Genomic DNA, 57671 nt, shown 5'->3' with positions numbered 1-57671 from the left:
TATATTTCCCGGTTTGGATTGATAGGAGCTGTGTATGGAACATTAACCACGTATGCAATAGTATTTACCCTGAATCAAATTATATTAAAAAGATTATTGGATATCAGGACAATCAATACATTCATGTATGCCAGAAATTTTTATATAGATGTTTTTAACATCGCAGTTACAAAGATGAAGCTTGGGGGATTGCAGATTAATATAAAAAACTGATTTATGAATCGTGATTTAGACATTATCTTTTTTGCCCTGCCAAGATGGGATGGTAATTATTCATCAACTTCATATTCTTTAGCAAAAGAGTTTTCGAAAAACAATCGGGTGTTTTATATTGACAATCCGTTTACTATTAAAGACTTTATTACACAGAATAGAAGCCCCAAAATTCAAACGAGAAAATCTGCTTTAATTTTTGGTAAAAACATATATAAAAAAGTTAAGGGGTTATCTGATAATTTTACAGCAGTTACACCTCCATTAACAATACCCAATAATTTTCTTCCTTCAGGGTATTTTTATGATGCTTTGTCATCCGCGAATGACAAGCTGATTTCCATGACCATATCGAGGATCATAAAGGATTATGATGTAAAGAAGTATATCTTTATAAATTCCTTTAACCCGTTTTATGTCAGACAACTTCCTGAAAAGATAAGGCCATTACTAAAGATTTATCAAACTGTAGATGATATTGCTCAGAGTGGCTATACTTCTAAGCATGGGCCAAGGTTAGAAAAGAATGCAGTCGCTTCTGCTGATCTTACACTTGCTACTTCTCAGCAATTGACAAAACTCATGAAAGCATACTCTTCAGATGTTCATTACCTTCCAAATGCAGCTGATGTTGAATTATTCAAAACTGCTGCATACAGCAAGCTAGATCAGCCAAATGAATTGGAAGGGAATAACAAAAAAGTGATTGGTTATGTAGGTAATCTTGATAAGCTGAGAGTAGATTACTTGCTACTGAAAAAAATCGCAGAATTTCATAAGGATAAAATCCTATTGCTTGTAGGGCCTAGTAAATATGAAACCTATAAGGACTTTGGTCTGGATAAATATCCTAATGTTGTCATTACCGGAGGAAAAAAACTGGAGGAATTGCCGGGCTATCTTCAAAACATTAATTGTGCGATCATTCCTTTCGTGTGCAATGATCTGACAAAAAGTATTTATCCGCTTAAAGTGAATGAATATTTGGCTACAGGCACACCTGTGGTTTCATCTAGATTCTCTGATGATATCAACGATTTCAGAGATGCGGCATATTTAGCAGACACGCATGAAGAATTTCTGAATAAAATTGAAGAAGCTATAAAAAGCGACAATGAGGAAAATAGAAAGTTCAGAATTCAATTTGCAGAGAAAAATACATGGTCGGCAAGAGTAAATAGTTTTTGGGAAATCGTAGACCCTTATATAGAAAGTAAATAATCAGATAAAGGAAATTGCAATGAAAAAAAAGGAGGAAAGAGAAAATGAAGCTTTTAATAAGGCTCTAGAGAAGTTTATGATTCTTTTCTGCCTTGTTACCTGTGTATTTTTCTTTATTAAAATATTATTCTTTTGATGATGGAAGGATTATTAAAGGAAAAGTTGGGTGAAGCAAAAGAATGGTTTACAAGAAAAGCCATTATTGAAAAATTTAATAATGTACCAGGATATATATTGCTGGCATTTTTAGCCATTTCTTTTGCTTTTATTGTGAGCAAAGGTGGTCTGGTGGCAGGTGCGGTTATGCTGTGTCTGATAGTGGGGGTACCAGTGATATTTACATGCCTTTTTCAACTTGAAATCGGGGTTTTTATAGTTTTAATACTCTCATTTTTCATATTAACAGTACTTCGATTTGTCAATGCTCCATTAGGTTTAACAATGGATGCGTTGATTTTTTTAATGTTTTTCGGACTTTTTATAAAACAAACCAGAGAACGCGACTGGAGCTTTGCAAAAAATCCTATCAGTTACGTGATTTTGGTTTGGATTTTCTATAACCTGATTCAAGTGCTCAATCCTGGCGCAGCCTCACGTCTGGCTTGGTTTTATACCATAAGAAGTATGGCGGGTATAATGGTATTATTCTTTATTGCATTATATTCCTTTAAAACAATCGATCATGTTAGCATTTTTATTAAGATCTGGCTGTTCTTGTCGTTCTTAGCAGGAGCTTACGGAATATTTCAGGAGGTGCATGGTTTAATGCAATTCGAGTTGGATTGGATTATGGAAGATGAACTGAGGTATAATTTATATTATAATTGGGGGCGCTTCAGGAAATTTTCATTTCTCAATGATCCGACAACCTTTGGAATTGTAATGGGATTTTCAGGGTTAGCTTGCTTTGCCCTGTTGGCTGGTCCCTTTTCTGACTTAAAGAAGATTTTATTGACAATAGCAGGATGTACAATGCTTAATTCAATGATTTATTCCGGGACAAGAACAGCCTATGCATTGGTACCTGTAGGTTTTATGTTTTTTACTTTGCTTACATTCAGAAGAAATATATTAATTATTTCAGGAATAATATTTTTTCTTGGGACTGTAATAATTATTAGCCCTATAAAGAGTTTAGGGCCATTAGGGTCCAACAGTCTGACTAGGATACGATCAACTTTTCAATTTGAAGAGGATCCGTCTTATAATGTAAGAGCAGTTAACCAAAAAAATATTCAACCTTATATCCAAACTCATCCTCTTGGGGGAGGATTGGGTAGTGTAGGAGTTTGGGGACAACGTTTTTCACCTAATTCGCCCTTATCAGACTTTAAGCCAGACAGTGGATATATGAGAGTTGCTGTGGAAATGGGATGGATAGGTTTAATTATAAATCTATGTGTTTTTTTTACAATTCTAAAAGTTGGAATTAAAAATTATTATAGTGTTAAAGATCCAAAGATAAAAGCATATCTAGGAATGATTTTGACGGTTGTATATAGTCTTATCGTCGCGAACTTCCCTCAGCAGGCAATAACAATTTATCCTACTATTGTTATATTCTATGTACTAATTGCTCTATTAGTGAAATTAAAAGAACTTGATGAAGCATTAAAAGTAGGATAATTTTTAGTTTTTAGGTGAAAATTATTTAATTTTATAAGATATCATAGAATAATGAAGAGGATATTTTTCTTGGTTTTGTTGATGCTTTCAAATCTTTCGTTTGCTCAAACGATTAATTATAACAGGGAATTCTCTGCTCAGGACTCATTATTTGAAGAGCAGTTAGTTGATATTGCCTGGAAAAATTATCCGGAAAATGAAGAATTCAGATTGCTTTTGGAAAAAAGCAGAAAAGAGGTATATCCAGAACAAATGCGCTTCACCCGTAATCTGAGACTTACTTATAATTTCAATAACAAAGTGTTGGGAGATGGTACCATAAGTCAGAAACCAATTTTTGGTTTGGGGGTTAGCTTAGCTATAGGTGATTTATTATTGCTGCCTAACACATCCAAGCAGGCTAAAAGGGATGTTGCAATTGCGGAGACAAGACTTAATACTCAGAGGCTATCAATAAGAAGTGAAGTTCTGAAAAGATATTATACTTATGTGCTCGCACTCGATTTGCTAAAATTGAGAACAGCAAGTTATGAAGATGCGGCCTTAATGAATAAAATAGTTAAGGAAAAGTATAAAGGTGGAAAAGCCACTTTAAATGAATTTAATGAATTTGATGCTATCTATAATACGAAATTAGAAGACTTATTAACTCAAAGAACCCAGCTGGCAATCGCCAAATCCTCATTGGAAGAATTACTGGCTATGAAAATTGAAAATATTCCAGGTTATAAGGAAATGCTGGAGCAGCATAAGTAGAACCCCATTTTTTTCGGGCGTTTATCTTCAATATAAAAAATTTAATTTTTCAAAGACAAAACTTCATATTCCTTATATAATGCAATATTCTTGTTGTGCTATTCATGTGACGACATAGATTAAGTAGTGTAATATTTTTGTTATTTTTTTTAAAAAATGAATGTGTGGAATATTTCCACAGATTGTAAAAAAACTAGTTTTATAATTTATCGACGATTTATAACTTTTAATCGGAGTAAGAATTAGGCGATAAAATCATGGTCATCTCTTATATTTTAATTTATTTTATCTATGTTAATTGTTGTTTTGTCTAATAAATAAGTTTATTAGTCTATTTTTTTTATTTGTCATTTCTTTTGCTTTTGACTTTAATTTGTTGATTATTAATTGGTTTTAATTAATATTTTGAATAAAAGGTGGAAAAATTAGGATAGGATTTATGTTTAGTACGTAAATAGTTAAAATTTCTAAGTTGGATTATTTTTTTTCAAGGATTAGTACTATTTGTCTTTTTTTTCGACGAATAATTAAGATAATGTAATTTTTGTATTAAAAAGGGGAGATATTGAAGGTATGATAGATCTTACTTTTGTCTTATCGGGACATATTATAAATTTTTAGATTCAATCATTTTAAAATTTTAGTTTGAAAAAATCAATTTTCACTAAACGTTTACAAAACTTTATGAAAAAATTTTTATTCTTCATCCTCTGTTTCTGGGGGGTAGGTATTATCCATTCCAAGGCGCAGTATAGCGGAATTTCCTGGAGTTGGAATACAAAAGCGTTTGATTCTCTCTTCTTTAAAGGGTCAGCTGCGGTAGAAAACTATACAATGCCGTACAGGTTATTGAAGCCTTTAACTTATAACCCATTAGATCAGGTGACGCGATATCCAATGGTGATAATGTTACATGGGAAAGGCGAGGGGATGAGTACAGATTGCAGTACACAAAGGGGAATAAATATTTGTCAACTTGGTTGGGGTGGAAAAATGGAGCTGGATTCCGTAGGGAAGTATCCGGCTTTTTACGTTCATCCACAAACGTTCGGAGGAGGTTGGTCTTCTTCTGATGGTAGTGGTGATTACTCTGTGACACCCGAAAGACCAATGGCAGTTTTGGTCGAACTTTTAGATTATCTGTTCAGAACTTATCCTGTAGATATAAATAGAGTATACATCCACGGATTATCCGGTGGTGGACAAGGTGTATGGGAAATGTTATTCAGATACCCTGGTTTATTTGCAGCTACATCACCTCATAGTGCTACAGGAAATTTATATTTAGCTAATAATATCATTTATAATCCGATATGGACAGTTCAAGGACAGCTTGATACCAATCCTCGTCCTGAGAATTCGATTAAAATGATGGACTCGTTAAGAAAATATGGAGCTTCTCCTATTCTTACTTATGACGCATCAACCAATAAACAAATTTGGCCAGTAGTTAAAAATGTGGCTGGTAATCCTATTTATACTTATGTTCCAAACGTTGGCCACGATGCATGGACAACCTTATATAATAGTCCGGTTTGGTTAAATTGGATGTTTTCACAAAGCAAGCTTAAAATTAAAGTTTGGAACAATGGAGATTTAGGTATTTGCCAGAATATAAATGACAGCAGATTGTTAGGTATTTCACCTGGATACGAAGCGTATGAGTGGAGAAAGGATGGAGTTGTTATTGCTAATGCTAATTCTAATACATATTCAGCTGCTGAACCTGGGGCTTATTCTGTAAGATTTAAGCAGAAGAAATATTACTATAGTGGAGAAAGTGTTTGGACAGACTGGTCAGAACCAGTAAATATTATTTTTAAGGCTCCTACTGCTCCGGTAACTATAACTCAGTTTAGCAGTATTGCTCTACCATCTCTTGATGGTAAAACATCTGTTTCACTAGGTGCTCCTGCAGGATATTCTTATTTATGGTCAACAGGAGCAACGACACAAAACATTACAACTTCTACAGCAGGTTCCTATACTGTAAAAGTTACCTCTCCTGGAGGATGCCAAAGCGAAGCTTCAGCACCAGTATTAGTAACAGTAGGTAATCAACCTAATACACCAATAGCACCTGCTAATCTCACAGCTGTTGGAACTTCTACTAAAAAGATTAAACTTTTTTGGGAAGATAAATCCGATAATGAAAATGGATTTGAGATCTACCACGCAACAACTTCAGGTGGGCCATACATATTCAGAAAGGTTGTACCTGCCAATACTGTAACTTATGAAGATGACCTGCTAATTCAGGATAAAACATATTATTATAAAATAAGAGCAATAAATAATAATGGAGGTTCGACATATTCTTTAGAAAAATATGGAAAAACTTCTCTGGATAATGTTATTCCGACCACTCCTCTTAATTTAACTATCACTGCTAAAACAAGTACAAGTGTAAGTTTAACTTGGACTGCAAGTACAGATAATTATGGCCTGAATAAATATCTTATTTACGCTGGTAATACAGTAATTGCAGAGGCAAATGCATCTCCATTTACAGTAACCAACCTTAATAGAGATACTTATTATGCAATTACTGTAAGAGCAATAGACAATGCAGGGTTGTTGTCAAACCCAAGTAATCAGGTTTCCTTCTCTACTAATCTTAATGGATTAGATTATTCTTATTATGAAGGTAACTGGACTGTGCTTCCTGATTTCAGCACACTTACCCCAGTGAAGACAGGTTCTGTAACTACATTTTCTTTAACTCCGAAAGTAAAGTCTGATTATTTCGGATTTAGATTTACAGGATATATTAATATAACTACTGCCGGTACTTATACTTTTTATACAAATTCTGATGACGGTAGTAAACTTTATATCAACAATAATCTGATTGTTAATAATGATGGCGCTCATGCACCACAAGAAAAATCTGGTACTGTAACTTTACCTGTTGGTAAACATGCTATCAAAGTAGATTTCTTTGAAATAGGTGGTGGCGAACAATGTGATGTAAGTTATTCTGGTCCTGGTGTTACCAAAATGATTATACCAAGTTCTGTATTGTTTACAGGAACAAGTGCTACTGCATCTACACCTCCGGCGGCTATAACCTCATTATCAGCTGCAGCTGTGAGTTCTTCTAAGATTAAAGTTACATGGACTAATTCTGCTCCAAATGTAAATTTTGAATTATATAGAACAAACTCTGGAGGTACTACCAATACGCTTATTTATACAGGGAATGCATTGACATTTACTGATAACGGATTAAGTGCATCGACGAAATATTACTATAAAGTAAGATCTATTACTCCAAATGGGGAAGCTGCTTATCCTACAATCGTTAACGCAACTACAACTGCCAAACCTGCAGCACCTAGTAATCCAGGTTCTCTTGTAGCACAGGTATTATCTTATTCTCAGGTTAAATTAACCTGGACAGACTCTAATAATGAAGATAATTTTGTTATTGAAAGAGCTGAGTATAATTCAAATAACTTCACAGTTATAGATAATGTTCCTGCAAATACTTTAACATATACAAATACTGATCTTGAATCTAATACTTCATTTTATTATCGTGTAAGAGCACAAAATGATGGAGGTTATTCAGGCTATACTTCTATTGTTAATGCAGTAACATTGGTAAACATCCCTCAGGTTCCAACTAACCTTGCAGCTGATGTGAAATCTGTTTTGAAAATTAACCTTTCTTGGAAGGATAATGCTACTAATGAAGATGGATTTATTCTAGAGAAAAGTTCTGACATAAATTCCGGATATGTGCAATTAGCTGCATTACCAGCAAATACAACTACCTATACGGATGGTGGTGTTGAAGGGGCAACTTATTACTATAGATGGAAGGCGTATAACGCGCATGATGGTGTTTCAGGATATTCAGCTGTGCTTACAGTAAATGTTCCTCAGGCTCCTTATGCTCCTAATGCCGGAAGCTGGAGAATTGCTGCTGTCGAAGCTGCTGATAATGGTGATGATGCTAACTTTGTTACTTCACTTAAGAATAAGCAGGATTATCTAACGAAACTTACAGTTACACCAGGTGGTACAAGATCTGTTTCTGTTAAACTCCCTGTTATGACAAACGATGGAATGTTTGTATTTAACATAGAGAATAACATTGAGTCTGTACCTGTAACAGCATTTACATCTGATAATTCAACAAATGGTGTAGATGGAACCTGGACAGCAGTTGCTAGCCCTTATGTATCTGCATTTGAAAATGACCTTCAAAAGTTTGATATTCCACAGGCTTATGGTGGAAAGTGGATAAGACTTTCATTTACAAATAATTTCACAGGAAACGTATTGCTGAAAGAATTTGGTCTGTATCAGTTTTCTCAAACAGGAAGAGATAATTATTTCTTGATCTGTGGTGCTTCTATTGAGGAAGCTTGGGGAAGTCATAATGAAGTGAAAAAAGAGATTGAGGCAGCATTTCCTGGTCAGGGTTATGAGCCTGTAATATTCAATATCTCAGTTAGTGGTCAGAATGTAGGAGGATTGGCTTCAACAATTGATGCAATTCTTGCGAGACACCCTCACGCTTCGTATGTATTTATACATCAGGGAGGAAACAACGTTACGCCAAAGAGACCTCTACTTTATTCAGACCTATACAGCTCTTATACAAAAACTCAGTTTGTAGCTCAGTTCAATAAGATAGCTGAATCAATTATAAACGCTGGAAAACTTCCGTTCTTCTCAAGAATCTCTTACCGTGATTATAAAACTGATCCAAAAGTTAATGGTGGTTTGAACCAGGAAGTAGGTTCGTTACCTTTCAATATTTTAGTTGATAATATAATAAAGAAGTATACTCCTGAACTTTACAATTTTGCAGAGAAAAAGGGAAGGTTAGATATGTACGAACTTACTCTTAATAATCAGGGAATACTTACTCCTTATGATGGAATTCACCCATTAGTTGGTCAAACTGATAAATTTATTAAGAACTTTGTAAACAACACTGTTAAATATATTTATAAAGGAGTGTGGAATACACCAACTCCATATACAGAATTTGTACCAAACTTATACGCTAAAGCTACGACAGCTGTAGAAGCTGCTGAGTATAGCTATAAAGGTATTGACTGGTACAACGCGAGAATTCTTACAGAGCAGATCGGAAATTCTTCAGTAAGAGTTCCATTGCTTCAGAGACTTGAGGCTATTGATACAAACTACGTACCTCCTGTACCAACAATACCTAATGACTTGGTAGCATCGGCTATTTCATATAATAAGATCAATCTGACATGGAGTGATGCAGCTAATAATGAGCTAGGCTATGAATTATATAGATCTTCTACTCCTACAGGTACATATACTAAAGTTTTAATTTCGGAAAGAAATGTTACTTCTTACTCTGATTCAACTTTAAATCAGACTACTACTTATTATTATAAACTAAAAGGATTTAACAAGGGTGGCTCTTCAGTATTTTCAAATGTAGCATCTGCTACTACATTGGTAAAACCATTTATCAATACACCTCCTAAGTTTACAGCAATTGTTAACCCTACTGTAAAGGAAGCAAATACTTTAGTTATTGCGATTCAAACAAATGACATTGATCCGGATCAAATTACACTTAAAGGTTATGGAATTCCTTCATTTGCAACATTTGTTGATGATCTTAATGGTAAAGGAAGGATTATTGTAAATCCTGGATTAACCGATGCTGGCACTTACAATATCTCATTGTCTTCTAATGATGGTCAAGGTGGAAAGGATAGCATATCTTTTGTCTTGACTGTTACTAATAATGTAACAGAGACAACTGTTTACAAAGTACATACTGGAGGACCTTCAATAAGTACACCTCCTTTCGATTGGGCTGCAGATACTAAAGAAGTTCCGTCTCCATATTTGGATCCGGCTACCCAGAACCTGACTCAGACTTATACATTTAATGCGGTTAACAGAACTGATGCTCCAAATTCAATGTATTCAATGTATAGATATGTTCAGAACAATGTTCCGATGCAATATAATTTCCCGGTTTCCAATGGATATTATAAAGTGAAGTTATATTTCTGGGCTAGAGTAACAGGTGTTGGACAAAGAGTGATGAACATTAAGCTTGAAAACACTCAAATGTTAACAAACTTTGACGTTTATGCAGAAGGTGGAAATGATCCCATCATGAAAACTCTTTACGTAAATGTTACAGATGGTATTTTAGATCTTGACATTGTAAGAGTTACAGGTAATTCTGTTATTAGTGGAGTAGAAATAGTTAAAGTTGAAGAACCTGCTCCAAATCACAATCCTGTAATAGCACCTATTGCTGATCAGGTATTAAATATTTTTAATAGCGTGAGTGTTGCAATCAACACAAGCGATGCTGATGGCGATATTGCTTCTCTTTCCGTTTCAGGACTTCCTTCTTTTGCTTACTTCATTAATAATGAAGATGGAACAGGAAGCATATTATTTAATCCTTCAGTCGATAATGTAGGTAACTATGTTTTAGTAGTTAGTGCTAACGATAATAAGGGTGGAATATCAACTAAAGCGTTTACAGTAAATGTTAGTACTAGTGCTCCTGTAAATCATAACCCTGTAATTGCAGACATTGCACCACAAAGTGTTACAATTCCAAATGTACTTGCATTCGGGGTTTCTGCAACAGATGAGGATTCAGATCCAGTTACCCTTTCAGTTACCGGATTACCGTCTTTTGCTACGTTTACAGATAATGGAAATGGAACTGGAAATGTGGTTGTTACCCCTGGTACAAGTAATGCAGGAGATTATACATTAACATTAACTGCTGCTGATAACAATGGTGGCATAGCTACTCAGAACTTTACAGTAACCATTAATCCTGCACCAAATCAGAATCCGGTTATTTCTCCTCTGTCACCTCAGACGGTTACAATACCAAATGCTTTAATTGTAGGTCTTTCTGCAACTGATGCAGATGGAGATGCAATAACCTTGTCGGTAAGTGGTCTTCCATCATTTGCAACCTTTACAGATAACTTAAATGGAACAGGATCTATTGTATTAAATCCAGCAGCGGGTAATGATGGTTCTTATGAAGTTACTTTAACTGCAACAGATAGCAGAGGTGGAACAGCTACGCAAGCTATATCAATAGTAGTAAATGCTCCAGTTAATCATAGTCCAGTAATTGCTTCAGTTGCACCTCAGACAGTTACTATTCCTAACAGTCTTACAGTAGGAGTTTCTGCAACAGATGTAGATGGAGATGCGGTTACATTCTCAGTAAGTGGTCTTCCTTCATTTGCAACCTTTACTGATAATTCAAATGGAACTGGATCAATTGTATTAAATCCAGCAGTAGGCAATGAAGGTTCTTACGAGGTTACCTTAACTGCTACAGATAGTAAAGGTGGTACAGCAGCCCAAATTATTTCCATAGCAATAAATGCAGCTGCAGTTAACAATAATCCAGTAATAGCATCAGTTGCACCTCAAACAGTTACTATTCCTAACAGTCTTACAGTTGGAGTCTCAGCAACAGATGAAGATGGAGATGCAGTTACATTCTCAGTAAGTGGTCTTCCTTCATTTGCAACCTTTACCGATAATTCAAATGGAACAGGATCTATTGTTGTAAATCCAGCAGTAGGCAAAGAAGGTTCTTATGAAGTAACTTTGACTGCTACAGACAGCAGAGGTGCTACAGCTTCTCAGGTAATTTCGATAGCTGTAAATGCACCGGTTAATCATAATCCAGTAATTGTATCAGTTGCACCTCAAACAGTTACTATTCCTAACAGTCTTACAGTAGGAGTTTCAGCAACAGATGAAGATGGAGATGCAATTACATTCTCAGTAAGTGGTCTTCCTTCATTTGCAACCTTTACCGATAATTCAAATGGAACTGGATCAATTGTGTTGAATCCAGCAGTAGGCAATCAAGGAGCTTATGAGGTTACCCTAACAGCTACAGATAGCAAAGGTGCTACAGCATCTCAGGTAATTTCGATAACAGTAAATGCCCCGGTTAATCATAATCCTGTAATTGAAGGAGTTGCACCTCAGACAGTTACTATTCCTAATAGTTTAACAATAGGAATTTCTGCAACAGATCTAGATGGCGATGCACTGATCCTATCTGCTAGTAATTTACCTTCATTCGCTGTATTTACTGATAACTTAAATGGAACAGGAAATATAGTTGTGAATCCGACTTCAAATACTGAAGGTTTGTACAATGTGACAATTACTGCAAATGACAGCAAAGGCGGAGTTGTTTCGGAAGTAGTTACAATTCTAGTAAATGCTCCAGTCGTGCCTGTAAACCACAATCCGGTTATAACTCCAATAGCCGATAAAACAGTAGTCGCTCCAAATACTCTGGTTGTTAATATATCGTCAACTGACCAGGATGGAGATGCAATCACATTATCGGTAACAGGGTTACCTTCATTTGCTACATTTACAGATAACTTAAATGGAAGTGGAAGTATAACTTTAGCGCCAGCAGCTATTAATGCAGGAACATATAGCTTCACTGTAAAAGCTACAGATTCTAAAGGCGGTTCAGCAACTCAGCAAGTTTCAGTTACAGTAACAGCTCCAGTCGTGGCCGATCAGCTTCTTTACAGAGTAAATGCCGGAGGAGCAGTTATTTCAGATCCTGTATTAAGTTGGATTGCAGATAAAAATACAGCTCCATGTGCATATTTAGATTTGGTTGCTAATAATACCAATTTGGTTGCAACTGTAACTTATTCTGGAATCAATAACACAGATGCACCATTAGCTTTATTTGGAACTTACAGATACAGCACTACATTGCCACTTCAGTATAATTTCCCAGTTGCGAATGGAAATTATAAAGTGAAGTTATACTTCAAGGCAAATGCTACCAGCCTTAACAGCAGAAAAGCATCTATTGCTTTGGAAAATGTGGTAGTTGCTACGAACATGGATTATTATGCAGAAGGCAGTGGTGATTTCCCATTCCAGAAAACATTTGTTGTTCATGTAAGTGATGGCGTTCTTGATTTAGATTTGATCAGAGTTAGTAGTAACCCATTGATCAATGGAATTGAAATCTTATCTACAAGTGAAAATCCTCCTGTTAGATTTGCTCAATTTGCGTCATCATCTGCAATAAGCAATAGTCTTAATGTAAGTCTTTCACCGAACCCTGCATCTGATATTCTAAATGTAGAGTTTAATGAGGAAATTGACCAGCCTGTTAAGATTTCATTGATTGATGAGATGGGTAAAGTTGCGATTGAAATTCCAGCAGAAACATACTCAATGGGATCAGTTCGATTAGATCTTTCTAACTTGACCCCAGGAATGTATCTGGTGAATGTAACAACTGAAGACGGAAAAAATAAAGTATTGAAGGTTATCAAAAGATAGATTCAGTCTTAGATTTAAATTAATGCCAAAGCCCGGAAGTTTATACTTCCGGGTTTTTTGTTTTATTGTAATTTAAGCTGTTCTAATAGCTTCTATTGATTCAATAATTAGCTATAATAAAAATTAGTCAGGAGAGAGAAGGGGCAAAAAAAAGCCTGAATTGTAATTCAGGCTTTCTATAATTTTTTTAATTAATATTCAGTTTTCTCTTTAGTTCTCTTATATACCTAAAAGTCCTGATGGAAACTTTGAATCTGGTCTTTATACTGCCACCACCTTTGGCTTCTCCGAATTTTCGTGTCTTAAATACAACAGGAATTTCATAGATAGTCCCATACTTTGTTGCAAAATACTGAGCATAAAGATCCAGGGAAAAGTCATAAGGAGCTTTATCCTTTAGATAGGCTGTATAGAAATCTTTACTAAATACTTTTGGTTGTGCTCCTATATCAACCAGTTTAACCCCTAGCTCTGCCGAGGCTATCAGTTGCATCATATAAGTAAAAAATGCAGGCCCCAAGGCTCTGTTCTGTCTTTTACCTTTTACAAATGCTTTGGGATCATTGATTTGTTTAAACTTTTCATATGCAATAATTACATCAATAGGATCTGTTTGAAGGTCTGCATGTGTCCATGCTAAAACATTTCCTTCTGCTGCATTTAATCCTGATAGTATTCCAAATCCATATCCCTTATTAACATCAACTTTTACAGATCTGATTCTGGGATCATTGATTTTATTGAACTCTTCTATCAAAACTTCGGATGAATTATCCGTAGAACCATTATTTACTAATATAACTTCTATGTTTTGTCTGTCTTTTAATGCTTCCCTGAATAGCTTAATAATGTGAGGGATGTTTTTAGCCTCATTGTAACAAGGAACTATAATTGAAAGGTCTCTTTCAGGTAAACTCATGAACTAAATTAATTTTTCTGGTAAACTTCAATAAATGAATCGCCTTCTTTTCTAGGAGAAGGGAAGGTGTCAATCAATCTATATTTAGTACGAAGCACATCTCTTGTTTTTTCAGGATAAAAATTGTCAAGTGATGGTACTTCTTCAAATAAAATAAGATCAAATTCATTATTTAAAATTCGTTGATTCACTTCATCGACTTGTTTGTCAAACATACCTATGTTCAGATGGTACCATAGAGGAAGGTTTGTCACCGGTGTATATTTTAGCTCATAGGATAATGGAGTAAGTTCAGACATGTTAAGGACCTTTAAGTCTTGTCCTTTTTTTCCGAAATCCATTTTCATAATTTTATGAAGACCTTCAACAGTCTTTTCCGGCATAGAAACCTTGCCGAATGATTTTAATCCTGTAGTTATCCATGGGCCACTATCTACTTTTTTCTCATCTTTTACTCCAATAGCATTCCCATCAGAGATTTTTAACATCCTGCCTGCATATTTCCAAAACATTGCTGACCACCATAGGAATATGAACAAAATGAATATCGGTAGTACAGTGACTTTTTCGAATGCAATATTTAGATTAATGTTCGTGAGAAAAAACGCAAATGCAAATGCATGAAAATAAGTTGTTGTATCCGAAGGTAATCTGCTTGTAACTTTAGTAATTAAGGTCTCTGCAATAATACCAATTGTGATAAGGGCGAAGAATACTGCTTTTTTATCCTTAAGAAATGCAGATACATCCTTAAGTTTAAAAAGAATGATTAGTATGAAAATAACGATATAGAATTTCTCCCAATTTGATTCTCCAAGGAATGAATTAAGGAAGTTTATAGCTTTTAATCTTGACTGATGAGGAGGTTGACCATAGTTGAACCAATATCCGAATCCATATTTGAGAAAAGGTTTTATTACAATAAATCCTGTCAGAAAGGTAGCTCCAACATAAATAAGGATCGGTGCAATTTTCCTTTCGTAGAATAGATTTAAAATTATTAAAGCCAAGCAGAAAAAGAAAGCCAATCCGCCATAGTCTTGTTTCGTAAAGAATGAGAGGAATGTAAAAATGGATGCAAAAACTAAATAACCTATCCTGAATTTACTTTTCTCCTGAAAAATATAATGAAGCAAAAATTGGATAGCGAATAGTTCGAATACAAAAGCCGTATTGTTATACCATGGCCAGAAGAATATGAATGTATAAGAGAAGCAGAAAACCAGCGTGGAAAAGAGAATTACAGCAGGTTTAACGTTAAGTGTTTTTAATATAGTTCTGAATGACAGAAGTGAAAGTACATTGATTAAAAATTGTGCTTTCAACAAAGATGACAGAAATGGTCCAAAGATTTTGAAAAAGATAGTTGGGAATATAAAGAAGCCAAATCCTAAAGGCATTCCGAAGTCTTTAAATGGGACCTGTCCTAAATAAAGCCTGTATGAGCCTTCCCAAGTTAGGTATAAATTATCTCTGAATGGCAGAGTGAAAAATAATGGAAATATTGAAAAAGCTATGATGAAGAAAAATTCAATGAAGAAAAGTTGTCTTTCTGTAAATCTGGACTCTAACATTGTTTATATCTTGGGAATATTGAAAATTCTTTGTTTGGGTTTAAAAGGAGTAATGATGAGTGAAAGTTCATACGCACCTGTTCCTCTATAGTTTCTAGTAAGCGAAGAGGAATTAAGATCATAGCTTAATCCGATCGAATAATAGTTATTACCAAAACTTACTGTAAATATAAAAGAATCCTCTATTCTATACCACATTCCGAACCTAATCTCGTTCGGGACAAGCGGTTTCGAAGCAGGTTTATAATAAAATTTTTCGTCAAGAAGATAATAATGAAGGCTTAAGCCTAAATTAATTTGTCTGAAGCGTTCTTGCAATTGAACAATCGTATTGGGAAGAATATAAAGCCTGTCTTTTAATTTGGTTTCAAGTCCTGCATTGAATTTATAAAGTACAGGCAGTCTTTCGTCCGAGGTTTCATATATTCCTGATTTAGGTCTGTTTAAGTGATAAACTGACATTCCGACAAAGGAACTAAAATAGGCACCTCTTCGCCCATAGTTTCTTAGCGGATTAAAATAATACATTATACCTCCTGTCAGATCTGGTCTCGTACTTGTATAGTTTCTAAGGCTGACATCCAAGTGTGCATTAGGATCAATTCCTTCCGGACTATATTGGCTTCCCCACTGAAGCTGGTCATAATTAACACTTTTTTGAATAAATCCTACTTGTGCTCCTAAAAGCACGTGATGCAATGAGGCCAGCGGAAGGTCGTATGATCCATTGACACTACCTCCAACCGTTTTTAGAATCCCGTCTCCGGTTTTATCATTATTGATAGTTAAACCAATGGCTCCATATGGACTTCGTGTTTTACCGGGTCTGAAAAATGGATTTATGATAGATACCTGACTTGTAGTATAAGGAGTTCCTATATTTTTCCATTGTACCCTGTGATTCATGGAAACGGAAAATCCAGTATATGTAGCAGAAAGAGCAGGGTTAAGATATAATGCTGCAGGATAAAATTGAGAAAATTGAGCATCCTGTGCTTTACTAATTCTGGTGAATAATACTGTAGCAATAAAGAGTATGCTTATGCTTAATTTAAATTTCATTATTCTACCTGATTAATGTAATAGTACCGGATTTTTCAACTTTGTTTCCATTATCTTCCCTTCCTTTCAAAACATAGGTATAAGTATCCATCGGAGCGTTATCTCCATCCCAACCAATATTTTTGGCCTCAGCTAGATTAGTTGTGGAATAAAGAACTTGCCCCCATCTGCTGTATATGGTAAAACTAAAGTCTTCCGGTGCCAATTTTCCGTAAACCTTTATGACTTTATTTTCCGGATTTGTTTCATAAGGACTTAATGCATTCGGCACCCAATAGGATTCACGGGCTTGTAAAGCTGTATCTTTCACCAGGACTTGCACCTCTTGGGATATTTCGCAACCATTTATATCTGTAAGAATTAGTACCGCCTTATAAAGTCCTCCCTGTATAAAATTATGCGCCAGGAATTTTTCTTCTGATGTCGTTCCATCACTTAAAGACCATTCGAAGGTTTTTACTTTTAAAGGATTAAGATCTGAGGTATTCAGAAAGTATACAGAGTCCAGGGTTGTAGTTTGTATAGTGATTCCACTACCTGATTTTATAGTTTCTTTTCCAGATAGGATATCAAATGTCACTACAGGAGTTTCAATAACGGATATCGAAATGCTGGAGTTACTTTCTCCTCCTTTATTATCATAGACAGTGGCTGTAATAGTATTTGATCCGGGATCGAGATTACTGATAGATAAAGTATATGGTGCTGATAGATCAGTGCCTATCAGCTGATCGTTAACAGAGAATTCTACCTTGGTAATTATTCCATCTTCATCAGTTGAAGTGGCTGCCAGCTGTATTTCAGAACAGTAAGAGTAAATACTGTTTGAAACAGGTGAAGTGATGGTGATCTCAGGTAGCTTATTCGGATGGTTAACAGTAATCATAACTTTATTTGACGTGTCCCTCTTTCCATTACCTTCTATAACTACTGCATAAACTTCATAATTTCCCGAAACTGAATTGGTCCAAGTATATTGGTAATCGGGTGCAAAGCTCTCGCCGATTTTAATGTCATTTGCATAGAATTCAATTTTTACAACAGCATTATCAGGATCTGTGATATTTGAAGAAAAATCAATGGTTGATCCGAATTCATAAGTACTATTTATTTCAGGTGAAATCAGAGATACACTAACTGGTCTCTTGCCTACTGAAATTAGTACTGGAGCAGATGCAACTTTGGCTCCCTCATTGTCTGTAGCAAATGCTACAATTTCATAATTTCCGATTGGTGCATTTGTCCATGTATAGGAAAAGTCAGGATATGGACGAGTTGTTGTGAGGACTCCGTTAATATAATATTCTACATCTTTAATTGAACCATCAGGATCAATTGCATTAACATTTAAAGTAATAGGTTCAGAAAAGTTAAATGTCGTTCCATTGGCAGGTGTAATAATAGAAATAGAAGGTAGTTTATTACTTACTGTAATCTGGATGGTTTCAGAGTCTTCTTTGTTTAAGTTATCTATTGCTTTTACTGTTATGTTATATGTGCCGGATGGAAGGTTATTTAATGCCAAATCATATGGAGCAGAAGTAGCGGAGCCTACAAGAGAATCATTAAGGAAAAACTCCACTTTACTGATATTACCATCTGTATCTGTTATAGTGGTATTGATTAATACCTGATCATCGGAATCAAATGCCTGATTATTAGTAGGGGAGTTGATTGTAACTACAGGAGGTACATTGTATATAGTTATCGTTATCGGAGCAGATGTATTTGTTTCATTATCGTTATCTGTAGCTTTTGCCGTTATTACATAAATTCCTTCAGTTAGACTTGTCCAATTGAAAGTATATGGTTGAGCAGTGCTTTCTCCGATCTTTGAACTACCGTTGAATAATTCTACTAAGGCGACATTACCATCAATGTCAATTGCGTTGACCTCAAAGTTAATGTTTCCTGGAGTTAATGTTTGGTTGTCTGCAGGATTTATAATCGTTACTTCAGGAGGAATATTGGTCGTGACATTGACTATAATCTTAACGGCAGCAGATACATTTTGCTTTCCTAGATTGTCATAAGCAACAGCCGTAATGCTGTAAGTGCCATTCTGAACATTTTCCCAAGTAAATGAATAAGGGCCGTTTAGGTCTTCTCCTAATATAGTTGTACCATTATAAAAAACAACCTTACTGATAGAACCGTCACTATCCAGAGCCTCTGCTGTGATTTCAATATCCGCGTCAGTTTCATATACAGATAAGTTGGCAGGAGAAGTGATCTTTATAGTCGGAAGGTTATTTACAACTGTAATATTTATAGTCTTAGTAGAAATCGCTCCAGCGTTGTCTGTGGCTTTTACAGTTATTGTATAGCTTCCTTCAGGAACATTATTCCAGTTTATACTGTATGGAGCTGCATTGTCAGAGGCAAGCAGGTTGTTATTGTTATAGAAAAACTCAACTTTAGAAATGATGCCATCCTCATCAGTAGCTGTGGCTTCCACGGTGATATTAGATCCTGGAGAAAACTTTGCATTGTTTAAAGGTGCTGTTATATTTACAATAGGAGGTGTATTGGTAATTGAGAACTGAATTGGAAGTGAAGTTGCAGTACTTCCGATATTATCGGTAGCTTTTGCCGTAATGGTGTAAGTACCAAGAGGGATATTCTTCCAGAGAAAAGAAAAAGGAGTAGTGGTTGATTCTCCAATTTTTGTAGTCCCATTGAAGTATTCGACCTTAATAATACTACCATCTGCATCGGTGGCATTGACCTTTAATTCCACATCAGTGCCGAAAGGAAAAGAACTGTTGTTAGTTGGAGCAACAATGCTGATGGTTGGTAATGTATTGGTGACTATCACTGTGATGGCAGTTTTAGTTATACCTCCATTATTGTCTGTAGCTTTGGCAATGATTTTATAAGTCCCGGTAGATAGAGGAGTCCAGGAAACCTGATATGGACTAGTAGTTGATGATCCTATCAGGATTGTGTCTTTATTATTTATCGTATAATAAAATTCAACTTTAGTAACAGAGCCATCACTATCTGTTGCGTTTGCTTCAATATTAATTGATTTACCAGCGGCAGTGCTACTATTATTTGCTGGTTTAGATATTGTTATCGAAGGCAAAACATTTTTAACTATAATAGTAATTGTTGAAGAAGCAGTGCTGCCTCCATTGTCTGTTGCTACTACTTTGATTGTATATGTACCTTCCTTTGTCGTAGACCAGTCAAAACTATAAGGAGAAGATAGGTCTTCACCCAGTTTAGTTGTGCCATTATAGAATTCAACTTTGGTTATTAAACCGTCGGGATCACTTGCATCAGCTTTTATTGATATAACAGAACCGGGTGTAAAAACAGCGTTATTCAAAGGTTGTGTAATCTTAACAATAGGAGGTATGTTCCCGAATTCATAAGCTCCCATGTCGAATGCAGCTCCGGATGGCCTGGGAGCAAGATCAAAATCTTTTGTAATACCAAACGAAGTTAAATCTTTCCCTTTGTCAATTGCAGGGGAAGCAGATTGTAAGTGGACATTAAAAGGAGTTGATCCGCTTACAAACTTTACATCTTCGATTGTGTTCGTCAAATAATTATTGGATTCCTCAAATAAAACGACATCTCCAGCTCTTTTTAATAGACTTCTGCCGGTACCAACCTTTGCAATGATATTGTTATATACCCTTTTTGGACCACCTCCTGGTCCGAAAAAATTAAAACCATCCAGACCTGCATTAATAATCGTATTGTTAAAGAAATTATAATAACCAATCCTTACCACAGCAGGGCCATCCCAGCATACAAAGCCATACTCCTGCGGGTTGATAATTACATTGTTAAAAATATCCTGATTACCCATAGCGTGGTTTTGGATACCATTGCCGGTACCATTTTCTATCCAGTTGTTATAGGCTTTTCCAGTGGTTCCTTCTCCAAGTAGAAGCCCTTCATTCTGCGATTCTTCATTTCGCAAACCATAATTTCTTATAGTATTGTTATAAATTTCACAATCCTGGTCTGCATTTTTGATCTGAATACCATCAAATCCAGTATTCTCAGTGATATTGTTATAAACTCTTGCGCCAACGATTGAATGGGAATGTACTAAAATGGTGCAGGAAGTAGAGGGATCATTTTCACAAGGACAGGTCATAGATTTTTCCTTGTACCATCCATATCCCATATAGATACCTTCGCCCCCAGTATTGTGTATATAATTATCATGGATGATGGGGTTGTACATAGTCCATACACCTCTTTCTGCAGATCCATCGCATAATGGATTTGTTTTTGCTCCAATGCCCGCAAATCCTGCAGTATCAGATGTAGGGTTCATACTTGCACCGGCTACTTCAATATAAGCAATTTCAAAATTCGTGGTGAAGTCTTTTGCATCCAGAAAAAAATTGTTTTTGTTTCTTGCTGTAACTTTAAAGCCATATTTTATAGAAGGATCGCCGTTGCCAAGGAATTTAAAGTATTTTGAATTACGAAATATAACACCATATTCTCTTGTATCTATTACAGTTTGTCCACCACAGTTTTTGATGATGATGGGTTGACTTTCAGTACCAGCAAAATTTGATATGATAATCCCTCTGGAATATTGGATATTCTTAAAGCAGAATACATTTCCTGGTTTTATTTTTATGTCATTTGCATTAATTGTCCAGGCGTTGGTTAGTGATATTTCTACACCTCCTTTGCTTAGTACTTTACCATTGGCTTGTAAAGTGAAATCGCATCCGCAATCCTGAGCAGATAAGGAATTAAATGTGCTTAGCAGGATGCATATTAGTAATATCAATGAAGATTGAAATTTCATGTTAAAAGTGCAATTAGAAAGAGGAGGAACAAACAATTGGAGCAATTTATAAACACTTCCTCTATAAAGGGTTTATATTTTTATATTTTTTATTCAATTAATTACATTGACTTAAAGATATTACTTTTGTTTTATCTTTTCAATAACAGGCTTATACGAGAATTATATTACATATGTGAGGTTTCTGTGAAAAGTCAAATTTAATTATTTGATAATTATAAATCTATAATTGTACTGATAGGGGGAAAGATTTAAAAATGTTCTGAATTAAGATACTGTAAACTAAAATTTTATAAATACAGATTGAGAACGTAAAAAGTAAAATTCATAGTAGAATTCTATATTTTATGGATAGATAAAATCTTTTTATTGGGATATTTTTTTAAGGAAATATTTTTTTAGGAGAGAATGATTTAATGCTGAAACCTTTTGGAGATACTATTTTAAATGTTGATGAACAAATAAAGATTGGTCGTCTTACTATTGTTATAATCTCTATTTGATAGTCGACAAATTAAATTATCTCATTTTTAAGTAAACCAATTATGTAAGATTTAAGCAACACTAGTTGTAACCTTTGCTTATTCGGTGTTTAAAAATGAATATCTCTCCAAAACTATGAAGTCTGACCTGTTTTTTATGAATAAAGAATTGAATTATCAGGTTAATATTTATTATGAAATTATACAGTTTTTCTACTTTTTATTTTATATTTTTACAATAAGGTATCAAGTTGGAAGATCCCCTTGCCAGCTTTGTACAGAAGTATTATTCAACCGGATTAGAGATAATGCTTCGGGACTAATTTAAATCTTTTTTAGCTATTAATTCGTTAAGACCTAGGGGATAATATAGTTTAATATGCAACAGAATAAAACTATCATTTTATGTGGCGGATCTATTGATTTTTTAAATCTTCCCATCAATACAAATCAATCACATGCAATGATACCTGTTAATGGCAAACCTGTCATTGGCTGGATTCTTGATGATCTTCTATCTGAAGGGATAAATGAAGTAATTATAACAAGAAAAGCAACGGATTTTCAACTTTGTGATTTTTTAATAAACTCTTATAGAAAGAGAATGAAAATTACACAAGTACCGCTTCTTTTCAATGGAAATATATTAGATTCCCTTCGTGCAGGATTGGATTTGGCAGCTACAGACGGAGAGGTGAAAGTAATTCTTGGCGATACATTGATTTATGATTCTTATAAAGAAAAAGGAGATTATGTATATGTTCACGAGGTTAAAGAGTCTCATCGTTGGTGTCTTGCAAGTATAGATAAAGAAGGAAAAATAATTGACTATATAGATAAAAAGGAAGATGTGCCTGCACCTAATTTTGCATTGTGCGGATATTATAACTTTCAGAGTGGTCAATATTTGAGAAAGGTACTGGTTAAAGCGCTTTCCGATGGAAAAAAACAATTGAGCGATGTACTGAAATTGTATGGCGAAAAGCATAGTCTTCAGGCTGTCAAAGCTCAGCATTGGTATGACTTTGGGAATATTGATAATTTGGTTTCCTCAAGACAAAGGCTTCTGCAGGGGCGCTTTTTTAATTCACTAACCATTGACGGGGTGTTGAATACTATTACCAAAAACAGTACTTACAACGAAAAGCTTAGAGATGAACTGAATTGGTATTTTCAGATTCCTGACGAGTTAAAGGTACTTACTCCCCGTATTATCAATCACAGTCATACTGATGAAACGATTAAGATTGTCCAGGAATACTATGGATATTCAACTTTGTCAGAGTTGTTTCTGTATGCGGATATTCATATAGAAACGTGGAGATCTATTCTTAATAAATTGTTCAGCATACATGGTAAATTCAGAGAGTACAAAGGTGAGCTGAATAGATCTGATGTAAGTAAAATTTACAAAGGCAAAACCTTAGAAAGACTGGATACCCAGAAGACTCTTAATGGTTACTGGAATAATCTTCTGTCAAAGGAATCCATTGTTTGGAACGGAAAGAAATTGATAAATGCATTTGAATTGATCGCAACATTATCAGATGCAATTGAAGAACTGATTGATCACGCGAATATTACTGTAATTCACGGTGATTATTGTTTTTCTAACATTCTTTTTGATATCAATACACAGATTACACGATTGATTGATCCAAGAGGAAGCTTTGGAAAAAAAGGGATTTACGGAGATTCAAGATATGATATAGCGAAGTTGAGACACAGTATTTGTGGCTTATATGATTACATCGTTTCTGATTTGTTCACAGTACAGGAAGTTAGTGAAGGTGTTTTTGAAACTGCAATCCTGGCTTCTGAAACATCTTTGAGACTAGAATATATTTTTGATAAATTAATAGTAGAAAACGGATATAAGTTAGAAGATATAAAACTCATAGAAGGGCTTCTGTTTATCTCCATGCTTCCTCTTCATAAAGACAAGCCCGAACGTCAGAAACTGATGTATTTAAGAGGCCTTGCTTTGCTGAATGAAGTAGCCACCTTAAAAAAAGAAACAAAAATATCTGCTTTATGAGAATAGTGATAGATCTTGACGGAACTATTTGTCCCATCAAGGAAAAGGGAGAATCTTATGCTGATCTTAAGCCATTTGATGGGGCTAAAGAGAGAATTAAAGAGTTAAAAGATGCCGGCCATTATATTATTATCAATACCGCAAGAAATATGGCAACCTGCGAAAGCAATGTAGGTAAGGTAATGAAAAACGTGGGGAAAATAACTCTTGATTGGTTAGAGGAGCATGGAATCGTTTATGATGAGATATTTTTTGGAAAGCCTAATGGACATGTATACATTGACGATAGAGCTTTAAGATTTTCGGGCTGGGATACTGTAACACAGCCTTTAATCAACGAAATTGCTAAGGAAAGATGAAAGTAATTTTACCAATGGCAGGTCGTGGTTCCCGCTTCAATGGTAGCGGGTATAACGTACCAAAGCCTTTTATCCCTGTTGAAGGTAAGCCTATGTTTGCCTGGGCTATGCAAAGCATTGAAGGAATCGATTGTTCTGAATTGATTGTTATTGCTTTGAGAGAACATGAAGAAAGTTATAAACTTACAGCGTTAATCTCTGAATTTGCTCCTGCTAAAACAAGATTAGTTCTCATAAGTGATGTAACAGAAGGACAATTATGCACAGTACTTGCGGCAAGAGACTTTATCAATAATGATGAAGATATTCTTATCATCAGTTCCGATACAATTGTTATATCAGAAATAGGTAAAGAAATCCTAAACAAGAAAGAGGGATGTAAGGGGATTATTTCTGTTGCAGATATGCCTGGTGACAGATGGAGTTTTGCCAGACTAAACAAAGAAGGATTTGTTGATTTGGTTGCAGAAAAAGAAAGGATCTCTGACCATGCAAGTACAGGAATCTACTACTTTTCCAGTGGGAAGGAATTTGTAAATATGGCTGAAGAGATAGTTAGCAATAAAGAAAAAACAAAAGGAGAGTATTATGTAATACCCCTTTATCAAAAGCTGATCAACAATGGCTATAGAGTAATGATTTCTGAAGCTTCAGAAATGTGGGACTTGGGAACACCAGAATCATTAAATACTTTCTTAAAAACTAAAGGCGGCAGGGAAGGCGGAGGTTAGTCCTTTAGAAACCTTGTTATTGCTGGATTTACAACATCAGGCTTTTCATAATTGGATATATGTCCGGCCTGATCTACTTCCTGAATATTTATTGATGGAAGTATTTTTTTATATTTTTCGCTTGCTGCAATTGGAACTACTGGGTCTTGCTTTCCCCATATCAATAACACTTTTTTATTTCTTTTCGCAAGTCTTTCAATAGCGGGAGTAAGATCTTCAGCTAAGATATTTGACCAGGCTGATCTCGTGTCTGCTTTTACTCCCTTATACTCTGAAAGGTATTTTAAATGTGCTTCGTATTCAACCAGCTTCTTGCCATCAAAAAATTCAGACATTTGCTTTTTTACACATCTCGGATACCAGTATACACTAACAAGGAAATTTCCTAATACAGGATTGTCGATGTACCATCTTTTTTTACCTGGGTTTACGGCAATTGGAGATATCAGTACAAGCTTGTCGGTTTTCCCTGGATATTTGTCTGCAAAGCCTGTTGCTATACTTCCTCCCATAGAAACACCAATGACTTCAAAAGGTCCTGTTAGCTTCAATGAATCTGTAAGCTCGTTAATCTGAGATACAAATAAATCAAGCGTTTGGGCTTCATTTACCCTATCAGAGTATCCCCTTCCATACATATCAAATTTTAGTACTCTGAAGCCGGAATCGATCAGAGCCTTATAATTTTTCTCCCACACATAATCACCTATAACACTTCCGCCATGAAGGAGGATTATTGTTTTAGCTGTATCCGGGCCTTCCAGGTTGTATCTGGTTATACCCTTTGATAATCTAATGAACTTACCTGCAACTCCTTTTCTTGCAGATGCATCCATTATTTTTGTTTCCTGACTAAGGGCATAATAACTATAGACACCTGCTAAAGCAATAATGGCTGTAAGAAAACTGATTATCAGAAATAATTTTATTTTTTTCATTTAAGAAAAAGGAGAAGTAAGATATTAATGGTGAAGTTTTTTGATCACCTTAGCTGGAACCCCTGCCACTACAGTATATGGAGGTACATCTTTAGTTACAACAGATCCGGCTGCTATAACAGCGCCTTCACCAACTGTAACACCTTTTAATATCATAGATTTTGTGGCAATCCACACATTGTCGCCAATGGAAACGGAAGAAGTTTTGCCGTCAGAAAAATGATCATTGGCGCTGTGAAAATCACTGTCGAGAATAAGTACATAAGGGGCAATACGAACATTGTTCCCGATTGTAACTTCGCTTTTTACAGTTATATGAACTCCATTGATCCTGGAATTGGAGCCTACAATAAATTTAGCTCCTTTATGCACATATATTTGAGTAGGGTTAAAGTTAGACCAGATTCTAACCTTATCCCCCAAAGAAATAAAACCTTTGTTTTTGATGATAGGCTTACCATTAGTGGAGACCATGGCACCGATCTTATTGCAATTTCTTAAATAAAACTTCGCAGACACTAGTCTCCAGCCAGCACCTATAATTTCCTGTGTAATCTCAAGAAGAGAATTGTCTTTGTTCTTTTCTTTTAATTGTGAAAATTGGGCTCTAAGTGTACTTGCAGTTGTCGTCATATGCTGTTGTTGGTTGAAGAAAATTTAGGCAATTGATTCCGTTAATTCAAAGCTTTCTGTTTCACTTACATTCAAGTGGGTCAGATTCCAAGCCAAAGCTCTGTAAAAAGCTTTCAGATGGTCAAATTCACCCTTTGATATAAACTTTACAGTATTTTTAGGGACCGATATGCAAAAGAAAAATAAAAGGCTGATGAGAAGTTTTATTCCGAATACATTTCTTCTCATAAACACCACTCGGTTTCTGTTCATGTAGTAGGTTTTGAGTATGCTATTTTTGCCTACAGACATTGATTCCTTATGATAGATCTTGGTTACTCCTGAATAATAGATTTTGAACCCGGCTCTTTTAGCACTTTCACACCAGTCATGTTCTTCATAATATAGAAAAAACAGTTCCGGCATGAGGCCAATGGTTTTTATGAGCCTTCTGGAAACCAGTAAGGCAGCACCATGTCCAAGAAATGTTTCTCTTACGTCGTTGTATTGTCCGTTATCAGTTTCCATACTGCCGATTTTTCTTCCTCTTCCTGTAAAAGGATTGATAGAATAAGAACCTGCATATTGGATGATGTTGGTCCCGAAATAGACAATTTTGGGAGTTACCATTCCGATGCTACTGTTTTTCTCCATCAATGAAACAAGAGGTTCCAGAAAATCCGGTTCGACCTCCGTGTCATTATTCAGAAAAAGAAAATATTTCCCTTTGGCTGCTTTAATACCTAAATTATTGCCACCTGAAAATCCAAGATTTTGTTGACTCCTGATTAGTCGAACTTCCGGATATGCAGCTATAGAAGACAGATCTTCAGAAGATGCATTATCCACCACAATAATTTCAATATTGCGGTAATGGACCTTTTTTAGAGATTCGATTAATTCACAAGTAACTTTAGCCTGATTATAATTAATTGAAATGATTGATACTAAAGGCTGGTCAGACATTTTCTTTCTGGATTAAAGCCGGAATCGTTTTCAAAATAATTTTTATATCGTTTACGAAAGAGTAGGTGAGGGCGTAGTCGATATCAAGCTGAATACGTTCAGCCTCGGACATCTCGCCTGTTCCTCTTTTCGTAACCTGCCATAAACCTGTAATTCCGGCAGGAGCCAGAAAGCGGGTTGTAAACTGATCTGTAGTAATTTTTTCAGCTTCGTATAAAGGAAGAGGACGATTACCTACAATGGACATGTCTCCTTTAAGCACATTGAATAACTGTGGTAGCTCATCTATGCTGGTATTTCTGATAAACTTTCCAACACGAGTTACTCTTGGATCATTATTTATTTTGATGAATGTACTTCCGTTTTTAAGGATTTTATTTTTAAAATGTACCTTTTCACAAATAGCATTTCCATCAAGATAAACAATGGACTGGCAGGATATACGTTGCTCTTTGCATGAATCGCAAAGCTCATTTTCAGCAATTGGTGAAGTTGATCCCTCTTTTTTATTGTATTGATTCAGGTGAGCTATATCTTTCAACTTACTATCCGCTCCAGTACCCATGGACCGGAATTTATAAAAGTTGAAGATCTTATACCCGGTTCCTACTCTTTTGGAACTATAGAATATTGGTCCTCTGGATTCAATAACTATAAGTAAACCCAAAATGCAGAAAAATGGGAAAAGGAAAATCAATATGGAAAGAGAAATGACAATGTCAAATATGCGCTTAGCAAGCGGTATCTTATAGGCAGCAGGAATATTAGGTTGCTGCTGCTCTATAGATTCGCTAATCTCTACAGGGTTTGTGATAAGATAACGAACTCTTTTTACAAAATTCTCTTTGTCGAAGTTTGTAGAAAAAAGTTCGTTAACACCTTGTTGATGAATTTGCTTCTTTGTCTTAATGTCAATGTTATCAGCAATAAGAATAAAAGGAATATTCCTTGAAGCCTTATGCCCTCTCAGTCTTTGAAACAAATTCGTCCCTTTAGGGCTCTCAAAAGGGCCTTCTGTGACGATTGCTTCAAAACCTTCATTCTCCTCTGATATTGCATACAGAAGGCTAATACTATTGTCAAACCAACGAATATTGAATTCGTCCTGTAGTTTATCTGTTAAGCTTTGAATGAGGTCTGAGTTCGTTCCAACAAATGCGATTTTGGATTTCATTCAGTTTAGATTACGCCAAAGCCCTTTCAGATATCCTTAAAGTATTTGAAATTCTTAATTCAAGTTCTTCAGGATTAAATGGCTTTACAACATAGTCGTGAGCTCCTAATCCCAGAAATTTAACTTTTTCGGCGCTATTGTCCATTGCTGATAGTACAATTACAGGAATATGTCTGTAAAATCCGCTGGCTTGAAGTTGTTCCATAAACTCCTGACCACCCATTTCAGGCATATTGATATCAGTAATAATAATATCAGGAATGTTTCCCTGTTGCATCCAATCCAATGCTTCCTTTCCATTATTCTTTTTAATCACCTCATATTTTTCATTAAAGAAATAATAGATGATTGTTAAAATGGATTTCGCATCGTCAACTGCTAGTATAGTTTTTTTCATAAAAATAGATTTTAAAAATTCCCTTTAATTTTTTTACATTTTTATTTGAAACTTTGCAAAAATTCAGATCGTATAGTGTCTTTCCCTCTACAGATCATATTATAAATTTAACTAAAAAACCGTAAGCATTTAACTCCTGAAAAGTATATTTTCCTAATTTTCTATTAAATAGAATTTTCTCCGGATAAATGTAGTGAAAATGCTGGTAAATAAAGTAAAATTATCTATTTCCTTATAAGTGTTTTTCCTTATGTTATTTATGTTAAAATTTGTATTTTTTTTATTTTTATTAATGGTTGTCCTTGAAATATAGGGTGTTGTAACTTTTAAATTTGTGCCATAATGACGGCCTAGAAAGTGAAACTTTTTCTTTAAAAAGGATAATTTTTTTATAAATTATAATATCAATTTTGTAAGAAATTTTAATTGATGAAAACTTATAATTCTTTGTTTTTTTATACTCCATAATTTCTTCTAAAAAACATGAGGGAATCCTTATGGATTTTATTTTTCCAATCCAGGATATTCCAGGTTCATTCCTTCTAATGTTTCTTTTATTTTCTTCGCAACCAGATACTCCTTATACCAATTTTGATCAGAAGGTATAATATTCCATTCTGGAGCTTTACAATGCTTGAAAACTTCCTCATATGCTTCTAGATAATGGTCAAATTTTTTGGCAGTTTCCCAATCTCCATCATTATGCTTCCAAAACTTCTTAGGATTGGTTTTTCTTTCCTTCAGCCGTTTTTTCTGTTCTTTCTTTGAAACGTGCAGGTAAAATTTCAATATTACTGTACCATTATCCCGAAGGAGTTTCTCAAAATTATTGATATGCTCAAATCTGTTTTTAAGCTCATCTTTGTCAATCCATCCTTCTACAATGGGAACCAGTACATCTTCATAATGGGATCTGTTGAAAATATATATTTGTCCTTTGGGAGGTACCGCATTGTGCACTCTCCATAAAAAGTCATAGGATAATTCTTCTTTTGTTGGTGCTTTAAATGATTTCACATCACAACCAAGTGGATTGACTCCATGAAAAACGGTACTGACAAGTCCATCTTTCCCGGACGCGTCAAGTCCTTGAAGGATTACTAAAAGGCTATATTTTGATTGGGCATATAATATTTTTTGAAAATCAGAAATCGCCTCTGATAGTTCAGGAATGAGCTTTTTAATTTTTTCTTTTTCAAATTTTTCCGGTGCTTTGGTTGATAAAGAGAGTAATTTCTTCATTTTCTGGTTTCATTATTATAAGGATTGTAATACTAAATAAATTATTTATGGTTTACAGAAGAAAGAAATATTTTTAATAAAATTTTAAGAAAAGGTGATGGATATAATAAGGGATGAATATTTTGAGCTATGGTTGGAAGATGGGGTGGTAAAGTATCGATATCATAAAGGAATGATAATCGACATGGAAATGGCTGAAAAGCTTGTGCAATACAGACTAAAATTGATAGAGGGAAAAACATATCCCGGGTTTGTAGATGCGAGGGAAACAGTCTATGTCTATAATGGGGCTAAAAAATACCTTGCCAGTGATATTGGATTTCTCGGAGCTTCAGCTGTAGCTATATTAATAAAAAGTCACGTTCAGAAAATACTTGGAAATACATTTATCCTTCTTAAGCCAGCTAAGGTTCCTGTAAAGCTTTTCACAGAAGAGAATAAAGCCTTACAGTGGCTTGAAGATTATAAATAGATTTACTTTTCTGCAATGGATTTTCCTGCCACAAATCCAGTTGACCATGCCGCTTGGAAGTTATAGCCTCCGGTAATTCCGTCTATATCTAATACTTCTCCTGCAAAAAAAAGTCCTGGGCATGATTTGCTTTCCATGGTATGAATATCGATACTGTCCAGACTCACACCGCCACAAGTAACAAACTCTTCTTTAAATGTCGTTTTTCCTTTTACTCCGAATTCACTTCGTAACAGGTTCTCCAAAAGTTTATTCATGTTTTTCTTAGGCATATCTACCCATTTCAGCCCCGTTGAGATATCTGATAATTCACATATTCTTTCCCATAACCTTCTGGGAAGGTTAAAAAATGGATGCCCTATAACTGTTTTTTTAGGATGGAGTAATTTTATTTCAGATAAAGTAGATCTTAAGCTTTCTTCATTGCCGGAAATCCAGTTTACATGAGCTATAAAACGATACTGTTCCTGAGCAAGCTCTCGTGCTCCCCAGGCCGAAAGTCTTAATACAGCTGGCCCGCTGAGCCCCCAGTGGGTGATGAGAACTGGTCCTGTTTCCTCTAGTTTAGAACCTGTGACCCTTACTTTTGCCAATGGGACACTTATCCCTTGTAAATCTCTGAAAGGTGAATCAGGGACATTAAAAGTGAATAAAGACGGGACCGGCTCTTTTATTTCATGTCCTAAGTCTTTTAACCACTGATAAGATTCTTGATTTGGATTACCTCCAGTTGCAATGAGTATTTCATCGCAATATAGTGACTCGCCTCCGAATAGCTGTATGGAAAAGCCACCGGTTTCATTTTTTCTGATACTCTTCGTACCAAAGCCTTCCATTAATTTTACTCCCATAACACGGGCTTCGCGGATGAGACAATCTATGATGGTTTGTGAATTATCCGACTGGGGAAATATTCTTCCGTCTTCTTCCTGCTTTAATTCTGCTCCTCTGGATTCAAACCACCCAATAGTATCTTTTACCGAAAACTGTTGAAAGGTATACTTAAGAACTTTGCCTCCTCTGGGATAACCTTTCAGAAGTAAATTTATGTCAAAGCATCCGTTCGTAACATTACATCTTCCTCCTCCGGATACTTTTACTTTTGATAAAAACTTATTGCTCTTTTCAAGCAAAGTAATTTCAGCTTCGGGATTAAACCTTGCACAGGATATAGCCCCGAAAAAGCCTGCGGCTCCACCTCCGATAACAACTACTTTTTTAGGCTTCATAACTGCATAGGTAAGTATTAATTATCTTCTTCTTCTCGATGAGGATGATACCCCCAGCACTCCTAATAATCCTCTTGTAAGCTCTCTGAATATAGTTCTCCCAATGTCGCGGGTTATTCTGCTATCCATGACTTCTTCAAGTGTGCTTTTTTCTTTTCTTCTGCTTTTCTCTTTGGTGACTTCTGCCGGTTCTTCTTCCTGATCAGTTTCTTTATCCTTTGAATGGATTTTTTCTGTGAGCATTTCGTAAGCACTCTTTCTGTCAATCACAGAATTATATTTCTCAACCAGTGGTGAATTTTTTATAAGCTCATCTGTTTCGGCTGCTGAGAGAATATTCATACGTGATTGTGGTGACCTTAGCAGCACTGCAGCCAGTGGAGTAGGTGTTCCTTTTTCGCTCAGTACTGTTACCATTGCTTCTCCGATTCCTAGTGAAGTAAGCAATTCTTCTGTTTTGTAAAAGTCAGTAAGCGGATAGTTTTCTGCAGTAAGACGAATCATTTTTCTATCATTGGCAGTGAAGGCTCTTAACGCATGTTGTACCTTCATGCCCAGCTGTCCAAGAATAGCCTGTGGAATGTCAGAAGGGTTCTGTGTACAGAAAAATATTCCAACACCTTTGGATCTTATAAGCTTAATGATTGCCTCTATTTGATCAAGCAGTGCTTTACTGGCTTCATCAAATATTAGATGAGCTTCGTCAATAAAAAGTACAAGCTTGGGTTTTTCAAGATCTCCGGACTCAGGAAAAGTAGCATAGATCTCTGCAAGCAGGCTTAGCATAAATGTGCTGAACAATTTAGGCTTATCCTGTATGTCGGTTAAGCGAATGATGGAAACATAACCTTTGCCATCTTTATCAAGCCTTACAAGGTCTTCAACTTCAAATGATTTTTCACCGAAGAACTTCTCGGCACCTTGCTGTTCAAGCTCGATAATTTTTCTAAGGATTGTTCCCGTTGAGGCAGAGGAGATAGTCCCATATTTTTTCTGAATATTTTCTTTCCCTTCATTGCCTATGTGCTGAAGAACTGACTTAAAATCTTTTAGATCAAGAAGAGGAAGACGTTCATCATCACAATATTTGAAGATAAGGGAAACAATTCCGCTTTGAGTATCATTAAGATCCAGGATTTTGCTGAATAGTACAGGGCCAAATTCTGAAACAGTAGCTCTTAGTCTTACACCCTTTTCACCAGAAAGGCTTAGTAACTCAACTGGAAATTTCTTGGGAGTAAACGGAATAGCTATCTTTTGTTGTCTTTCTTCAATTTTCGGATTAGTCTCTCCGGCAGCTGCAATTCCGCTAAGATCTCCTTTGATATCCATCATGAGCACGGGTACGCCATGCTCTGACAGGCCTTCTGCAATTGTTTGAAGTGTTTTGGTTTTACCTGTACCGGTGGCCCCAGCAATTAAACCATGACGGTTCATGGTTTTTAAGGGTAAAGAAATCATTGTTCCATTTACAACATCTCCATCAAGTAAGGCTGCACCTAACTTAATCTGTTCACCTTTAAAAGTATATCCAGCCAAAAGCTGAGCTTCAAATTGTTTCAGTCTGTCAGACATTTTTTTCCTTTTTCTGTAAAAATAACAATTATTGCCTTGCAATAGTATCTGTTTATAAAATCATTTTAACTAATTGCTGGTTTAGTGAGTTAACAAAGAAAATGCATTGGTATGAAAAGTCAGAAACCCGCGGTAAAATCCTCTAAAAGTGAAACGATTGAGGTAAGGGAAAAGAGGGATATTGATTTAATAATTAAGGAAAATGAAGAGTTGCAGAAAAGCATAAGAGAAAACAGGCTCAAGTTCTGCAAACAGTATGGGTGTTAATAAAAAAGCCTAAGACATACTTGTTGTCGTATTTTCAAATCTACATTATCATGTTTTGAAAAATCATGAACTGGCTTTTAGCTTTTGAAAATTTCCTTCAGTAGGTCTTGGCTTCGAGTGACATGAAATTGTACCTTCTTTTATCTATTGAAACATGCGCAACTGCTGGTTTTTGTCTTTTTTTATTCTACTATTTTATAGTGTCTCCGCTCAGAAAAGTCCGGATAAAATTTATGGTGAATTGTTTGAGGTAGTGCAGATGCAACAGGTATTTGAAGACTCCAAAACATTTGTTGACTGTATTCCAATTTATGATCCGGACACTATTCTCAAAAACTATTATCGTGAAAAAAAATCTCCTGACTTTGACCTTAGTAAATTTGTCTCAATTCATTTTTTGAAGCCTTGTACGCCATCCACAAATTATCTAAGTGATACCGCAATGTCAACCAGACAGCATGTTGAAGATCTTTGGCCATTGCTAACTCGCATACCTGACACAATCCTTAACTCTTCTCTGATACCTCTTCCTTATTCTTATGTGGTGCCTGGTGGTAGGTTCAGGGAAATTTATTATTGGGATAGTTATTTTACCATGCTGGGATTACAAGTTTCCAATGATACCGTTCTTATACAAAATATGGTGTCTAACTTTTCTTTTCTCATAAAGCATTCAGGTTTTGTGCCAAATGGTAATAGATCTTATTATTTAAGCAGATCACAACCACCTTTTTTTTCATTAATGGTTGAATTGCTGGCAAGTCAAAAATGCGATACTATTCTTAATTTTTATCTTTCGGATCTAATAAAAGAATATGAGTTCTGGATGAATGGAAAAGACTCCATTACCTCTCGTAATAGCTCATACAGAAGAGTAGTAAAGCTGAATGGAAAACAAGTATTAAACAGATATTGGGATGATCTCGCAGAGCCAAGACCTGAAGCTTATAGGGAAGATATATTATTGTCTTTAAACACTGATAGGAAAAAGGAAGACCTGTTCAGAAACGTAAGAGCTGCCTGTGAATCAGGCTGGGACTTTAGCAGCAGGTGGCTTGATGAATCTCAAAAGCTTGAGACAATACATACAACAGATATAATTCCCGTTGATCTTAATTGTCTCCTTTTTCATTTGGAACAAACGATATCTGATGTCTATGAAAAAGCAGGGGATAATGATAAAGCAAAATATTATCGCAGTCTGGCAAGCAAAAGAAAAAAGGCCATTAATAAATACTGTTGGAATAAAAAGGAGAAGTTCTTCTTTGATTACGATTTTACCAAGCAAATCAATACTCCTGTAAAATCACTAGCTTCAGGTTCTCCATTATTTTTTGAAGTATGTAGTAAAAAGAAAGCAAGACGAGTGAAGAATGAGTTTTTGAATAACTTTTTAAGCAGGGGAGGTTTGTTTACAACCTTGAATAAAACGGCTCAACAATGGGACTATTCTAATGGTTGGGCTCCATTGCAGTATATGGTAATTAAGGGATTGTCCAATTATGGCTATTCTGCAGAAGCAACTGAAATTGCCGAAAAATGGGTAAAGCTCAATGATGGAGTTTTTAAAATGACAGGAAAAATGCTTGAAAAGTATAATGTAAAAGATCCTGGAGTAAAGGGTGGAGGGGGAGAGTATCCTTTACAGGATGGATTTGGGTGGACTAATGGAGTCTTTCTGAAGTTATATGAAATGCTTCAGAAAAATGAAGACAAGAAACCGCTGAAAGCTTTCTCCATGAATAAGCGGAGAAAACTTTCGGGTTATTAATTTTTAATTATTCAAATAAATTAAAACTTTCACCCGGATAGATTTTGGGCGCCATTTGGATGCACTCCGGAGTATCATACATAGCTGAGTTTACAGCACGATGTGCTTTATAGTAACTCATCTTGTCTGAAGGATAAGGTTTTAATAGCTCAGTAACTTCACTTTCCGATAAGTCCATCTTTATCCATTCTTTTTCTAATTCTTTCGGCAATATTACTGGCATTCTTTCATGTATCTCAGACATCAAAGAATTAGCATTGGTAGTGATAACAGTAAAGGAGTTAATGATATCACCTTTCTTATCTTCCCATGAATCCCAAAGGCCAGCAAACGTAAAAATTTCATCACTGGAAAGCGTGATTCTATGAGGTACTTTTGCTTTACCTGCTTTTTTCCACTCATAAAAACCATCTGCAGGAATCAAGCAGCGATGGCTTTTGATGATTTGTTTGAAAGGACCTTTAGTTAAAATGGTTTCCGATCTGGCATTAATCAGATTGGTAGAAGCAGAATCATCAAGAGACCAATTGGGGATAAGTCCCCATTTCATAAATGAAGTTTCAGTCGGGTTCCTGTTCGTAATGACTGGCAACAATTGTGTTGGTGCAGCATTGAACCGTGGCCTGAATTCATCAGTCACTTTTATATTAAAACGTTTTGCTAATTTTTCTATTGAAGAGGTTAGGGAGTATCTTCCGCACATAAGTTGAGGCGCTCTTTTAAAGCAACAGCAAGTTATAAATAATCAGAGATAAATTCAACGGCTCTTTTCTCAGACCAGTATATACCGCTGATTTTTTTTTCTATAAAACCGACATGCCCACCTTTTTCAGGCATTTCAAGGAATAGATGAGGGTTTTCTTCGGCTTCCTTTACCGGGAAGCAATGAGGAGTTAAAAAAGGATCATTGCAGGCATTTACCAATAATGTAGGAATTCTGATATTTTTCAGATAATAGAGCGAACTGCATTTTTCCCAATATTCAAATGCATTCTTAAATCCGTGTATAGGAGCAGTATACATTTCATCAAACTCCAGAAAATTTCTTATTTTATCGAAGCCTTCAGCACTAATTACCTCAGGCATTATTCTGGATTTTTCTGTAACTTTTTTTTCAAGGCTGTTTAAAAATCTTTTCATATACACATAGCTACTCCAGCCTGCGAGTTTTTTCGCCCCTGAAGCAAGGTGACATGGTACTGAAAAATTAACACTGCAAGTAATCTCTGGTTTGAGATTAATGCCTTGCTCTCCAAGGTATTTGAGGGTGATGTTTCCTCCTATGCTAAAACCAATCAGCGCTACTTTAGAATAGTTTTTCTTTCTGATAGCATGATCAATTACAAAGTGCAAATCTCCTGTTTCTCCGCTATGATAGAATCTGTGTAGCTTATTGATTTCACCGCTGCATCCTCTGTAATTCCAGCTTAAAGTGTCATATCCAAGGGAGTTTAATAGAAAAACCATTCCGAGGATATACTGAGTTTGGGAGTTTCCTTCGAGACCATGAGAAAGAATAATGAGCGTATCAGATCCTTTAAAAGACCAATCCAGATCAAGAAAATCTTGATCTGGTGTGTCTATTCTTTCACGTTGATATTTAATTTTTTCATTCTTCCGAAATAAAGCAGGTATAATCGTTTCCAGGTGTTCTGAAAAAAGAAAATAGGGAGCTTTATACGTAGAATGAATTATTGGCATTAACCGAACAGTGCTGTTTTAGAGTAATTTAGCTTTCTGGATTCATATGCTTGGAATTTTTCAATTTCTTCCGAAGCATATTTCAGGAACCATGCAAATAAAACTAAATCGTCAGCAAATCCCAAAAACGGTAGAAAATCCGGAAATATATCAAACGGAGAAACAAAATATAGGATCACCGCCAGGCCTAGAATTACTTTTACTTTAGGGACATCTGTGTATTCATTTAGCAATGAAGCTCTAATTAGCCTGAACATTGATTTTACTTTACCCCACATTTCCCCGAATGTTCTTTCTGCATTTTGATTGGTAGCTTTGTTATAAGCTACAGTCAGGATTTTATTCAACTCATCAGGGTTTCTAATATAGTATTTTGCTTTCTCCACAAACTTTTCATACTTAGGGGATTTTGAAATTAAGGCTCCCAGCTTGGCCTTGACCAACAATGCATTTATCGATCTCTTTTTTCTTCTTTCCATATGATTAAAGTGTTTCTTGCCCACTAATAATTAAATAATTTTTGAAAAAAAATGTTAAAGAGATAGTTAAATGTATTGATATATAGTTGGTTATGTGTGTTGTAATCTTTCGGGAAAGAATAGGGCTGAACCCATTATTTTTATTTATTTTTGCCAAAAAAAAGTCAATTTATGAGCGAGATTTTACGCCTTGCTGTGCAGAAGTCTGGAAGGCTAAGTGAAGATTCACTAAAACTTATCAAGGAATGTGGGATTGAGTTTAGCAACGGAGGAGGAAAACTAAAATCTACTGCTTCTAATTTCCCTGTTGAATTACTCTTCTTAAGAGATGATGATATTCCGGGATATGTTGCAGATGGTGTAGCAGATATTGGGATCGTTGGCGAAAACGTTTCTGTTGAAAAGAAAAAGAAAGTAGAACTTGTAGAAAAACTTGGCTTTTCTCATTGCAGGTTATCTATTGGGGTACTTAAGACATATGATTATAAGGATGTTAGTAACTTGAATGGATTAAAAATAGCCACTTCTTATCCTAACATACTTTCAGATTTCCTTTTTGAAAATAAAGTAAGAGCATCTATTCATGAAATAAGCGGTTCTGTAGAAATTGCTCCAAGCATTGGCCTTTCTGATGCTGTTTGCGATATCGTGAGTTCCGGAAGCACTCTTATAAGTAATGGATTAAAAGAGGTGGAGGTTGTATTTCGTTCTGAAGCAATACTTATTTCTTGTCCTCAATTATCAGCGGCAAAAAATAAAATCCTGAATGACCTGTTATTCAGAATTCATGCTGTGAAGAATGCGAGAAATACAAAATACATTCTCTTGAATGCTCCTAATCATTCTATCGATAGAATTATTAGTTTACTTCCAGGAGTAAAAAGTCCGACCGTGATGCCACTTGCAGAAGAAGGATGGAGTTCTTTACACTCAGTGGTAAAGGAAAACGAATTCTGGGGAGTAATAGAAAAGCTTAGAGAGGCAGGAGCTGAAGGCATACTTGTAGTACCGATCGAAAAAATTATCAAGTAATTAATGAAAATTATAAAATATCCCGAAACCACTCAGTGGAAAGACCTTTTAAAAAGACCTGTTTTTGAAACAGCCAGTCTGGAAGCTCGAGTTGTTCCTGTTTTGGAGGCTGTAAAGAACGAGGGGGATATTGCATTAAAAAGATTTACATCTCAGTTTGACGGTGTTGATATAGCGGACTTTAAGGTTTCTTCTCTTGAAATAGATGAAGCAAACCTATTGGTTGATGAAGATTTAAAAATCGCTATACGTGCTGCCAGACAAAACATAGAGAAGTTTCACTCTTTTCAGAAGGAGGAAACTAAAGTTGTGGAAACAACTCCAGGAGTGACATGCTGGAGAAAATCAGTGCCTATTCAAAAGGTAGGTTTTTATATTCCAGGTGGTACAGCTCCGTTGTTCTCTACAATTTTGATGTTAGCTATTCCAGCTGATATTGCAGGCTGTGAGCAAAAGGTTCTTTGTACGCCACCAAATAAACATGGAAAAATACACCCTGCAATATTATTTACTGCTAATCTGCTAGGTATAAAGAACATATACAAGATCGGTGGAGCTCAGGCTATTGCTGCAATGGCATATGGTACAGAGACTGTACCTCAGGTGTATAAAATTTTTGGTCCGGGCAATCAGTATGTAACTGCTGCAAAGCAGCTTGTATTTAAAGATGGAGTAGCAATAGATATGCCAGCCGGGCCTTCTGAGGTAGCTGTAGTAGCCGATGACTCTGCAAATCCTGCATTCGTCGCTTCTGATTTGCTTTCACAGGCAGAGCATGGAGTTGATAGCCAGGTGATGCTTTTTACTAAATCAGAAAAGAAAGCTATTGAAGTACTGGAAGAAGTAAAGAAACAGACAGAAGAACTTTCAAGAAAAGGTTTTGCTGAAAAATCTCTTGAGAACAGCAAGTGTATTATTTTGAAGAATGATAAAGAGATCATGCAGATGGTAAATGAATATGCACCTGAGCACCTTATTCTTCAGACTTCCAATGCGGAAGATCTTGCAGGTAAAGTGATTAATGCAGGTTCTGTTTTTATAGGGCATTACACTCCCGAATCTGCTGGTGACTATGCTTCAGGAACTAATCATACGCTTCCTACGAATGGTTATGCAAAGGCGTACTCTGGAGTTTCTGTAGATTCTTTTGTGAAGAAGATCACATTCCAGTCGATAAGTAAGGAAGGTATAAAATGTCTGGGACCTGTTATCGAAACAATGGCAGCAGCAGAAGCACTGGACGCGCATAAGAATGCTGTGTCAGTGAGATTGAAGAGTTTGTAGTTGTAAGAATATTTATAGGGAAGCCTCATAAATGGTGTTTTAGGAAATACTGTTTATGGGGCTTTTTTGTCTGAACCGGGATCCTAAGGGATTAAAGGATAGACAGGATTTTTTTTATTATAATTTTAATTGTTTAATAATATCAATGAGTGCTCTTTTTGACATTTTAGGTTACTCCATCCCAAACCTAGGTAAAGAAAAAAATGGAGATAGCTATATTTTTGAATATCTGGAGGAGGAGCAAATATTAGTAGCAATCGTTGCAGATGGTGTAAGCAAGCAACCCTGCGATTGGTTTGCTTCAGAAACCACTTGTAAAAAGCTTCTGGAGAATTTTAAAAAACTCGAAGGCAACCAAGATATTAACCAAAGATTATTGAGCAGTATATCGGAGACAAATAAGTTCGTGATCAATATTGAAGGAAATTGCAAGAGGATGGCCTCGACACTTTCTGTTATAGCATGGCAGGCTTTTACTAACAAGCTTTACTTCTCCAATATTGGAGATTCCAGGATTTATAGTCTAAAAGACGAGAAGCTGGAGCAACTTACAAAAGACGATTCGATCATTACTAAAGAGAAGGTACTCATGCATGGAGGTCTCAGAGTGATTGATAAGTCGACATTAACAAAAGTTATAGGACAAGACAATATTACAATCAGTATTGCAGAAAAATTACTTGAGGTAGGAGAGATCATTATTCTGGCAACAGACGGATTTTATGATGCCAGAAAAGCAGTTTTTAATAAGATTATGATTGACCTAAGTAAATCGGAAAACTTCAAAGATGGCTTTATAACTGTTATAAATAAGCTGGAGATGCTTAGAGGAGATGATTTGACGGCTATTGTGATGAAAAGAAATTGAAAGCTAATTGTTGGATAAATACAAATTCTATCAAGATAAATTTAATATGTTTCGAAAAATTCTATTCTCTTTTTTACTTGTTTCCATCTTTTGTTTTTCCGCTCAGGCGCAAAGTAAAAATTTAAAGTCTGTATTGCAGCAGCTCAGTATCAAAGAATCAGATTGTTATAAACAACTGGTGGTTGAAAAGTCTATTCCTTATGCCCTAGGTAAATCAGTTTTAATTGTGCCTAAGATAGTGGAACGCGATGGCGATGAATATTTTCTGCTGGATGGTTACATTCTCATAATTGATAGCAATACTGGTAAAATTTTAAATAAATTTTTTGAAAAGGAAGCCTGGACTTCAGATGCAATAGTCTTGAAGGAAATTAAGATTGATTTTGCTCCGTATAAATTAGGCATGAATACGAGAGCTTTTGGGGTTAGAATAAAATTTGAAGGTTCAAGCCGTTATAATCCTTATGTAACGGAAAGCATATCTCTATTTGTTCCCGATGGGAGTGCGCTTAAAAGAGTTTTAAAGAGTGCAGAGGTTTACTCATATCAGGGAGAGTATACCGATAATTGTCTGGGTGAAATCAGTGAAAAAAAGAAGGTTATAATTATCTCTGAAAGCAAGACAAATAATTATAATGATTTGACTATAAAGTCTACTACTAATGTAACAACAATTTCAGGATCCAATGGGGATTGTAAGTACAAGGATATTCCAGGTAAGCCCATAGTTACTATACTTAAATTCAATGGAACAGAATATAAATAACCTTTCACTCAGAAAAACTTTGGAATGTTACGATGAATTTAAATAGTAATATAAGCAAAGTCAGCATAATGCTTATCTTGTTAAACTTTGCCTGTTCTGAGAAGACTCAAACACAAAAGGATGAAGTTGAGTATGTTAAGGAAAGTGCTGAAGTAGCAGAAAAATCAAGAAAGATAGAGTCTAAAGAAATCAGCTTTCAGAAAGATACTTTCAAAGTTGAAGCCGGTAAGGTATTTTTTCAAAAATATCCATCTGATTTTGGTTGGATAGCATTCAAAAAACAATGCCAAACGATGACTGGGGTGAAGTAGTTGCGGATAATGATTATTATCAGGGTTTAACAAGGCAATTTTTGGAGACAAACGGATATAAGGAAATAGATTATACCGATTCTAAGATTCTTCAGTTCCCATTAAAAGATAAACCTACTGATTTTATTAGTACAACGGAGTATTTAAATGAATGGGGAATTTTCATTTCTAACGGTATTGACTCAGTATATTTCTATAATGGCACTGATCCCGAAATAGATTTAAATGGAATTATAAAATGAAAAAAAGGGAAGCTTGAGGCTTCCCTTTTACTGAATAACTCAACCAACTCAAAACTATTCAACAATTACTTTTTGTGTTTCTTTACCTTGCTCTGTCTCAACGTGGAGGATCAATAAGCCTTTCAATTGAGTTTGAATCTTATCGCCTGCCTTGTGAGATTCTCTGTTACCCAGAACATCGGTTACAATGATTGATTTGATATCGGAAGCATTGTTAAAGTTGATGATTCCGTCTGAACTCAATGTCGGGTAAGCAACAACTTTGTTCACAGAAGACACATTCATTGTTGCATCGAAACCTTGATCTGCGGAAGTTACTGCATATTCACGTGTACCCGAGCCGGTATTGTCAAATAAATTTATAGAAGGGTATGATGCAATCGTACTTATGCCGGCATCCATCGCACCTCTGAGAACCCATGAGCAATCGTCGTTTACAGGAGTGTTATTAATGATTACGGAATAGCTTACTCCATTACCTAATTCAACCAGGAATGATCTAGTAGAGCCATGGCAGCCATTGTGTGCTTGCATGCTACCATTTATTATCCAGCCAAATCCATAAGATTGATTATCCACTCCGGAAATAGTTGTCATCGTGTTATGTGTGGTGGTAGATAAAATATCTGAAGGAGATGCAGTACCATCGACTCTGTTTAACAATTTCAGTAAATCTTTTGGACGAGCTACCCAGCCACCAAATGCTCCCCAAAGCTGCAGGTTCATTTTAGTAAGCGGAGAATAAGAAGCCTCACCAGCAACTGGGTTACCATTAGATTGACCAACAAACATGCTTGATCCGATTCCGCATTTGTCAAGAACATTTTGTCTTATATACGTTTCGTATTTTTGTTTGCTTACTTGTTCAATGATTCTTTCAAGAATGAAGAAGTTAGTGTTGGAGTATAGGTAATGTTCACTTGTATCATATACAATTAGATTCGATTCTCCTAAAAGCACTGCCATCGCATCATCAGGTGTCTTGTTAGCATCCCAGAAAACACTTTCTCCATTGCATTGTTTCAATCCGGAAGTATGCCATAATAAATGTCTTACTCTTATGTTGTTAAGTTTTTCTTTGCCTGCAGGAGTAGCGTATTTTGATCCAAGAATGCTTCCAGGTCCAAACACTGCATCATCTTTTGACATCAGTCCTTTTTGTATCAAAGTCATGATTCCGACAGAGGTTACTGATTTCGATATACTCATGATACGCATGCTGTGGTTTGGAGCAAGTTCTTCTCCTGTGGAATTGTTGGCGGTTCCATATCCTTTTGCAAATACCAGTCTTCCGTCTTTAGCGATAGCTAAAGATAAACCTGTTACGCTCTGGCTGCTCATGTATCCGTTTACAGCGTTGTCAATTTTAGCTATTTCGGTTCCTGACCAGCTAGAGTTGGTCCATACGCAATTGAATTTAGCACTGGATCCGGAAGCAAATGCATTTAAGTATTTAGGCCTGTAGCCTTGATAGTAGTAGTTATCAAAAGCATTTTGATAATTCAAAGAACTGATTCCATGTCTTGCTCCCCAAAGAGGAGAAGAGACTTTTTCCCATACTGCTGCATAAAGATCAACTCCATTTTTGTTGTATCCGGTGATGTCTTTTAAAAAGTATCCCTGAGATGTATAAGTATTAAATGAGCTTTGGTATTGAGCAGCTGTAAGGTTATGTTGAGCTAACCAAGCGCCACCGCTGGCCACTTCCCATATAGCAGCAAAGTATTCTGTTCCGTTTACAACATATCCGCTAATATCTTTGAGGCGATACCCCTGAGCTGTATATGTGTTAAAATTTGTTTGGTATTCCGATGCTGTCATATTGTGCTTTGCTACCCAGGCACCGCCTGATTTTATTTCCCATATTGCAGCAAACTGAGGAACATTGTTTACTGTATAGCCGGATATTTTAGTAAGACGATAACCCTGTGCAGTATAAGTATTAAAGGCTGTCTGAAATTCCGATGCAGTCATTGAATGCTGTGTTACATAAGTTCCCCCTGAGACTTTTTCCCATAATGCTATATATTGTTCAGCACCATTTGAAGTATAACCCTCTACTTGTGTAAGTCTGTATCCATTTCCTGTGTTGGTGGTGAAAGCTGATTGATATTCTGCCGGACTCATTCCATGTTTTGAAATCCATGCCTGTGCTGATACCACTCCTGGTACAAGTGTTAAAGCTACACCTGCTTTAGCTAAAAGTTTTGAAAAATTGTATGATGTTTTCATAGTAAAATTTTATGTTTTTGCTTTGGTTATGTTTTTAGTTGTTAAAAATTAATTTGAATTCACCTGCTTAGCAGGACGGTTAATGCTTTATCGAACACTATTGATCAAGGGCTATTATTTGCTTCCATGCTCTCTTGTTTTTAAAGGATTCTTTGTTATTTTTCCTGTAGTATTTTGCTTGCGCCAATCATTGCTGAAGAAAGGATAGCATAAGTTTTTATCCATGAATCTTTAGTCTCAGATGTCCATAGGTCCCCCAGACCTTTCTCAAGTGTCCATAGAAGAGCTTCTCCTACAATTTGATAGTGGTGTTCTTTTACTCCATATTTCACGTGTCTTCCTGCTAGTGCAGCTACTTCATCAATAAGTACATCCAGGTCATCTATTTTTCGGATGATATAATTGAGCATTTGGAATAGTTTTTTGGATTGCTCTTGTACATTGGTATGAGCAAACATGCGTCGAACTTCTGGAGCGATTTCGAAAAGGCGATTATAGAAAAGCGGACCTGCCACATCTTGAATTTTATATGCAGATTCCCAACTTTTCTTTACCAGGGATATTTGAATATTGTTAATCATGTTGTTAATATTTTGTTACAGTGTTGATGTTTTGTTACTGATTGAATGACAAAAATCAATGCTATTGTCGTATTGTGTTACAAAAGTGTAACAAAAATGATTAAAATCAAAATTTTAGTAAAAAAAATATTACAAAAAGTTGTCCACAGTAAATTTTAATTCACAATGTGTAACTATTCTGTTTCAAAAAATGTATATTTGAGTATATGAAGCTTGGGGAACGTATTAAGGCCGTATTTGAAGAAAAAGGTATAAAACTTACCGATTTTGCAGATCAGATAGGAACTGTACGGCAAAATGTATACAGAATTTTTGAGAGAGAATCCCTGGATACGGATCTTTTATACAAAATTTCGGAGGTGCTGGGGCATGATTTTTTCACTTATTATAAAATTCCCGGAACTGCCAATTCAATAGAATTCAATGAAGATATTAGTATTAATGAGTTAGCTTTATTGAAGGATGAGTTGGAATCTGCTAAAAAAGAGATAGAGTATCTGAAAAAGATTGTTAGTATGAGGGAGGAAGAAAAGCAGTTGATGGAAAGCAAATACAAAACCCAGCAGGAGCTTTCAGAAACAATAATAAAACATTTGAGAGAGAAAGAGAAAAGTTATCTCTCCCATATCCAGTCTTTAAATAGAAAATAATTATACCAGAGCACCTTCAAGCATTGCGCTTTGCAATGTCAGATATAGTTGATTCCAGGCCTGCTCAGTTTCAGCATCCCACTTATCTCTTAGATTTTCAGCCAGTGCGGCAATCAAGGCATTCTGAACAGTTTTATAAGCACTTTCAGGGGTTTTATAAAATTTATGCCTCCTCCCAAGTTCCCTGGCTTCTGATATTACATATTCAAGATTGTCAAGTTTGAAAGCAAAAAATGTAATCATTGATGTGAATTTTCTTGCTTGTTCAATTGGATCAGTGGTAAAGTATTTTTTTAGACCAGGGTCTTTTTCAAAAAGAATCGTATAAAAAGACTGACCTACTGAATCTCCTGATGATATTACCTCTCCCCAGGTTGACTTAATTAAACTAATCTGATTTGAATTCATAAAAATGATTTTGTCAAATCAAATATAAGCAAATGAAAAGAATACTTTCAAGCCCTCTTTTTGATTGTTTTTGCCTGCATATCATTTACTTAAAAAATAGTTGTTGCTAAAGGAATATATTTGAATCAAAAATGTGACAAGTAAATTCCTTTAGAAGGATAAGACGTCTAATCAAATTGACTAAAATTTATGTACGAGCTAAAAGGGATTAGAGGCTTTTTCCTAACATTAACCAATGGTCAAGGTTAGTATTATATAGTTATTTTTAGGTAATTAATTTTATCACGCTTGAATGCTGAAGAGGGTAGTATTGCTAAATGATAATGGATGTAATGGTGCTTTAAATAAAGCAAAATGGAAGGTCAAGAACAATCGATAGAAACCTTTGAAATTTTAAAAGCAATTCTGGATAATTCTCCTGAGAGTATAGTCTTGATTTCTCCTGAGCATAAAGTATTAGCTTTTAATAAGGTCATTAAAGAGATTTTAAAATTATTTTTTAATAGAGAAATAAAGGAGGGAGACGACTTTAGAGATTTTGTAGCACCTGGATCACAGGAATTATATCAAACTACTTTCAAAAGGTCAATTATGGGAACGAATGAGATAGTAGTACATCAAACTACAGCAGAAAATAATTCATTCTGGTTTGAATTTAAAATGAATCCAGTTTACAGCCAGGCAGGGATACTTTTAGGAATTACTCTTACTGCCAAAAACATCGATAAGGAAAAGCGAATGCAGATGGAGATCGAAAACCTGGCAGAAATGTTTGAGGCAATTGTAGAAAATGCAAGCGAATCTATATTGCTGTTTGATAGAGAACACAAGATCTTAATGTTTAATAAAACAGCAAAAGATAGACTATATTTTTATACAGGTAAGGAAATTTGCATAGGAGCAGACTTTAAGGATTACTTAAATGAATCTAATATAAATAGTTTTTTGGTAGCCTTCGAAAAGGCTCTTAAAGGATATAGGAGTGGCGCAGAACGTGATTTAAATGAGGAATATAATATAGATCTTTGGGTGCTTTCAAAAATGTTTCCGGTATACAGACGTAGTGGAGAACTATTGGGAGTGTCTCTTTTTACAATTGATATTACGGAAAGAAAGCAAGCAGAGATTGCAATGGCCGAAAGTGAAGAGAAGTTCAGAAAGATATTGGAATCAGTACCTCTGGCAATTTTGATTTTGGATAAAGATTTAAAAATAAGAATTGCCAATTATGCTACAGAGGAAGTTTTTGATTACTCTCCCGAAGAATTGGAGGAAAAGAGTGTTGAAATACTAGTTCCTGAGCGTTTTAGAGCTCTTCATCTTCAAAATTTAAAACAATACATAGAGAGACCTTCTTCATATGGATTAAGAACTAAGAGGCTTACAACAGCTCTTAAAAGGGGAAGGAAAGAAATGATTGCTGAAGTAAATTTCAATATTGTTCAGATAAAAAATGAGGATTTTATTTTGTTAATCATTCAGAATGTAACAGACAGGATTAGGGCAGAGCAAAAAAATCTCAATCAACTAAGGAGATTGGAAACAATTGCATGGCAGCAATCTCATGAAGTACGTCGACCGGTTGCAAATATATTAGGGTTAGTTAATACTTTAAAAAAAGAGGATCTCAAAGACTTTGAGAAAGAGATGTCTCTAGATTATCTTTTTGAAATGACAGAAGAGTTGGATTCAATCATCAGGAAAATAGTCCAATATGCCAGCAATTCACACCACGGATAAGAGTAAATAATAATCTTGTTCAATTACTTTCTTACTCTCCAAATCAATTCCTTCAAAAAAAAGTTCTCATTAAGTTCGAAAGCTGACTTATGAAAATTACCTTCTATGTTTTACTTTTATTTACACCTGTTCTAATCAATATGGAAAACGTGCAGACTGCAACACCAAATGGAAAAATCGTTTTACTTATTCATGGGGGAGCAGGCAATTTTAAAGAGTCTGACCTTGGCCCGGATCAACAAAAGATTTATGAAAAGTATCTGCGTGAAGCAGTTGAAGAAGGTTACAAAATTCTTGAAGTAGGTGGTTCTGCCCTTGATGCAGTAGAAGCTTCGGTTAAGTTTATGGAAGATGCACCTCTATTTAATGCTGGTAAAGGATCAGTATTGAATAAAGAAGGTCATGTAGAAATGGATGCTTCCATTATGTCTGGCAAAGACCTGAAAGCAGGGGCTGTCGCAGTGGTGAGGCATGTTAAAAACCCGATATCAGCAGCAAAGATAGTTATGGAAAAATCAAGTCATGTTATGTTGGCAGGAAATGGTGCTGATGAATTTGCCCAATCTATGGGACTGGAGATGAAAGATGAAAGCTATTTCATTACTTCTTCTTCATTGGAACAATGGAAAAAAGCAAATGAATTGATTCCAGAACCTAAAGATATTAATAAGCACGGGACTGTCGGCGCAGTAGCACTTGATCAAAATGGAAACCTGGCTGCTGCCACTTCAACTGGAGGAATCTTAAATAAACTGCCTGGCAGAGTAGGTGATTCACCAATAATAGGAGCAGGAACCTATGCAGACAATAATACTTGTGCAGTATCTGCCACTGGACATGGTGAATATTTTATAAGACTAACAGTAGCCCGATCAATTGCTGCCTTGGTGGAGTATAAAATGATTCCTCTTGAACAGGCTGTCAATGAGGTTGTTCATAATAGGCTTTCTAAGTTAGGGGGAAATGGAGGAGTTATAGCAGTAGATAAAAACGGAAATTTTTCAATAGACCACAATACTACCGGAATGTTCAGAGCCTGGAAAACAGAAAAAAAATGTGAAGTAAGATTTTTTAAAGAGTAGCAACCACTTGTGGTTCCTAAACGTATTAATAGGGTTATAAAATAATAGATATGCTTAAATTCGTATTTACAGCCTCATTCTTAGTGTTTTGCTCTCTTGTTTCATTTGGTCAGACTACCAATAAGAACTTTGCAGTCAGTCAGACAAAAGAAACTTCCTATGTAAATGGAGAGGATGATTTATATAGTTTTATCTTTAAGCATTTGAAATATTCAGAAGAAGCTAAAGCTAAAAAAATCGAAGGTGAAGTAATGGTCTCTTTTTTCGTAGAGAAAGATAGTTCTATCTCAAGTATAAAAATACTCAGAGATATGGGTTATGGTTGCGGAGACAGTATCAGAGCCCTTTTCAAAACTATTAAGTATGTACCCGCTCAGGAGAATGGTGTTGCAGTGAGATCAAATGTGATGGTCAATATTCCTGTCAGAAGTCATTAATGTTTTTTCTAATAATACTTTTCCAAAAAGAAGCTTTCTGTTGAATACCTGATTATATATCATATACATCAATAAAGCAGAAAGAATGAAATAATATGTTCTGTTTCCTGGGATAAATTTGCGAAGTATAAAATCAATAAGAATAGAAAGGCTTATAAAAAAGAAAACTATCTGAAATACATATACTCTGTAGGGTGCTAATATCTTCATATAATAACATACAATCAATGGAATAAAGGCTGTAATTAACATCCAGGTCATCCATAGTTGTATGTTTTTATTTTTTGATTGGAAGAGTAGCCAAACGTAACATCCGAATACAATAAAAACTCCAATATATTTTCTGTTCCCAAAAGGAACCCTGTCTGCCATAGCTTCAAAATATTCCAGGATATAAATTCTAAACCAATAATTGAATCCAAAATCCCATGGAATCATAGGCTTTAACCACTTAGATTTAGTGAGTGCTTCTAGCCCGGATATGCCTATAACAGGGAGATAGAGAATGAAGACTCCTGTAATGGTAAGGCAGAATGCTTTTATTAATGGAAATAATTGGTTGAAATTTCTTTCTTTTAAAAGTATAACAAATGCAAAGACACATAGAGCAATGAAGAAATATAAATAGGTAGGAACTGTGTAAAAACCTAATGCAGAAAAGATTACCAGGCATGTCAGGTATTCCTTCTTGTTTTGTTTAAGGTAACCTATCATACTCAATAAAGACGATAATGCGAACAAGCTGCACAGCAAGTGCCCTCTTCCTACAATAGAGTACACACATATTTCAGCGGCTGCGCCTGTCATAACCATTGCAAGTAAAGCAGTTTTAAAATTGAAAAGCCTGTTCATGCTAAAGAAGATAAGAACCTCTAATAACAAGCCTTGTATAAAAACGGGAAGCTTCATGCAGAAAGCCGGATGTGCATACAGCTTATATAAAAAGGATGAGATAAGATTGAATAATATATGATTATTGGTATCTGGATAATAAGTTATACAAACAACAGGTCCTTGGGCCACAAAGTAGTTATAAGACCATATTTCATCAAGGTGTATCCCGTTTAACGTTTTGAGATTTATAAGTCTAATTACTATTATCACTAAAAAGAATGCATAGAAAATGTACTTTTCTTTTGATGAGATTTTTGTAAAAGAGTGTATTGTAAGTTGTAATTGATTCTTTATAAATGCAAGGAATAGCTGGGCTTGGGTTAATAGCTTTTTAGTATGTACCCATAAAAAGATTGATAAAATTGTAATGGGGATTATAGAAACAGCAGAAGCTATTTTGAGTATTTCAAATCTTTCGGGCGTAAAATATATTTTATGGTATTCCCTTGCTTCAAATGGAAATTTAAAGGCAGTAGGTTTTAACCAAGTAACCATTGTTTGATAATCTGCAAAAGTAATTATGGTGATTATTAAACATGCGAAGAGAAAGAATAAGATTATGAAAGCTCTGAAAGTCGGGATGACGAACTTATGCTGAGGAGTCTGAATTGTTGTGCTCATCTATTGGAAAGAGGTCTTAAGGAGCTTTTCTAGAGCCTGTTCCAGTCTTTTGGTTCTTGTTTCTTCCTTTTTAGCACTTATAATCCAAAGGACGAATTCTTTTTTGTGTGTAAAAGAAAGATTTTCAAATGTGGCTTTAGCCGCTTTATTCTTATTCAATAACTTTTTTAGATCATCCGGAACTGTAACAACTCTTTTTACAAGATCAATATATTGATCTTCTTCTGCATTAGCTCGCTTTGCTTTATTTTTTATTTCTTCCAAAGGTTTAAATCTCATTGCAGACCACATATCATCCAGAGAAATAAGGCTTACACCAGTAAGTCCAGCTTTATTTACTACCTCCCATCCTTTGTCACGTGAGATATCTGTTTTAATTTTCGATGTTCCTTTTGGATAAGCGATCCAGACCAGGCCATTTGGTTTTACAGCATTTTTAAGATTTTCAAAATGTTTATTTAGATCAGAGATGTTAGACGCAAAAAGAAGTACAGCATCAGCAGTTTGTTTTCCTGCCTTTTTTATCTGTTCAGCGTTTTCAGGGAGCGGAAGTAAAAGATCTTTGAGGTTATCAGGTTGATTGATGACTAGTACTTTAAAATCATTTTTAATTCCCAGCTTTTTGGTGATTGCATTTATTTCCATGATGAGAAAAAGTTATTTTTTACCTGAAAGATTTCTGAACTCCGCAGGGCTTTGTCCTGTAAGCTTTCTAAAATACTTTGAGAAATAAGACTGATCTGAAAAATTAAGTTGAAAAGCAATTTCAGAAACAGTCAATTCTGAGTATATAAGAAGACGCTTTATTTCTACCAGCAATTTTTCATTAATAAGATCAGTAGAGGTTCTTCCCGTTAGTTGCTTTACTGTCTCGCTTAGATGATTTGGGGTAACAGCAAGATGTTCAGCATAATCTTTAACAGAAAGATTATCTTGATATTTCTCTTCAATCAGCTGCTTGAATTTTTTTACAAGAAGCCTTCCTTTATTCATTTTATCTCCTGCATTCTGAGGATAAAGTCTTTTGCAGTGAATCAAAAGGATGTCGAGTAGTGCTCCAATAAGATCCGGAGAATCTTCGAAGTTCTTTTCTCTTTCTGCAATGGCTTGCACGAAAATATCACTGAATGTCTTCACTTCTTCAGTTTTATTAATGTACAAAGGTGGAGATCCTGGTGCCAGTGGGTAGAAGAAGGGCAATTCAAGGAGTTTATTCTGATCTGTTTTGTTTATGAGGTAAAACTCAGATGTGAAAAGAAATATATATCCTGAAATATCTTCAGAAAGATCCAGATCGTGAATTTGTCCTGGCGATAAGAAGAAAATACTGCCGGGCTTTATTTCGTATTCAAAGAAGTCAATGGTATGTTTTCCTGATCCTTTTGTGATAAAAAGGATTTCGTAAAAGTCGTGTCTGTGCGGATATTGTACTTTAAAATCTCTGTTTTTATCAAAGATTTCTATCTGGAAATAAGTGTGATGACCGCTTCTTTTAAAGCGGTCAATACTATAAACGGGTATATTATTTCCAGGTGAATGCATTTCTAGGTCATAGTTCTACGCTCAACTGAAAACCTCAGAATGAAGTGCTTCAGAAAAGGGAGATTAGAAGAGGGAGTAATCCTTTTAGAACTTTTGGAAATGCTGATTTAAAGCTTCACTATGTTGTTGATATCCTGAATTCTAAGCATATTCTTGTGAATTCTTTCAGATTCAGTAGGGTCAATATCAACTTCAATCAGGCAAATAGCTAATCCAGCTTCCTGAACCCTATAGTTCAGACTGTTCACCATCATTCCTCTTTTACGGATTGGCAATAAAATCCTGTCAATTGTTTCTGGTGTATGTTTGCACTCGATTTGCCAGCAGAATGTCTCTTTCATCAGTAGTGTGTTAGGTTTGTATAATTCTGATTAGGTCTCAAAAGTTCCTAAATCACATTTTAATTAAAAGTAAAGATATTAAGTAATCCGGTCAACGACAAATTATAGCTGAGGGAATGTGCAATTTTAGAGGCTGGAAATTTGTTGTCACAGGGTGAAAAATCTTATAAAAATTACAAATTCTTATTAAATAAAAAGCTAATTTGCAACTCTTAATAAATTTAGTACTACATTGTTCAGCTTAGATAAACTCCTTAGGGAGAACATAAAGAACGCCAAACCATATTCCTCTGCCAGAGACGAATACAAAGGAAAAGAAGGAATATTCCTAGATGCAAATGAAAATCCTTACGGATCTGCTGCTGCAGGCGATTTCAACAGATACCCTGATCCTCTCCAATGGGAAATAAAAGAGATTCTTTCTAAAATTAAAAGGGTAGAACCTGAAAAGATTTTCCTTGGAAATGGCAGCGATGAACCGATTGATCTCATTATCAGAATGGTTTGCCGCCCAGGGAAAGACAATATCATCATATTACCTCCGACTTATGGTATGTATGAAGTATCTGCTGCTATTTCTGATGTGGAAATCAGGCAGGTACCTCTTACTGAAGACTATCAGCTAAGAACAGAAGAAATTCTTAACGCAGTAGATGAGAATACTAAAATTATTTTCATTTGCTCACCGAATAATCCGACCGGAAACATCATGAATAAAAAGGATGTGGAGAAAATTCTAAAAGGGTTTAATGGAATTGTAGTGGTAGATGAAGCATATATAGATTTTGCACCCTCTACATCTATGCTCAGTGAACTTGATCAGTATCCAAATCTTATAGTTCTTCAGACGCTCTCCAAAGCCTGGGGAATGGCTGGCCTAAGATTAGGTATGGCATTCGCTTCAAAGGAGATCATCAGTGTTTACAATAAAATCAAATATCCTTATAACATCAACATTGCTACTCAGCAATTTGTGAAAGTGGGGTTAATGAATATTCTGAACAAGGAAAAAATGGTAGCACAGATCCTTGAACAGCGTGAGAAGCTTGGTGAGGAATTGAATAAACTTCCTTTTGTATCAAAAGTGTATCCTTCAGATGCCAATTTCTTGCTGGTGAAAATGGATAAAGCTCCAAAGATTTTTGAATTTTTAATCGGTAATAAAATCATCACAAGAGACAGATCTAAAGTGAGGTTGTGTGAAGACAGCATCAGAATTTCTGTTGGTACCGAAAAGGAAAATGAAGCTTTGATTAAGAAGCTTTCAGAGTGGAAGGGATAATTAAAGAGAGAGCATTAGTTTAAAATGAAGAAGAAGATTTTATTCATAGATAGAGACGGAACTATTATCGTTGAACCACCCGTAGATAAACAGGTTGATTCCCTCGAAAAGCTTGAATTCTTACCGAAGGCAATTACAAGCCTTGCAAGAATCGCCAACGAGATGGATTACTTACTTGTTATGGTTACCAATCAGGATGGGCTAGGTACGTCTTCTTTTCCTGAGAACACCTTTTGGCCTGCTCAGGATAAAATGGTTAAAACACTGGAAGGGGAAGGTGTTGCATTTCATGCAGTGCATATAGACAAGTCTTTCGACCATGAAAATCTTCCGACAAGGAAGCCTGGCATCGCGATGCTTACAGAGTATTTTGGAGAAGGTTATGATCTATCAGAATCCTTTGTAATAGGCGACAGGCAAACAGATATACAACTAGCGAAAAATCTGGGTACAAAGGCTATTTATTTTTCTTCAAATACAAATGATGAGGCTGTTTTAAGTACAGATAATTGGGATGAAATTTATTGGTTTCTGAAAAAACAGAATAGCAGAACAGCCAGCATCAGAAGGACAACTAAAGAGACAGATATAGAGATTTTTCTGAACCTTGACGGAACAGGAAAAACTGAAATTCATACAGGGCTTGGTTTCTTTGACCATATGCTGGATCAGCTTGGTAAACATTCCGGCGCAGATCTTAAAGTAAAGGTGGCCGGCGACCTGCATATTGACGAACATCATACCATTGAAGATACTGCTCTTGCTTTAGGTGAAGCTTACCTTAAAGCATTGGGAGATAAAAGAGGGATAGAACGTTATGGCTTTTTATTGCCCATGGATGATGTGCTGGCGCAAGTTGCAATCGATTTTTCAGGAAGAAACTGGTTGGTTTGGGATGCTTCATTTAAAAGAGAAAAAATCGGAGATATGCCAACTGAAATGTTCTACCATTTCTTCAAATCTTTCTCTGATACTTCCAAAGCCAACATCAACATTAAAGTTGAAGGAGATAACGAGCATCATAAAATAGAAGCTATATTCAAAGCCTTCGCAAAGTCCATTAAAATGGCAGTGCGCAGAGATTTTAACAATAATCAGATACCTAGTACCAAGGGGATACTTTAGAGCTTCGGTTTCGTGTCCCCTAAGAGGAGCGGAATTGCAAACTCAAAATTCAAAAAAGTGAAAGTTGCTATTATAAAATACAATGCTGGAAATACTCAATCTGTAAGTTATGCGCTGAACAGGCTAGGGGTAGATCCTATTATCACAGATGAGCCGGAATTGCTGAAAGCTGCAGATAAAGTCATTTTTCCTGGAGTTGGAGAGGCAAGTACTGCAATGACTTATCTGAAACAAAGAAATCTTGACAAGCTCATTCCTGAATTTAAGCAACCATTTCTTGGAATATGCCTTGGCCTTCAGTTGATGTGTCAGCATAGTGAAGAGAATGACGTTGAATGTCTGAAAGTATTTCCAATGAGCGTAAAGAGATTCCCTCCGAAAGACAAAGTACCTCACATGGGATGGAACTCTATTTCAAATCTGAAAGATCCTTTGTTCAAAGGGGTAAATGAAGGAGAGTTTGTTTACTTTGTTCATAGCTACTATGCAGAATTGTCGGAATATACTATAGCTCAGTCCGAATATATATTGCCATTCAGTGCTTCTATCAATAAAGATAATTTCTACGCTGTTCAGTTTCACACTGAGAAAAGCGGAAATACAGGAGAAAAAATACTTAAAAACTTCCTTTCATTATGATTGAAATAATACCAGCCATTGACCTGATAGATGGAAAGTGCGTAAGACTGGTTCAAGGCGATTTTGATAAAAAAACTGAGTACCACAGCAACCCACTGGAAGTCGCAAAAAGATTTGAAGATGCCGGAATAAAGAGACTTCACGTGGTTGACCTTGATGGCGCTCGTCAGAAAAAGGTGGTTAACCATAAGGTACTTGAAGAAATTTGCACCAATACGTCATTGCATGTTGACTTTGGTGGAGGAATCCAGTCCCAAGAAGATATAAAGATAGCTTTCAACGCAGGAGCCAAGCAAGTTACAGGTGGAAGTATCGCAATTAAGAATCCAGAGCTTTTTAAAAGCTGGTTGAAAAACTATGGAGGAGAGAAAATTATTCTTGGTGCAGATGTGAAGAATAAAATGATTGCTGTGAGCGGATGGCAGGAGGTTACTGCTACTTCTTTATTTGACTTCACAGGAGAGTATTCTGCTTTAGGTGCAAAATATCTTTTCTGCACCGATGTGTCCAAAGATGGGTTGCTTGCTGGTCCGTCATTTGAGTTGTATAACGAGATCAGAAATAAATTTCCTAAACTAAAGCTTATTGCCAGCGGCGGAGTAACAACCATTGAAGACATTGCAAAATTGAATGAAATGGGAGTTTATGCCGCAATCATAGGAAAAGCTTATTACGAAGGAAGAATAAAACTTGAAGACCTAAAAAGGTTTTTATAAGATGCTTACAAAAAGAATTATTCCTTGTCTTGATGTAAAAGATGGGAAAACCGTAAAAGGCGTAAATTTCGAAAACCTGAGAGATGCCGGAGATCCTGTTGAACTGGGACAACTTTATGCTGAGCAGGGCGCAGATGAACTGGTATTTCTGGATATTACTGCTACTCTTGAAAAAAGAAAAACACTTGTAGAACTGGTTAGGCGTGTAGCACAGAATGTGAATATCCCTTTTACCGTTGGTGGGGGGATATCAAGTATTGAAGATGTTTCTGCAATATTGAATGCAGGAGCAGAGAAAGTTTCTATCAATTCTTCAGCAGTAAAGGACCCGGGGCTTATCGACAAGCTTGCACTTGAGTTTGGCAGTCAGGCTGTAGTTGTTGCGATTGATACAAAATTATATGAAAATCAATCAAAGGTGCATACACATGGAGGCAAGAAGCCAACAGAGATAGACACCTTTCTTTGGGCTAAAGAAGCAGAAAACAGAGGAGCGGGAGAAATCCTTCTGACTTCAATGGATCATGATGGCACCAAAGCAGGTTTTGCAGACGAACTTACAGCAAAACTTTCATCTTCACTTTCTATTCCGGTAATTGCTTCCGGGGGAGCAGGTTCAATGAAAGACTTTGTAAATATATTCACAGAAGGAAAGGCAGATGCAGCACTTGCTGCAAGTATTTTCCACTTTAAGGAAATATCTGTACCTGAGTTGAAACAATACCTAAAAGATCACAAAATCAATGTCAGAATTTGAGTTAAAGAATGTAGATTTTGGAAAGAATAATGGACTGGTACCAGCTATTATTCAGGACGAGGTTACACAGAAAGTGCTTATGCTGGGCTATATGAATCAGGAAGCACTTGATAAAACATTACAAGAAAAGAAAGTTACTTTTTTCAGCAGGACGAAAAACAGACTTTGGACTAAAGGAGAAACCTCTGG

Annotated in this window: 49 protein-coding genes (2 of these 49 only partly in view); 27 read left to right on the top strand and 22 right to left on the bottom strand. The window is 35.6% G+C overall.

What is annotated here, in order from left to right:
- From J7604_RS11375 to J7604_RS11355, 5 genes are all read left to right on the top strand, one after another.
- Positions 1-213, top strand: partial view of a flippase gene (locus J7604_RS11375; RefSeq protein WP_293895760.1) — the end only. The gene continues 1149 nt to the left of window position 1, outside the view; only the last 213 of its 1362 coding nucleotides appear in the window; the start codon falls outside the window, past its left edge; its stop codon occupies positions 211-213.
- Between the two features lie 3 nt (positions 214-216).
- Positions 217-1434: a glycosyltransferase gene (locus tag J7604_RS11370; protein ID WP_293895757.1), complete on the top strand. Its 1218-nt coding sequence runs from the start codon at positions 217-219 to the stop codon at positions 1432-1434.
- Positions 1435-1569: 135 nt separating this feature from the next.
- A complete protein-coding gene (locus J7604_RS11365; RefSeq protein ID WP_293895754.1) occupies positions 1570-3060 on the top strand; it encodes an O-antigen ligase in 1491 nt (496 codons plus the stop codon).
- Between the two features lie 51 nt (positions 3061-3111).
- Positions 3112-3816: a TolC family protein gene (locus tag J7604_RS11360; RefSeq protein ID WP_293895751.1), complete on the top strand. Its 705-nt coding sequence runs from the start codon at positions 3112-3114 to the stop codon at positions 3814-3816.
- Positions 3817-4500: 684 nt separating this feature from the next.
- A complete protein-coding gene (locus J7604_RS11355) occupies positions 4501-13155 on the top strand; it encodes an Ig-like domain-containing protein (protein ID WP_293895748.1) in 8655 nt (2884 codons plus the stop codon).
- A gap of 187 nt (positions 13156-13342) precedes the next feature.
- Here the strand turns inward: J7604_RS11355 and J7604_RS11350 are convergent, their stop codons facing one another.
- The 4 genes from J7604_RS11350 to J7604_RS11335 are packed head-to-tail and all read right to left on the bottom strand — an operon-like array spanning position 13343 to position 21499.
- Positions 13343-14074: a glycosyltransferase family 2 protein gene (locus J7604_RS11350; RefSeq protein WP_293895745.1), complete on the bottom strand. Its 732-nt coding sequence runs from the start codon at positions 14072-14074 to the stop codon at positions 13343-13345.
- 8 nt (positions 14075-14082) lie between these two features.
- Positions 14083-15648 carry a hypothetical protein gene (locus J7604_RS11345; RefSeq protein WP_293895743.1) on the bottom strand — a complete coding sequence of 522 codons (1566 nt, stop codon included), beginning with the start codon at positions 15646-15648 and terminating at the stop codon, positions 14083-14085.
- A 3-nt stretch (positions 15649-15651) separates the two neighbouring features.
- Positions 15652-16710 carry a PorP/SprF family type IX secretion system membrane protein gene (locus tag J7604_RS11340; protein ID WP_293895740.1) on the bottom strand — a complete coding sequence of 353 codons (1059 nt, stop codon included), beginning with the start codon at positions 16708-16710 and terminating at the stop codon, positions 15652-15654.
- A gap of 4 nt (positions 16711-16714) precedes the next feature.
- Positions 16715-21499, bottom strand: coding sequence for an Ig-like domain-containing protein (locus J7604_RS11335; RefSeq protein WP_293895737.1), 4785 nt, complete (start codon positions 21497-21499; stop codon positions 16715-16717).
- 861 nt (positions 21500-22360) lie between these two features.
- On the opposite strand from J7604_RS11335, the gene J7604_RS11330 reads away from it, so the two are divergent.
- Genes J7604_RS11330 through J7604_RS11320 form a run of 3 tightly spaced genes read left to right on the top strand, consistent with a single transcriptional unit; the run spans position 22361 to position 25109 of the window.
- Positions 22361-24019, top strand: coding sequence for a sugar phosphate nucleotidyltransferase (locus J7604_RS11330; protein WP_293895734.1), 1659 nt, complete (start codon positions 22361-22363; stop codon positions 24017-24019).
- The gene (locus J7604_RS11325; RefSeq protein WP_028982249.1) at positions 24016-24378 is read left to right on the top strand and encodes an HAD hydrolase family protein; all 363 of its coding nucleotides are present in this window, start codon (positions 24016-24018) and stop codon (positions 24376-24378) included. The genes J7604_RS11330 and J7604_RS11325 overlap by 4 nt, the downstream gene beginning before the upstream one ends.
- Positions 24375-25109: a glycosyltransferase family 2 protein gene (locus J7604_RS11320; protein WP_293895727.1), complete on the top strand. Its 735-nt coding sequence runs from the start codon at positions 24375-24377 to the stop codon at positions 25107-25109. Before J7604_RS11325 ends, J7604_RS11320 begins: the two co-directional genes overlap by 4 nt.
- Here J7604_RS11320 and J7604_RS11315 read toward each other — a convergent pair.
- From J7604_RS11315 to J7604_RS11290, 6 genes are all read right to left on the bottom strand, one after another.
- Positions 25106-26047, bottom strand: coding sequence for an alpha/beta hydrolase (locus J7604_RS11315; protein WP_293895724.1), 942 nt, complete (start codon positions 26045-26047; stop codon positions 25106-25108). The two genes, J7604_RS11320 and J7604_RS11315, sit on opposite strands and share 4 nt — an antisense overlap.
- A gap of 24 nt (positions 26048-26071) precedes the next feature.
- On the bottom strand, positions 26072-26680 hold the full coding sequence (locus J7604_RS11310) for a DapH/DapD/GlmU-related protein (RefSeq protein WP_293895721.1): 609 nt from the start codon (positions 26678-26680) through the stop codon (positions 26072-26074).
- A 24-nt stretch (positions 26681-26704) separates the two neighbouring features.
- Positions 26705-27625 carry a glycosyltransferase family 2 protein gene (locus J7604_RS11305; protein WP_293895718.1) on the bottom strand — a complete coding sequence of 307 codons (921 nt, stop codon included), beginning with the start codon at positions 27623-27625 and terminating at the stop codon, positions 26705-26707.
- Positions 27618-28799: a sugar transferase gene (locus J7604_RS11300; RefSeq protein WP_293895715.1), complete on the bottom strand. Its 1182-nt coding sequence runs from the start codon at positions 28797-28799 to the stop codon at positions 27618-27620. Before J7604_RS11300 ends, J7604_RS11305 begins: the two co-directional genes overlap by 8 nt.
- A 10-nt stretch (positions 28800-28809) precedes the next feature.
- Complete coding sequence (locus tag J7604_RS11295) at positions 28810-29196, bottom strand: response regulator (RefSeq protein ID WP_028982245.1); 387 nt, start codon at positions 29194-29196, stop codon at positions 28810-28812.
- Between the two features lie 504 nt (positions 29197-29700).
- Positions 29701-30438 carry a PPK2 family polyphosphate kinase gene (locus J7604_RS11290; protein WP_293895711.1) on the bottom strand — a complete coding sequence of 246 codons (738 nt, stop codon included), beginning with the start codon at positions 30436-30438 and terminating at the stop codon, positions 29701-29703.
- Between the two features lie 97 nt (positions 30439-30535).
- On the opposite strand from J7604_RS11290, the gene J7604_RS11285 reads away from it, so the two are divergent.
- Positions 30536-30910, top strand: coding sequence for a hypothetical protein (locus J7604_RS11285; protein WP_293895708.1), 375 nt, complete (start codon positions 30536-30538; stop codon positions 30908-30910).
- A 2-nt stretch (positions 30911-30912) separates the two neighbouring features.
- Here J7604_RS11285 and J7604_RS11280 read toward each other — a convergent pair whose 3' ends face one another.
- Positions 30913-32139, bottom strand: a complete 1227-nt coding sequence (locus tag J7604_RS11280) for an NAD(P)/FAD-dependent oxidoreductase (RefSeq protein WP_293895705.1) — start codon at positions 32137-32139, stop codon at positions 30913-30915.
- A 21-nt stretch (positions 32140-32160) separates the two neighbouring features.
- Entirely contained in the window at positions 32161-33714 is a 1554-nt protein-coding gene (locus J7604_RS11275) for a helicase HerA-like domain-containing protein (protein ID WP_293895702.1), read from the bottom strand.
- Between the two features lie 111 nt (positions 33715-33825).
- Between J7604_RS11275 and J7604_RS11270 the strand changes: the two genes are divergently transcribed.
- Entirely contained in the window at positions 33826-33981 is a 156-nt protein-coding gene (locus tag J7604_RS11270) for a hypothetical protein (RefSeq protein WP_293895699.1), read from the top strand.
- 172 nt (positions 33982-34153) lie between these two features.
- A complete protein-coding gene (gene treF, locus J7604_RS11265) occupies positions 34154-35752 on the top strand; it encodes an alpha,alpha-trehalase TreF (RefSeq protein WP_293895696.1) in 1599 nt (532 codons plus the stop codon).
- 7 nt (positions 35753-35759) lie between these two features.
- Here the strand turns inward: treF and J7604_RS11260 are convergent, their stop codons facing one another.
- From J7604_RS11260 to J7604_RS11250, 3 genes are read right to left on the bottom strand one after another with little or no spacing between them, the layout of a single operon-like run.
- Entirely contained in the window at positions 35760-36455 is a 696-nt protein-coding gene (locus tag J7604_RS11260) for an SOS response-associated peptidase (RefSeq protein WP_293895693.1), read from the bottom strand.
- 32 nt (positions 36456-36487) lie between these two features.
- Positions 36488-37453, bottom strand: a complete 966-nt coding sequence (locus J7604_RS11255) for an alpha/beta fold hydrolase (RefSeq protein WP_293895690.1) — start codon at positions 37451-37453, stop codon at positions 36488-36490.
- On the bottom strand, positions 37453-37932 hold the full coding sequence (locus J7604_RS11250; RefSeq protein ID WP_293895687.1) for a YkvA family protein: 480 nt from the start codon (positions 37930-37932) through the stop codon (positions 37453-37455). Before J7604_RS11250 ends, J7604_RS11255 begins: the two co-directional genes overlap by 1 nt.
- A gap of 171 nt (positions 37933-38103) precedes the next feature.
- Between J7604_RS11250 and hisG the strand changes: the two genes are divergently transcribed.
- The 6 genes from hisG to J7604_RS11220 all read left to right on the top strand — a co-directional run bounded on the left by hisG (position 38104) and on the right by J7604_RS11220 (position 42435).
- On the top strand, positions 38104-38964 hold the full coding sequence (gene hisG / locus J7604_RS11245) for an ATP phosphoribosyltransferase (protein ID WP_293895684.1): 861 nt from the start codon (positions 38104-38106) through the stop codon (positions 38962-38964).
- A gap of 3 nt (positions 38965-38967) precedes the next feature.
- Entirely contained in the window at positions 38968-40248 is a 1281-nt protein-coding gene (gene hisD / locus J7604_RS11240) for a histidinol dehydrogenase (RefSeq protein ID WP_293895682.1), read from the top strand.
- A 145-nt stretch (positions 40249-40393) separates the two neighbouring features.
- The gene (locus J7604_RS11235) at positions 40394-41116 is read left to right on the top strand and encodes a protein phosphatase 2C domain-containing protein (protein ID WP_293895680.1); all 723 of its coding nucleotides are present in this window, start codon (positions 40394-40396) and stop codon (positions 41114-41116) included.
- A gap of 46 nt (positions 41117-41162) precedes the next feature.
- Positions 41163-41882: a hypothetical protein gene (locus J7604_RS11230; protein ID WP_293895677.1), complete on the top strand. Its 720-nt coding sequence runs from the start codon at positions 41163-41165 to the stop codon at positions 41880-41882.
- Between the two features lie 68 nt (positions 41883-41950).
- Positions 41951-42193: a hypothetical protein gene (locus tag J7604_RS11225; RefSeq protein WP_293895674.1), complete on the top strand. Its 243-nt coding sequence runs from the start codon at positions 41951-41953 to the stop codon at positions 42191-42193.
- Positions 42166-42435 (top strand): hypothetical protein, encoded by a 270-nt coding sequence (locus J7604_RS11220; RefSeq protein WP_293895671.1) that lies wholly within the window; start codon positions 42166-42168, stop codon positions 42433-42435. The genes J7604_RS11225 and J7604_RS11220 overlap by 28 nt, the downstream gene beginning before the upstream one ends.
- 54 nt (positions 42436-42489) lie before the next feature.
- On the opposite strand, the gene J7604_RS11215 is transcribed toward J7604_RS11220, so the two are convergent.
- Positions 42490-44667 (bottom strand): serine hydrolase, encoded by a 2178-nt coding sequence (locus tag J7604_RS11215; protein ID WP_293895668.1) that lies wholly within the window; start codon positions 44665-44667, stop codon positions 42490-42492.
- Between the two features lie 155 nt (positions 44668-44822).
- Positions 44823-45248, bottom strand: a complete 426-nt coding sequence (locus tag J7604_RS11210; RefSeq protein ID WP_293895666.1) for a globin family protein — start codon at positions 45246-45248, stop codon at positions 44823-44825.
- A gap of 206 nt (positions 45249-45454) precedes the next feature.
- On the opposite strand from J7604_RS11210, the gene J7604_RS11205 reads away from it, so the two are divergent.
- Complete coding sequence (locus J7604_RS11205; RefSeq protein ID WP_293895664.1) at positions 45455-45898, top strand: helix-turn-helix transcriptional regulator; 444 nt, start codon at positions 45455-45457, stop codon at positions 45896-45898.
- Here the strand turns inward: J7604_RS11205 and J7604_RS11200 are convergent, their stop codons facing one another.
- Positions 45899-46306, bottom strand: coding sequence for a globin domain-containing protein (locus J7604_RS11200; RefSeq protein WP_293895662.1), 408 nt, complete (start codon positions 46304-46306; stop codon positions 45899-45901). It abuts the gene before it with no gap.
- A 354-nt stretch (positions 46307-46660) separates the two neighbouring features.
- On the opposite strand from J7604_RS11200, the gene J7604_RS11195 reads away from it, so the two are divergent.
- The 3 genes from J7604_RS11195 to J7604_RS11185 all read left to right on the top strand — a co-directional run bounded on the left by J7604_RS11195 (position 46661) and on the right by J7604_RS11185 (position 49565).
- A complete protein-coding gene (locus tag J7604_RS11195) occupies positions 46661-48046 on the top strand; it encodes a PAS domain S-box protein (protein ID WP_293895659.1) in 1386 nt (461 codons plus the stop codon).
- Positions 48047-48135: 89 nt separating this feature from the next.
- The gene (locus tag J7604_RS11190; protein ID WP_293895656.1) at positions 48136-49128 is read left to right on the top strand and encodes an isoaspartyl peptidase/L-asparaginase family protein; all 993 of its coding nucleotides are present in this window, start codon (positions 48136-48138) and stop codon (positions 49126-49128) included.
- Between the two features lie 50 nt (positions 49129-49178).
- Positions 49179-49565, top strand: coding sequence for an energy transducer TonB (locus J7604_RS11185; protein ID WP_293895653.1), 387 nt, complete (start codon positions 49179-49181; stop codon positions 49563-49565).
- On the opposite strand, the gene J7604_RS11180 is transcribed toward J7604_RS11185, so the two are convergent.
- The 4 genes from J7604_RS11180 to J7604_RS11165 all read right to left on the bottom strand — a co-directional run bounded on the left by J7604_RS11180 (position 49527) and on the right by J7604_RS11165 (position 52963).
- On the bottom strand, positions 49527-51080 hold the full coding sequence (locus J7604_RS11180; protein ID WP_293895650.1) for a glycosyltransferase family 39 protein: 1554 nt from the start codon (positions 51078-51080) through the stop codon (positions 49527-49529). The two genes, J7604_RS11185 and J7604_RS11180, sit on opposite strands and share 39 nt — an antisense overlap.
- The gene (locus tag J7604_RS11175) at positions 51081-51725 is read right to left on the bottom strand and encodes a YdeI/OmpD-associated family protein (RefSeq protein ID WP_293895647.1); all 645 of its coding nucleotides are present in this window, start codon (positions 51723-51725) and stop codon (positions 51081-51083) included.
- A 12-nt stretch (positions 51726-51737) separates the two neighbouring features.
- Positions 51738-52622 (bottom strand): AraC family transcriptional regulator, encoded by an 885-nt coding sequence (locus J7604_RS11170; protein WP_293895644.1) that lies wholly within the window; start codon positions 52620-52622, stop codon positions 51738-51740.
- Between the two features lie 107 nt (positions 52623-52729).
- On the bottom strand, positions 52730-52963 hold the full coding sequence (locus J7604_RS11165; protein WP_293895641.1) for a hypothetical protein: 234 nt from the start codon (positions 52961-52963) through the stop codon (positions 52730-52732).
- A 232-nt stretch (positions 52964-53195) separates the two neighbouring features.
- On the opposite strand from J7604_RS11165, the gene hisC reads away from it, so the two are divergent.
- The 6 genes in view from hisC to hisIE are tightly spaced (at most 57 nt apart) and all read left to right on the top strand, a layout consistent with a single transcriptional unit that may run on beyond the window.
- Positions 53196-54245 carry a histidinol-phosphate transaminase gene (hisC, locus tag J7604_RS11160; RefSeq protein ID WP_293895638.1) on the top strand — a complete coding sequence of 350 codons (1050 nt, stop codon included), beginning with the start codon at positions 53196-53198 and terminating at the stop codon, positions 54243-54245.
- Positions 54246-54269: 24 nt separating this feature from the next.
- Complete coding sequence (gene hisB, locus J7604_RS11155) at positions 54270-55370, top strand: bifunctional histidinol-phosphatase/imidazoleglycerol-phosphate dehydratase HisB (RefSeq protein WP_293895635.1); 1101 nt, start codon at positions 54270-54272, stop codon at positions 55368-55370.
- A 57-nt stretch (positions 55371-55427) separates the two neighbouring features.
- Positions 55428-56009: an imidazole glycerol phosphate synthase subunit HisH gene (gene hisH / locus J7604_RS11150; protein ID WP_293895632.1), complete on the top strand. Its 582-nt coding sequence runs from the start codon at positions 55428-55430 to the stop codon at positions 56007-56009.
- Positions 56006-56725, top strand: coding sequence for a 1-(5-phosphoribosyl)-5-[(5-phosphoribosylamino)methylideneamino]imidazole-4-carboxamide isomerase (hisA, locus tag J7604_RS11145; RefSeq protein WP_293895629.1), 720 nt, complete (start codon positions 56006-56008; stop codon positions 56723-56725). The genes hisH and hisA overlap by 4 nt, the downstream gene beginning before the upstream one ends.
- A 1-nt stretch (position 56726) precedes the next feature.
- Complete coding sequence (gene hisF / locus J7604_RS11140) at positions 56727-57482, top strand: imidazole glycerol phosphate synthase subunit HisF (RefSeq protein ID WP_293895626.1); 756 nt, start codon at positions 56727-56729, stop codon at positions 57480-57482.
- Positions 57469-57671, top strand: the 5' portion of a protein-coding gene (gene hisIE / locus J7604_RS11135; RefSeq protein ID WP_293895623.1) for a bifunctional phosphoribosyl-AMP cyclohydrolase/phosphoribosyl-ATP diphosphatase HisIE. The gene runs 409 nt beyond the window's last position; only the first 203 of its 612 coding nucleotides appear in the window; its start codon is at positions 57469-57471; the stop codon falls past the right edge of the window. The genes hisF and hisIE overlap by 14 nt, the downstream gene beginning before the upstream one ends.

This window comes from Sporocytophaga sp. (assembly GCF_017745095.1).
Lineage (GTDB): Bacteria > Bacteroidota > Bacteroidia > Cytophagales > Cytophagaceae > Sporocytophaga.
Note: the sequence above shows the minus strand (reverse complement) of the source record. Positions and strands in the feature narration are given on the sequence as shown.

Bases quoted from the DNA above. Each gene is read 5' to 3' on its own strand.
- J7604_RS11370 (WP_293895757.1), top strand. From the start codon at position 217: ATGAATCGTGATTTAGACATTATCTTTTTTGCCCTGCCAAGATGGGAT.
- J7604_RS11365 (WP_293895754.1), top strand. From the start codon at position 1,570: ATGATGGAAGGATTATTAAAGGAAAAGTTGGGTGAAGCAAAAGAATGG.
- J7604_RS11360 (WP_293895751.1), top strand. From the start codon at position 3,112: ATGAAGAGGATATTTTTCTTGGTTTTGTTGATGCTTTCAAATCTTTCG.
- J7604_RS11355 (WP_293895748.1), top strand. From the start codon at position 4,501: ATGAAAAAATTTTTATTCTTCATCCTCTGTTTCTGGGGGGTAGGTATT.
- J7604_RS11350 (WP_293895745.1), bottom strand. From the start codon at position 14,074: ATGAGTTTACCTGAAAGAGACCTTTCAATTATAGTTCCTTGTTACAAT.
- J7604_RS11345 (WP_293895743.1), bottom strand. From the start codon at position 15,648: ATGTTAGAGTCCAGATTTACAGAAAGACAACTTTTCTTCATTGAATTT.
- J7604_RS11340 (WP_293895740.1), bottom strand. From the start codon at position 16,710: ATGAAATTTAAATTAAGCATAAGCATACTCTTTATTGCTACAGTATTA.
- J7604_RS11335 (WP_293895737.1), bottom strand. From the start codon at position 21,499: ATGAAATTTCAATCTTCATTGATATTACTAATATGCATCCTGCTAAGC.
- J7604_RS11330 (WP_293895734.1), top strand. From the start codon at position 22,361: ATGCAACAGAATAAAACTATCATTTTATGTGGCGGATCTATTGATTTT.
- J7604_RS11325 (WP_028982249.1), top strand. From the start codon at position 24,016: ATGAGAATAGTGATAGATCTTGACGGAACTATTTGTCCCATCAAGGAA.
- J7604_RS11320 (WP_293895727.1), top strand. From the start codon at position 24,375: ATGAAAGTAATTTTACCAATGGCAGGTCGTGGTTCCCGCTTCAATGGT.
- J7604_RS11315 (WP_293895724.1), bottom strand. From the start codon at position 26,047: ATGAAAAAAATAAAATTATTTCTGATAATCAGTTTTCTTACAGCCATT.
- J7604_RS11310 (WP_293895721.1), bottom strand. From the start codon at position 26,680: ATGACGACAACTGCAAGTACACTTAGAGCCCAATTTTCACAATTAAAA.
- J7604_RS11305 (WP_293895718.1), bottom strand. From the start codon at position 27,625: ATGTCTGACCAGCCTTTAGTATCAATCATTTCAATTAATTATAATCAG.
- J7604_RS11300 (WP_293895715.1), bottom strand. From the start codon at position 28,799: ATGAAATCCAAAATCGCATTTGTTGGAACGAACTCAGACCTCATTCAA.
- J7604_RS11295 (WP_028982245.1), bottom strand. From the start codon at position 29,196: ATGAAAAAAACTATACTAGCAGTTGACGATGCGAAATCCATTTTAACA.
- J7604_RS11290 (WP_293895711.1), bottom strand. From the start codon at position 30,438: ATGAAGAAATTACTCTCTTTATCAACCAAAGCACCGGAAAAATTTGAA.
- J7604_RS11285 (WP_293895708.1), top strand. From the start codon at position 30,536: ATGGATATAATAAGGGATGAATATTTTGAGCTATGGTTGGAAGATGGG.
- J7604_RS11280 (WP_293895705.1), bottom strand. From the start codon at position 32,139: ATGAAGCCTAAAAAAGTAGTTGTTATCGGAGGTGGAGCCGCAGGCTTT.
- J7604_RS11275 (WP_293895702.1), bottom strand. From the start codon at position 33,714: ATGTCTGACAGACTGAAACAATTTGAAGCTCAGCTTTTGGCTGGATAT.
- J7604_RS11270 (WP_293895699.1), top strand. From the start codon at position 33,826: ATGAAAAGTCAGAAACCCGCGGTAAAATCCTCTAAAAGTGAAACGATT.
- J7604_RS11260 (WP_293895693.1), bottom strand. From the start codon at position 36,455: ATGTGCGGAAGATACTCCCTAACCTCTTCAATAGAAAAATTAGCAAAA.
- J7604_RS11255 (WP_293895690.1), bottom strand. From the start codon at position 37,453: ATGCCAATAATTCATTCTACGTATAAAGCTCCCTATTTTCTTTTTTCA.
- J7604_RS11250 (WP_293895687.1), bottom strand. From the start codon at position 37,932: ATGGAAAGAAGAAAAAAGAGATCGATAAATGCATTGTTGGTCAAGGCC.
- hisG (WP_293895684.1), top strand. From the start codon at position 38,104: ATGAGCGAGATTTTACGCCTTGCTGTGCAGAAGTCTGGAAGGCTAAGT.
- hisD (WP_293895682.1), top strand. From the start codon at position 38,968: ATGAAAATTATAAAATATCCCGAAACCACTCAGTGGAAAGACCTTTTA.
- J7604_RS11235 (WP_293895680.1), top strand. From the start codon at position 40,394: ATGAGTGCTCTTTTTGACATTTTAGGTTACTCCATCCCAAACCTAGGT.
- J7604_RS11230 (WP_293895677.1), top strand. From the start codon at position 41,163: ATGTTTCGAAAAATTCTATTCTCTTTTTTACTTGTTTCCATCTTTTGT.
- J7604_RS11225 (WP_293895674.1), top strand. From the start codon at position 41,951: ATGCTTATCTTGTTAAACTTTGCCTGTTCTGAGAAGACTCAAACACAA.
- J7604_RS11220 (WP_293895671.1), top strand. From the start codon at position 42,166: ATGCCAAACGATGACTGGGGTGAAGTAGTTGCGGATAATGATTATTAT.
- J7604_RS11215 (WP_293895668.1), bottom strand. From the start codon at position 44,667: ATGAAAACATCATACAATTTTTCAAAACTTTTAGCTAAAGCAGGTGTA.
- J7604_RS11210 (WP_293895666.1), bottom strand. From the start codon at position 45,248: ATGATTAACAATATTCAAATATCCCTGGTAAAGAAAAGTTGGGAATCT.
- J7604_RS11205 (WP_293895664.1), top strand. From the start codon at position 45,455: ATGAAGCTTGGGGAACGTATTAAGGCCGTATTTGAAGAAAAAGGTATA.
- J7604_RS11200 (WP_293895662.1), bottom strand. From the start codon at position 46,306: ATGAATTCAAATCAGATTAGTTTAATTAAGTCAACCTGGGGAGAGGTA.
- J7604_RS11195 (WP_293895659.1), top strand. From the start codon at position 46,661: ATGGAAGGTCAAGAACAATCGATAGAAACCTTTGAAATTTTAAAAGCA.
- J7604_RS11190 (WP_293895656.1), top strand. From the start codon at position 48,136: ATGAAAATTACCTTCTATGTTTTACTTTTATTTACACCTGTTCTAATC.
- J7604_RS11185 (WP_293895653.1), top strand. From the start codon at position 49,179: ATGCTTAAATTCGTATTTACAGCCTCATTCTTAGTGTTTTGCTCTCTT.
- J7604_RS11180 (WP_293895650.1), bottom strand. From the start codon at position 51,080: ATGAGCACAACAATTCAGACTCCTCAGCATAAGTTCGTCATCCCGACT.
- J7604_RS11175 (WP_293895647.1), bottom strand. From the start codon at position 51,725: ATGGAAATAAATGCAATCACCAAAAAGCTGGGAATTAAAAATGATTTT.
- J7604_RS11170 (WP_293895644.1), bottom strand. From the start codon at position 52,622: ATGCATTCACCTGGAAATAATATACCCGTTTATAGTATTGACCGCTTT.
- J7604_RS11165 (WP_293895641.1), bottom strand. From the start codon at position 52,963: ATGAAAGAGACATTCTGCTGGCAAATCGAGTGCAAACATACACCAGAA.
- hisB (WP_293895635.1), top strand. From the start codon at position 54,270: ATGAAGAAGAAGATTTTATTCATAGATAGAGACGGAACTATTATCGTT.
- hisA (WP_293895629.1), top strand. From the start codon at position 56,006: ATGATTGAAATAATACCAGCCATTGACCTGATAGATGGAAAGTGCGTA.
- hisF (WP_293895626.1), top strand. From the start codon at position 56,727: ATGCTTACAAAAAGAATTATTCCTTGTCTTGATGTAAAAGATGGGAAA.